This is a genomic window from Aurantiacibacter zhengii (genome assembly GCF_003584125.1).
GTDB lineage: Bacteria > Pseudomonadota > Alphaproteobacteria > Sphingomonadales > Sphingomonadaceae > Alteraurantiacibacter > Alteraurantiacibacter zhengii.
Map to the genome: position 1 here is coordinate 109,813 of NZ_QXFL01000003.1, position 54,995 is coordinate 164,807.

The window sequence follows — 54,995 nt, forward strand, 5'->3', positions numbered from 1 at the left end:
CGCCTTCCACGATCTTGCGGGCCAAGCCCTCGGCAATCGCCGTTTTGCCGACGCCGGGATCGCCCACGTAGAGCGGGTTGTTCTTCGAACGGCGGCACAGAATCTGCACGGTACGGTCCACTTCCGGGCCGCGGCCGATCAGCGGGTCGACCTTGCCGTCCAGTGCCTTCTGGTTGAGGTTCACGCAGAACTGGTCGAGCGCGGAATCCTTCTTGTTCTTGTCCGGCTTTTCCTCGCCGCGCGCCTGCGATTCCTCTTCGCTGCCGGTGGGAGAACGGTCTTCAAGCTGCCTTCCACCCTTGCCGATGCCGTGGCTGATGAAGCTGACGGCATCGAGGCGGCTCATGTCCTGCTGCTGCAGGAAGTAGACGGCGTAACTGTCGCGTTCGGAGAATAGCGCCACCAGCACGTTTGCACCGGTCACGGTGTCTTTCCCGCTGGACTGCACGTGCAGGATCGCGCGCTGGATTACCCGCTGGAAGCCCGCCGTGGGCTGCGGATCGGCATCCTCGTCGGTTTTCAGCGACTGGTATTCCTGGTCCAGGTACTGGCGAACCACGCCTGCCAGTTCTTCCATGTCGACCCCGCAGGCGTTCATCACCTCGGCCGCATCCTCGTCTTCCACCAGCGCCAGCAAGAGGTGTTCGAGCGTCGCATATTCATGCGCCCGGTCGATCGCGTGCTGGATCGCGGTGTGGAGGGTCTTTTCGAGGTTTTGCGCAAAACTTGGCATGGTTTTCCTTGGCTGGCCTCAGGCCATGGCGGGACGGTTGAGAAAGTCTGCGTCCGGCTCGGTGAACATCGGCCTAACGCGGCGGCTGAACTCGCACGCGGTCAGGCCTGCAAGCGGTGTGAAAAGGCATATGGTGCGCTTTTGCGCGATTTCGAGAGGTACCAAGGGTCGTGACCGACCCATCAATCCGTCTCTCTTGGCTTGAACAGCGCGTCTGCAAACTTCCTGTGCGCATCGGCCTTGCCGTGGTGCGCTTTCACCCGTGCGATTTCCGCCTCCAGCAGCTGGATGCGTGCCATCAACTCGTCCTGCGAATAGGTATCGAGGCTTTCCCCGGCCAACTGGCCAGCAGCGTCGGAGCGCATCCGGGGAAGGTCGTCATCTTCCATTGCGTTGCAGCATCACTCTGCAGGCGCTTGCTGTCAATGCCTGCCGTCACTAGGACTGTGCATCAGCCAGGGATTGAACAGGGGGGCCTTTGTGGCCGAAAAGTTGCCGCAGACCATGTCCGCAGTCGTTATCAGCGAGCCGGGCGGGCCGGAAGTACTGACCATCGTATCGCAGCCTGTGCCGCACCCAGCGCAGGGCGAGGTGCTGGTGCGGGTGAGCCACGCCGGGGTCAACCGGCCCGATTGCCTTCAGCGCGCCGGTGCCTATCCGCCGCCCAAGGGAGCGAGCGAATTGCCCGGTCTGGAGATTTCCGGCGAGGTGGTGGCGCTGGGCGAGGGCGTCGATCCCGGTGAACTCGGCAAGCGGGTGTGCGCGCTGGTGAACGGCGGCGGCTACGCCGAATACTGCATTGCCCGGCCCGAACATTGCCTGCCGGTACCCGATGGCCTCTCCATGGCGGAGGCGGCAGCGATCCCCGAGACACTCTTCACCGTCTGGCACAACGTTTTCCAGCGCGGCTATGCGCGCGATGGCGAGACCATCCTGATCCACGGCGGCACCTCGGGCATCGGCACCATGGCCACCATGCTGGGCAAATTGTTCGGCATGCACGTGATCACCACCTCCGGCTCGGATGACAAGGCCGCCGCTTCGCGCGAGGTGGGCGCCGACCTGGCGATCAACTACAAGACGCAGGATTTCGTAGAAGAGGTGAAGAAATACACCGACGGCAGGGGTGCGCACCTGGTGCTGGACATGGTGGCGGGCGACTACACCCAGCGCAATCTCGATGCCTTGGGAGAGGACGGTCGCCTCGTGGTGATCGCCGTGCTTGGCGGTCCGAAGTCCGAGATCAACATGGCGAAGATGATGGTGAAGCGGCAATCGATCACCGGCTCAACCCTGCGCCCAAGGACCAACGTTTTCAAGGGGATGCTGGCGGACGAGCTGTTCCGCGAAGTGTGGCCCCTGGTCGAGAGCGGAGACCTGCGCCCGGTAATGGACCAAACCTTTGCCATGGCCGACGCCGCCGATGCTCACACGCGGATGGAAGCGGGTGACCACATCGGCAAGATCGTGCTCGACATGATGTCGCCCGCCGCAAGTGATTGACGCGAAAGCGTCATACTGTCGCGCGGCTGACTCAAAACAGAGACCATGCTGTCACATACAGGAGGCATAGGCTGGCAGCCAGACACGCAGCGACGAGGCGCGCATCATGTTTGGCAACTATCTCGACGGTGAGTTCGGCAACGGGCGAACTGTTTCGGCCTTCCCCGATTTCGCGGGGCACAAGCCCGCCATACCCGAGCGCTCTGCCGGGGGGCGGCGCAAGTTTCGCACGATCTGGATATCCGACATCCATCTCGGCACGAAGGGCTGTAACGCCGACCTGCTGATCGATTTCCTCGACAGCGTTGACAGCGAGACGATGTATCTCGTCGGCGATATTATCGACGGCTGGCGGCTGAAGAAGAGGTTCTACTGGCCGGCGGAACACAACGACATCGTCTGGCGGCTGCTCAAGCGGGCAAAGCGCGGCACGCGCATCGTCTACATTCCCGGCAATCATGACGAGATGTTCCGCCAGTTCACCGGCCTCAACTTCGGCGGCATAGAAATTCGCCGCGCCGCCTTCCACGACACCGCCGATGGGCGGCGGCTGATGGTGCTGCACGGCGACGAGTTCGATGCCGTCATGCTGTCGCACCGCTGGCTCGCCTTCGTGGGGGACGCGCTTTACCATTTCATGATGGGCGTGAATCACTGGGTAAATGCGGTGCGCCGCAAGCTGGACCTGCCCTATTGGTCGCTGAGCAAGATGGCCAAGCACAAGGTCAAGAACGCCGTTGAATTCATCGGCAAGTACGAGGAAGTCGTCGCCCGCGCCGCCGGAGAGCGCGGGGTCGACGGGGTCGTGTGCGGCCATATTCACACCGCCGAACACCGCACATTCACCCACGATGGCAAGCGCATCGAATACTGGAACGACGGCGACTGGGTCGAGGGCTGCAATGCCCTGGTCGAACACGCCGATGGCCGCATGGAAATCCTCAACTGGCCCGAAGAAGCCGCCCTGCGCGAAGCGCGTGAGCGGCAGAGCCGCGAAACCGTGGCGCAGGCAGCCTGATGTTCCGGCGCGGGGTAATGCCATGAGGATCGCCATCGTTACCGATGCCTGGCACCCGCAGGTCAATGGCGTGGTGCGTACCCTGGACACCGTGATCGGGGAGTTGCGGGCGCGTGGGCACACGGTAGCGGTCGTTTCGCCCGATCTCTTCCACTCCATGCCGGCACCATCCTACCCGGAAATCCGCCTTGCCTTCACTGGCCTGCGAGGGATGGCGAAGCAGCTGGAACGGTTCGCTCCCGACACCATCCACATCGCCACGGAGGGTCCGCTGGGCTGGGCGGCGCGCCACTATTGCCTGCGGCAGCACTTTCCCTTTTCTTCCGCCTATCACACGCAGTTTCCCGATTACATCGCGCGGCGAACGGGCATGCCTGCCAGCCTGTTCTGGCCGCTGATCCGCCGATTCCATGCGCCGGCTATCCGCACCATGGTGGCAACCGAAACGATCCGGACGGAACTGGCCGGACAAGGTATCGGTCCGCTGCATCACTGGAGCCGCGGCGTCGACCTGGCGACATTCCACCCCGACCACGTGCCGCCCGACCTGTTCTTCACCCTGCCGCGCCCGATCCAGCTCTATGTCGGGCGCGTGGCGGTAGAGAAGAACATCGAGGCCTTCCTGTCGAACACCCATCCGGGATCGAAGGTCGTCGTGGGCCACGGCCCCGCACTGGAAAAGTTGCAGGCACAGTTTCCCGACGCGCATTTTCTGGGCCAGCAGTCCGGCGCTGCGCTGGCGGCCTGCTATGCCGGCGCCGATGTCTTCGTTTTCCCCAGTCGCACCGACACGTTCGGGCTGGTGATGATAGAGGCGCTGGCTTGCGGCACGCCAGTAGCGGCATATCCTGTCGCCGGACCCCTCGACGTGCTGCAGGCGGAAAGCGGCGTCATGGCGGAGCGGCTGGAAGATGCGATCGCGGGTGCGCTCAAGCTGGACCGGCGGCGCTGTCATGAACTTGGACGCGAATTCAGCTGGGCGGCCAGCACGGATCAGTTCGTGGCTGGCCTTGCCCCGATGGCGCTGGAAACCACGGATGTCAGACTGACGCACGCACGAGCCTAGTCGACGCTCGTGACGGTTGGACAAGTGGCCAGACCTATTCGGCCGCTCCCTTGTAATGCGCAGCGGCTGTTCGCCCGAACGCGGCACGGTGCGCGAGCGAAGCGATCGTAACGACCGTTTGCCCTAAAGCTTGCCGATTGCCCGCAACTGCTCTACATCGTGAAGCAACGATGGCCGTCCCGCGAGGGGCGGCCCTTTTATTTTCAGTTTTGGAGAACTGCTGTGGCTAACCAGCCCACGCCCCTGATGCCTCATGCCACCGCCAGCTGGCTGGTGGACAACACCGCATTGAGCTTCACGCAGATTGCCGACTTCTGCGGTCTGCACATCCTCGAAGTGCAGGCCATGGCGGACGATCTGGCCGGTGCCAAGTACACCGGTCGCGATCCCGTCCATTCCGGCGAGCTTACGCACGAGGAGATCGAGCGCGGCCAGGCCGACGCGAACTACTCGCTGAAGATGCAGAAAGCCCCGGTGGACGTCAGCCGCACCAAGGGACCGCGCTACACGCCGGTGTCCAAGCGGCAGGACAAGCCGGACGGCATCGCCTGGATCCTGCGCAACCATTCGGAGATTTCCGATGCGCAGATCGGCCGACTGATCGGCACCACGCGCAACACGATCAACGCGATTCGCGAGCGCAGCCACTGGAACATTGCCAACATCCAGCCCAAGGACCCGGTTACGCTGGGCCTGTGTTCCCAGCGTGAACTCGATGCTGCTGTCGCCAAGGCGGCCAAGCGGGTCGCCGCGGCAGAGCCCGCTGCCGAGGGTGACGAGCCTCTGGAAGCCACGGTGCCCGCAACCCCGCGTGACGACAAGCAGGAGCTGATTGCCCAGCTGCGCCGCGAGCGCGAGGACGCGGCCAAGGCCGCCGCCCGTGCAGCGCAGGAAGCCGAAGCCGAGGCATGGCTGGAAGCCAAGCGCGCGGCCGAGGAAAATGGCGACAGCGAAGCCTGACAGGCTGAAGGCCGGACATTTCCGTCCGCACAAAAACACAGGGGCGGCCCATCGGACCGCCCCTGCCCCTCCACAAACGATAATCCGGATCAGCTCGCCAGCGTAAGGCCGGGCTGTTTGCCTTCGCCCTGAGCAGGCGCACCCTGGTTGGCCTTGGGCTGCGCCTTGGCACGCAGCGGGGCGAAGCGGCCATCGACCGAAGCCCCCTGCTCGATGGTCAGCGTGTCGTAACTGACATCGCCTTCGATCTGGGCGCTTTTCAGCACCACCAGGCTGCGCACTTCGATGGTGCCCTTCACCTCGCCCGACAGGCGGGCGCTCTCGGCCTTGATTTCGCCTTCGACGCGGCTGCTTTCGCCCTGCACCAGGCTGGCGCAGGCGATATTGCCGACTACCGTGCCATCGACATGCAGGTCGACCGATGCCTCGATATCACCGCGAATGGTGACATCGGCGCCGATGACGGAGAAGGTGCTGCCGGAATTAGCCATCGATCTGGCTTTCGCCGGTGCCTGGGGCGAATTCTGCTCGGACTTGCTCGAGAACATGGGGGGCTGTCTCCAGGAAGGGCCGTGGGTTCACGGCCCGATTGTTGATACGCACCTCGAAATGCAGGTGCGGGCCGGTGGAGCGACCGGTGCTGCCGATGGCGCCGATAACGTCCCCGGCGGTGACGGTTTCGCCGACCTGCGCGTTGAAACGCGACATGTGGGCATAGCGGGTGACAAGGCCAGCGCCGTGATCGACTTCGACAACCTTGCCGTAGCCGCCTTTCACACCGACGAAAGCCACGCGGCCATCTGCGGCGGCATGGATGGGTGAGCCCATCGGCGCGCGGAAATCGAGGCCCGAATGCATGGCGGCGGTGCCACGGAACGGGTCACGGCGGTAACCGAAACCCGAGGAAATCGAATTGAGATCGGCAGGCATGACCTGCGGGATCTGGTTCAGGCCACGCTCCAGCGCGCTCATGCGCGCAAGGCTCAGGCCAAGGCGTTCGAAACGCGGATCGAGGGTGCCATCGCTTTCGGAAGAAAGGCTTTCCAGGGGACCACCCATGGCGCTTTCGTTGGCCCGCTCCATCGCGCGCGGATCGAGACCGAGCTGGCGGATGGCTTCCTCGGCACGTGCAGCGCGGCGGTCCGCATAGCGGGTCAGCCGCTCGGCAAAGGCGAGCTGGCGTGCCTCCATCCGCGCGATTCCTTCCGCTTCGGGGAAGACGTTGCGGATCATGCTGATCAGGTTCTCGCTCTCGGCGGCGGAATCGGTGACGGTGTCGCCGCCCTCGGCCATGACGTCCTCGGGCAGCATTTCGACGATACCGTCGAGCAGTTCCTGCCGCGCCTCGAGATCCGCCACGGTAGCGGCGATATCGTCCGAATAGGCGGAGAAGCGATCTTCTGCCGTGGCGACCTGGGCTTCTCGCTCCAGAAGCGACGCACGTTCCGTGCTGGCCTGCCACTGGCTGACGGCCATGACGCCCATCGATACGACCCAGCCGAGCGTGACGGCGGCGACCGTTCCAGCTGCAGCCATCTGCATCCGCGTGGTAATGGTAAGGAAGCGCACCTGACCCTGCGAGCGCATGAAAAATTCGCGCTCCGGAAACCGCGTGCGCAGGCGGTCGATAAATCCGCCCGTCGATGTTTTTGTCAAAACGACCCCGTCCGTCCGCTTATTTTTGTGTGACGCAAGCGATACCGATGACGCGCGTGAGGTCGAGTGCGAACGTTAACCTTTGGGGCGAAATGAACCGATCGCGCGGTGAAACGTTGGGTATGTGAGAAAAAAATGTGCCAGGCCGGGAACAATTTGCCCGATCGGGGTTTGCGAGCCGCTCTCCCTCTTCGCCGATTCGCCCTGACAGGCACACCCACACATGTTAGAAGGCGCGCCATGACTACAGACACGCTAGAAAAAACCGATTTCACCCAACTCATTGAAGATCTTGCGAAAAAGGGCCGGGCTGCGCAGCGCAAGCTGGCCCGCGCCAGCGATGCCGAAAAGGCCGCCGGTCTGCGCGCCGCCGCGAAGGCCATTCGCACCGATTCGGACAGCATCCTCGAGGCGAACGCCAAGGACATGGCGGCCGGCGAGGAGCGCGGCCTGACCGGTGCCATGCTCGACCGGCTGAAGCTGGACGAGGACCGCTTGGAAGCGATCGCCGGCGCCATCGAGAACGTGGCCGGCCTGCCCGATCCGGTCGGAGAAGTGATCGACAGCCGCAGCTCGCCTTCGGGCTTCGGGCTGGAGCGGGTGCGCATTCCCATCGGCCTTATCGGCATCATCTACGAAAGCCGCCCCAACGTCACCGCCGATGCGGCAGCATTGTGCCTGCGTTCGGGCAACGCCGCCCTGCTGCGCGGAGGCAGCGAAGCGATCCATTCCAACCGCGCGTTGCACGCCGCCTTTGCAAAGGGGCTGGACGAGGCAGGCCTGCCTTCCGAGGCCATCCAGCTGATGCCCACGCAGGACCGTGAGGCCGTTGGCGCCATGCTCAAGGCAGCAGGCCTGATCGACATGATCGTGCCACGCGGCGGCAAGGGGCTGGTCGCCCGCGTCCAGCAGGATGCGCGCGTGCCCGTGCTCGCCCACCTCGACGGTATTTGCCACACCTTTATCCATGCCGATGCGAAGCCCGACATGGCGCGCGAAATTGCCGTGAACGCGAAAATGCGCCGCACCGGCATCTGCGGAGCCATGGAAACATTGCTGATCGATTCGCACTTTGGCGAGGGCGAGAAAGTGCTCGCCGCGATTGCCGATGCAGGCTGCGAACTGCGCGGTGACGAGCGCGCACAGCAGCTCGATTCCCGCGTGAAACCCGCCGATGCGGAGGACTGGGACACCGAGTATCTCGATGCCATCCTGTCGGTCGCCGTGGTGGACGATATCGACGAGGCGATGGAACACATCGCCGCCCATTCGTCGGGTCACACCGAGGCGATCATCACCGACAACGACGAAGCTGCACAGCGTTTCCTCGCCGAGGTCGACAGTGCCATCGTGATGCACAATGCCTCCACCCAGTTCGCCGACGGCGGCGAGTTCGGGCTGGGAGCGGAAATCGGTATCGCAACCGGTCGCCTGCATGCGCGCGGACCGGTAGCCCTCGAGGGGCTCACCACCTACAAGTGGCAGGTGAAGGGTTCGGGCCAGGCCCGGCCGTAACGCCGACGCGAGGGAGACGAAAGCTGCCGTGAAGCGAGGTCCGATCACCGGCCTGCTGGGCGGCAGCTTCAATCCCGCCCACCTGGGGCATCGCCGCATAACCCTTTTCGCCCAGGCCGCGCTCGGTCTGGACGAGGTGTGGTGGCTGGTGTCGCCCGGAAATCCGCTCAAGCCGAAAAAAGGCATGGCGCCGCTTTCGGCGCGTGTTCGTTCGGCGAAGGCGGCAAGCAGGCGGGCCCCGATCAAGGTGACGGCAATAGAGCGGGAGCTCGGCACGCGGTACACCGTCGATACGCTGCGCGCGCTCAAGCGGCGCTATCCGCACCGCCGGTTCGTGTGGCTGATGGGCTCGGACAATCTCGCGCAATTCCACAGGTGGCGAAACTGGCGACAGATCGCACGGGAAATGCCCATTGCCGTTATCGCCCGCCCGGGGTATGATCACGCTGCTGTTGCGAGCCCCGCAATGGCCTGGCTGCGAGATCACCGGTTATCTCCAGCCCGATTACGCAACCGGGGCGAATGGAGCGCACCCGCGCTGATAGAGCTGCGTTTCGATCCCGATCCGCGTTCGGCCACACAAATACGCCGGGCGGATCCTGACTGGGCGGAAGACCATGCCGGTCCCCCGCCACGGGACGAAGTGACGCATTCCCTTATCCATGACGGGCATACGGGGGCAGACGCGTGAGGCGTCCGGCCCTTTACGCTGCCTGCATTCACCCCATATACGGAGCATGACCTTTCGCGATGAGCCAAGCCAACACAGGAGCGCCTGTGCGTTCCGCCGACACCGGCAGACGCCCCGCAACAGCCACCATCCTATCCATGCCTGATCTTGAAACCACCATTCACGCCGAACCCGGCTCGATCCATGCACTGATCCTCGAACAGCTCGATGACGATCAGGCGCAGGACATCGTCTCCATTCCGCTCGAAGGCAAAAGCTCGATCGCCGATCATATGATCGTCGCCTCGGGCCGTTCGACCCGGCAGGTCGCCGCAATGGCGAACAAGCTGGCCGTGAAGCTGAAAGAAGCCGGTGAGCCGAGCCCGCGTATCGAAGGCCTGCCGACTGCCGACTGGGTGCTGATCGATGCGGGCGACGTTGTCGTCCACCTGTTCCGCCCCGAAGTGCGCAGCTTCTACAACCTGGAACGGATGTGGGGCTTCGGCGAGGACGGTCAGACGCGGCAGATGGGATCGGCCTGACTGCGCTCCTCCCGTAACAGGGAGGGGCTTTGTTAGCGACGGAAGGCTTTGCAGCATGAGTCCTGAAGCCAGGTATCGCGCTGCCAATCGCGCCATGTGGGCCGCCTGGGGCCTGTTTTTCGGCTTGCTGGTCTACAGCAGCATATTCGGACCCGTCCGGATGTCGCGCGATCCTGTGTTCACCGTCGCCTTCATAGCCCTTGTGGTTATGATCCCACTCGAAATTGCGCTGGCGTCTTACGCTTACAAGACCGTGCTTTGCGGAAAGTGCAAGCATCGGTTCTTCGATCGCATGTTCGTGCTGTTCCCGATCAAGTTCGGTTGCGCCAAGTGCGATGCCTCGATCGAGGATGCATTTCTCGTGGCGAAGGAGGGTTAGATCCTCCTGCACGTCATCGCCCGTGGCAAGATCGCCCGCTCTCCCGAAGAAGAGCTGGTCGAGCGCTATGCGAAGCGCATCCAGTGGCCGCTGAAGTTCACCGAACTGCCCGAAACCGGCGGGCGCATTCCCGAACCGCAGTCTCCTTTCAGGACCGTGCTTCTCGACGAGCGCGGCGAGAACCTCGGCTCCGAGGAATTTGCCCATATCCTTGAGCGCTGGCGCGACGATGGCATGCGCGAGTGCCGGTTCGTGATCGGCGCGGCTGACGGGCATTCGAAGCAGGAACGCGAAGACGCCGACCTTCTGATCTCCTTCGGCAAGGCCACCTGGCCGCACCTGCTGGCCCGCGCCATGCTGGCCGAACAGCTTTTCCGCGCCACCAGCATCCTTGCGGGGCATCCGTATCATCGGGCAGGATAGGCCCGCCATGCACCGCGCCATTCTCCTCCTTGGCTCCATCGCCTTTTGTGCCGCGGCGGCCTTTGCCCAGCGCGCGCCTGTAAGCCAGAGTCCGGAGGACATGCGCGCCGCCCTTGCCGAGGCCCTGGCCGAGCGCGAGAACGCGGAGGCGCGCAGCCAGCGGTTCGAGGAAGAGGCGCAGGAGGCTGAGGACGCTGCCGAGCGTGCCGCCCGCGAAGCCGCCGCGCTTGCCGCACGCGTGCAACAGGCAGAGGCCGGTATCACCGCCGCCCGCGCCCGCATCGCGATGATCGACCGCGAACAGGGCAACCTGCGCGAGGAACTGGGCCGCGAGCAGCAGCCCGTGGTGGAACTCACCGCCGCGCTCCAGCAATTCACGCGCCGTCCGCTGGCACTCTCGATCATGCGGCCCGGTTCCGTGAAGGATGTCGTGTACCTGCGCGCCATGTTGCACAATACCGTGCCGGAGGTGCAGGCGGGGACACGGGAACTACGCAACCGCATCGACCGATCCCGTGAACTGCGGCGCGAGGCCGTGGCGGCCGCGCAGGTGCTGCAGGCCGAGGAAGCGGCTCTTGCCGAACGCCGCGAGCAGCTGGCGGACATCGAGACGCGCCAGCGCCTTGCCGCGCGCGCTGCTGGCGGGGCTGCCAGCCGGGAGACGGACCGCGTACTGGCACTGGCAGAAGAAGCGCGCGATCTTGACGGACTGGTTACGGAACTCGATCGCGCTGCCGCCCTGCGCCAGCGCCTCGCGGCGTTACCGGGTCCGCGCCTGCGGCCTGCACGGCCGGAAGAGGCCAAAACTGCCGGCGGATCAAGCGCCCTGCCTTCGCAGGCTGATAGGCAAGGCGATGCGCCGCGCCCGTATATGCTGCCGGTATCCGGCAGGACGCTCCTCGGTTTCGGAGCGCCGACTGGCTCCGGCCTCAGCCGCGGGCTGACGCTCGCACCTACTGGCGGCGCACAGGTGGTCGCACCTGCTGCCGGGCGGGTTGCCTTTGCCGGGCCGTACCGCGGCTATGGCAGCATCGTGATCGTCGAACACGGCAACGGCTGGACGAGCCTCATCACCGGCCTGGCCCGCAGCGACGCCGAAGTGGGCGAGAGTGTACAGGCCGGGGCCCCGCTCGGCGTGGCCGCTCCGACGGATCCCAATGTCACGCTGGAATTGCGCCGCGATGGCGAACCGGTGAATCCGCTGCTTCGCCTCGACTGATTGTCCCCGCCCGGGTCAGCCAATCCCTCATCTGGCGTTAAGGCCCTCCATGCGATAGAGACATGGCTGGGACTCCCTCCTTGCCGAGGACGAAAGAAATATGAAGTTTGCACCCGCCATCCGCGCTGCCGCGCTCTGCACGGCTGTCGCGCTCGTGCCTGCCACCACCGCCGCTATCGCGCAGGTGGAAGGCCGGGCCTCCCCGGAATTCGCCAAGCTGTTCGCCACTTACCAGCGGATCAAGGCGAGCTACGTGGAACCGGTGGAAGACGAGGTGCTGATTCGCGGTGCGATCGACGGCATGCTGGCCGCGCTTGATCCGCATTCCGCCTATCTCGACGGGACGGCGCTGGAGCGTCTGACCACCATGATGGACGGCAACTACCAGGGTCTTGGCATTTCGGTGCAGATGGAAGAGGGCGCGGTGAAAGTCATCTCGCCGTTCCGTGGCAGCCCCGCAGAGGGCGCTGGAATCAAGGCTGGCGACTACATCACCCATATCAACGGCGATCTTATCTACGGCCTGGAACTTAACGATGCCGTGGCGCAGATGCGCGGGCCTGCCGGTACCGATATCGAAGTGACGATCTTCCGCCCGGGGCGCGAGGACAGCTTCGAAGTGACCGTGACGCGCGGCGTTATCGAGCTGGAGCCGGTGACCTGGGAATTGATGGACGGCAATATCGGCCACATCAGCGTCAACGAATTTTCCGCCGACGTGGGTGCCGACGTACGCCGTGGGCTTCGCGAATTGCAGGAACAGGCCACCGGTCGCCTTGGCGGTCTGGTGCTGGACCTGCGCCGCAATCCGGGCGGTTCGCTTGACGAGGCGGTGGCGCTGTCAGACCTGTTCCTCACCGACGGGCAGATCGTTTCGCAGCGCGGCCGCTCGCGGCGCGAGACCATCTATTACGACGCCGAAACCGTCTATCGCGGCGATGCCGCAGCGGGCCTGCCGATCATCGTGCTGATCGACGAGGGCTCTGCATCGGCTAGCGAGATCGTGGCGGGTGCCTTGCAGGACCATCGCCGCGCGCTGGTGATGGGCGAGCGCAGCTTCGGCAAGGGCAGCGTGCAGACGCTGTTGCCGCTGTCGCGCGATTCGGCGCTGAAGCTGACGACGGCGCGTTACTACACCCCTGCCGGGCGCAGCGTGCAGGAAGGCGGGATCGAACCCGATATCCGCGTGCCCCAGCTCTCCGACCCGGATGCCGAGCGCAGGCAGCGCCTGGCCTTGCGCGAAAGTGACCTTCGCGGTCACCTGGTGGGCGAGATCGGCGTGGAGGACGAGAACCTGGAGCGCGACCGCCTCGACGATCCGCGCTTCCAGCTGACCGCCGCCGAACTGGAGGAGCAGGGCATCGACGACTTCCAGCTGGATTACGCCGTGCGCACCTTGCGCCGCACCTCGGGCGTCAACGTGGCCGCGCGCGGAGAAGGTCCGGAGCGGCGCTGAGCGGGCCAACTCAGGCTTTAACATGCTTTCGACAAGCGCGAGGTGAGCCGCTAGAAGCAGCGCGATGAGCACTCCGCTTCTTCCTTCCGACCGTCTCGCCCAGCGCCTGGCGCTGGCGATGCCCGCCATCCTGCTCGCCGGGGCATATATCTCGCAATACGGTTTTGGCCTGTTTCCTTGCGAGATGTGCTGGTGGCAGCGCTATCCGCATTTCGTCGCGGTGGCGCTGGGGCTGGTTTCCTATGTCGCCCCGCCCCGCCGTGCATGGATCGCTCTTGCCGCGCTTGCCATTGCGGTTTCCGGTGCGATCGGGGCGTTCCATGCGGGCGTGGAATACGGCTGGTGGGAAAGCCCGCTCGGCTGCACGGCGTCGGACCCGCTGTCGCTCAATTTCGTGCGCTGTGACGAGCCGGCCTGGACGTTGCTGGGTATTTCGCTTGCGGGATACAACGCGCTCCTTTCGCTTGGCAGCGCAGTCGCCATATGGATGCTGTTGCTCGCCAGAGACAAGACCGCTGCGGAGAAGACTGCATGACCGACCCTATCAAGAGAGACCGTTCCGAGATGATCCGCGTCGACCAGGCGGGTGAATTCGGCGCGACGCGCATCTACGCAGGCCAGCTGGCGGTAATGGGCGATCGCGGACCTCATTCGGCAGAGATCCGTGGCATGGCCGAGCAGGAAGCCGGCCACCGGGCCGAATTCGACGCGCTGATGGCGAAGCGCGGTGTACGCCCTACCATCCTTCAGCCGTTCTGGAATGTGGCAGGCTATGCGCTGGGCGCCGGCACTGCGCTGCTCGGTCCGGAAGCCGCAATGGCCTGTACCGCCGCAGTAGAGACCGAGATCGACAGGCACTATTCGGCCCAGCTCGACGAACTGGAAGCCGACGGCGACGATCCTGAACTGGCCGACATGATCCAGCGCTTTCGCGAGGACGAGCGTGAGCATCGCGACGCCGCCCTCGATGCGGGTGCGGAACGCGCGCCTGCCTATACGCTGCTGTCGGCCGCGATCCGGCTGGGCTGCCGCGCCGCTATCCGTATTTCGGAAAAGATTTGAAACATCCGCGCTTCATCATGCGTTAAACCGTCAAGGTGCCAATTGCGCCAGACCGTATTTCTCGAGGATCGACCATGAAACGCCTGCTAGCCCTGTCCGCCGCATCCGCCATCGCAATCGGCGTGGGCGCCGCTCCCGCCGCTGCCCAGGAAACCGGCGGCGACAAGGTGAATCAGGTCATCATCTATGGCGACGATGCATGTCCCGAATCGACCGGCGATACCATCACGGTCTGCGCCCGGCTGGACGAAAGCGAACGCTATCGCATTCCGCGCAACCTGCGGACGAGCAGTTCGCCCGAGAACGAAAGCTGGACCCAGCGCGCGCTGGCGCTGGAAGCAGTTGGCGACTTCGGCCCGCTCAGCTGCACGCCCGTGGGCGCAGGGGGCGATCTTGGCTGCACGATGGAAATGATCGAGGCTGCCTACGCGGAACGCGCCAATTCGAGCGACGTGCGCTTTGCCGAACTGATCGCCGAAGAACGCGCCGAGCGCCTTGCCGCCATCGATGCCGACGCTGCCGACACACAGGCGCGGGTCGAGGAACTGGAAGAGGCTGAACTGCAGCGCCGGCGCGAGGCGCAGTCGCAGCCCATCGGCGACGAAGTGGCTGATCCCATCGCGCCGCCCGCGGCAGTGGTCGATCCAGACCGTATTCCCCCGCGCGACCTGCCGCCGCCCAGCTTCGACGATGACGAGGAGCAGGTGCCGCTCGACGCCGCGCCGCCTGCCGAATCGCCCGACTGACTAGGCTAAACCACCCGACTGGTAACGGTCCCCTGTCAGGTCAGCGCGATATCGGGTGCGTCTTCCTGCTTCATGCCGACGACGTGGTAGCCTGCATCGACGTGATGGGTCTCCCCGGTCACGCCGGATGACAGATCGGAACAGAAATACAGCCCGGCACCGCCGACGTCCTCGATTGTGACGTTTCTCCGCAGCGGCGAGTTGAGCTCGTTCCATTTGAGAATGTAGCGGAAGTCGCCGATACCGCTTGCAGCCAGCGTCTTGATCGGCCCGGCGCTGATGGCGTTCACACGGATATTGTCCGGCCCCAGGTCATTGGCAAGGTATTGCACACTGGTTTCCAGTGCCGCCTTCGCAACGCCCATCACGTTGTAGTGCGGCACCACCTTTTCCGCGCCGTAGTAGGTAAGCGTCACGATGGATCCGCCTTCCTTCATCAGCGGCGCGGCGCGCTTGGCGGCGGCGACCAGCGAATAGGCCGAAATGTTCATCGTCATCAGGAAGTTGTCGAGACTGGTATCGACGTACTTTCCGCGCAGTTCGCTCTTGTCGGAAAAGCCGATGGCGTGGACGAGGAAATCCAGCTTCCCCCATTTCGCCTCGATCTGCGCGAAGGCTGTATCCATCGCCTCCATGTCGGACACGTCGCATTCGATCAGAAAGTCGCTGCCAACCTGCTCGGCCAGCGGACCGACGCGCTTCTTCAGCGCCTCTCCCTGATAGGAGAACGCCATGTCCGCGCCCTGCTCGTGCAGCTTCTTCGCGATGCCCCAAGCCAGTGACTTGTCATTGGCGAGCCCCATGATCAGGCCCTTCTTGCCTGTCATCAATCCACTCATCGGGCAATTTCCTCCGTCTTTTCTGCCGTTTCGGCCACTGTGCCTCTTTCCTGCGCCAGTCGGTTCTCCTCCTCCTCGGGCGTTTCCGACAGCGCGGCGTTCAATTCTGCACCGGCCACTATCCCTAAGCCCACCAGCCAGAAAAAGAAAAGCGTGATCATCACGCCTGCCAGCGATCCGTAGGTGAGATCGTAGGCAAAGATGCTGCGCAGGATTGGCGGGAAGGCCAGGGCCACCATGGTCCACCACCCGGTTACCAGCAGGGCGCCGGGCCATTTGCGATAGCGCCCGCCGCGATATTCGTGGGGCGTCAGGGCGACGAAAAGCATCCAGATGGAGAAGAACAGGCCAACCGCCGTCACTATGCGCGAATAGGAGAGGTTGCCGAGGGCATGGCCGAACTGCGGGAAGTTTTCCTGGATCACGTTCTGAGCGGCCGAGATGGTAACCTGCGCCACCAGCGAGACAATCAGCATCAGCACGGCGGCAACAATGATGCCGACGGAACTGATCCGGTACTTCCAGAAAGCCTTCGTCGCACGCGTGCCGTAGGAACGGCGCAGGATATCGCGGATGGTTTCGATCAGGCTGCCGGTGGTCCACAGTCCGAAGAAGGCACCGATCCACAGGAACCAGCCGGTGCGCGCCTCGATCACGGTACGCGCGACAGGTTCGATCACATCGGCGACCGTGGGCGGGAGGGCGCGGACGATCGCAGCGACGGTTGCCAGCCGGTCGCTTTCGCTGCCTATGGCGGAAATGATTGCGGTGGCGGTGATGAAAAAGGGGAAGATCGCCAGCAGCGACATGTAAGCAAGATTGCCCGCGTGGATCGTGCCGTCGTTGAAACAGCCCACCACCACCCTGCGCATGACCTCGATCACGCGGCTGCTGATACCGAGGCGGGTGCGGAAGGACTTCATGTGCCCGCCCGCCAGCACGGTGCGCCGCCGCGCCTCTGGCGAGATATCCGCTGGCTGGACCTCGTCGGGGACCGCGTTCTGGGCTGAGGATTGCTCCATCACCCCGCTTCTAGCAGCGCCAGCCTTGCTGTCGAGCGTGGGGGTGCCAAGTCACTGGAATCAAACGCCTGCCGCCATCACAGGCCCATATGCTCGCGGGGGTTGGAGGTATCTTTCCAGCCGTCCAGCTTGCCGGCGAGATCGGCCACGTCGTCGGGCAGGTGGATTTCCAGGGTCACCAGCTGGTCGCCCCGGCTGGCGTCCTTCTTGCTGAAACCCTTGCCCTTCATGCGCAGCACCTTGCCGGAGCTTGATCCTGCGCCGATGGTGAGCATCACCGGACCATCGACCGTCGGCACTTTCACTTTCGCGCCGTTTACCGCCTCGTCCAGCGTGATCGGCAGTTCCACGCGCACGTCGTCGCCTTCGCGGTAGAAGAACGGGTGTGGCTGGATGTCGATCACCACGATGCCGTCGCCGTTGCCGCCCGGGCCATTGTGACCCTTGCCTTTCAGACGCATGGTCGTGCCGTCTTCCACCCCGGCGGGCAGCGAGAGGTCTATGGTCTTGCCATCGGCCAGCGTGATGCGCTGCTTGGCGCGGGTCGCGGCATCCACGAAAGGTACGGCCAGCTTGTAACGTATGTCCGCACCCTTCTGCGGTGGGGGCGGAGGCGGCCTGCGAAAGCCCTGGGGACCGCCGCCCATGCCGCCCGGTCCGGCACCGCGCGCGCCGCTGCGCTGGTTGCCACGACCGAACAGGCCTTCGAACAGGTCGCCAAGATCGAGGTCTTCGGCCCCGCCAAAGCCCTGGAAATCGCGCGAGGAATAATTGCCGCTGCCACCTGGACGCGCGCCACCGAAGCCACCGCCGCCCATGCCAAAGGGGCTGGTGGGATTGCCGTCGCCGTCGATCTCTCCGCGATCGAACTGGGCGCGTTTGTCCTTGTCGGACAGCAGGTCGTACGCCTGCGTAACCTTGCCGAACCGATCCGCGGCCTGCGGATTGTCCTTGTTACGGTCGGGATGCAGTTCCTTGGCGAGCTTGCGATAGGCGGACTTGATGTCCTTCTCAGTCGCGGAACGGCTCACGCCGAGGGTGGAATAGGGATCAGCCATGGTGTGTTAGCTAGGTAAGGCAATGATATTTGGCAAGCAGGGCCTTTCACAAGCACCAATCCGGCACTAATCCCTCAACCATGAGCGATAGCGCAAATGCAATTCCAGTGGGCAACCCGTTCACGCTGTTCGACACCTGGTTTGCCGAGGCGAAGGAGGGTGAGCCCAACGATCCCAACGCGATGGCACTGGCCACGGCAACGCCGGACGCCGCGCCTTCGGTGCGCATGGTGCTGCTGAAGGTTCATGACGAAGGCGGCTTCGTGTTTTACACCAACGCGCAGAGCCGCAAGGGCGGCGAGATTCTCGCCAATCCGCAGGCCGCGCTGCTGTTTCACTGGAAGAGCCTGCGCCGTCAGATCCGTATCGAGGGACCGCTGGCCGAGGTGAGTGCGGAAGAGGCTGATACCTACTTCCATTCGCGCCCGTTCGTAAGCCAGGTCGGCTCCGCCGCCAGCGACCAGTCGCGCCCGCTGGATAACCGCGCCACCTACGATGCGCGGGTGGACGAACTGCGCGCCGCATACGAGGATGCAGGCGAAGTGCCGCGTCCGCCGCACTGGACCGGCTTCCGCCTCGATCCGCAGGCTATCGAGTTCTGGCTGGACCGACCGAACCGGCTTCATGAACGCCGCCGCTTCGTGCGTGACGGCACAGGTGGCTGGTCCAGCACGCTGCTTTATCCATGAGCGATACCCGCGCCAATCTTACCCGCAGTGCGGCCATGGCATCCATGGTTACCGCGCTGTTCCTGGGCGCGATCAAGGGCTGGGCGGTCTGGCAGACCAGCTCTACGGCGATGCTCGGCAGCCTGGCGGACACATCGCTGGATTTCGTGGCAAGCATGGCGACGCTGGTGGGCGTGTGGGTGGCAGCGCAGCCGGCTGACGAGGAGCATCGCTTCGGCCACGGCAAGGCCGAATCACTGGCAGCCATGTTTCAGATCATCCTGATCGTCCTTTCCGCCAGTGCGATTGCCTTTCGCGCGGTGCTGCGTCTGGTCGAGGGCGGGGAGACACAGGCAGCCGAGGAGGGGATCATCGTGTCGGTGATCGCCATTCTCGCCACTTTCGCGCTGATCGCCTGGCAGCGGCACGTTATCCGCCGCACAGGGTCGCTCGCGATCAAGACCGACAGCGTCCACTACCAGTCGGACCTGCTGCTGAACCTTGCCGTGATCGCCGCCCTGGTGCTGGACCAGTATCTCGGTTTTTCGAAAGCAGACCCGCTGTTCGGCCTCGCCATTGCGGCGTGGCTGCTCTGGAATGCGTGGCAGGCAGCGACCGAGGCCATCGATCACCTGATGGACCGGGAATGGCCGGAAGAGAAACGCCGTGCTTTCGTGGAAGCCGCGGCGGTACACCCGGAGCTTTCCAATCTGCACGACCTGCGCACCCGCACCAGTGGCAGCCACGAATTCGCGCAGTTCCATGTCGACCTGCCGGGCAGCATGACGGTGGAACAGGCGCACGACATCATCGAGCGGGTGGAGGAAGACCTCTGTGCCCGCTTTCCCGGCCTGGAGTTGCTGATCCACATAGACCCGCTCGGCCACGTGGACGAACCGGACAATCCGCTGGCCGAGACGAACGAGTTCGAACAACTGAAGGATTCGGAATGACCTGCAAGTCGATCCCCTACTGGCATGTCGATGCCTTTGCCGCCAAGCCATTCGCCGGAAACCAGGCGGCCGTGGTGATCGTGGACAGGTGGCCCGACGACGCGACCATGACTGCAATCGCGGCGGAGAACATGTTCGCCGAGACCGCCTTCCTCATCCCCACGCCCGAGGCGCAGGCAGACTATGCGCTGCGCTGGTTCACCCCTACGGTGGAAGTGGCGCTGTGCGGTCACGCCACGCTGGCATCGGGTCATGTCATCCTTGGCAGGAACGAGGGCCGAAACGCGGTGACGTTCTCGACCCGCAAGGCCGGAATTCTCGAGGTGCGCCGGGTGGACGAGGGGTATGAACTGGCCCTGCCTGCCATTACGACCGAGCCGGGCGATTTCCCCGAGGCGGTTGCCCTGCTCGGGGCGGAGCCGATCGAGGTCTGGCGCAATCCCGATGGCTACCACATTTTCCTCTATCCGGACGCAGCAGCGATCCGCGGACTCGATCCGGACCTGCGCGGCCTCGCCAGGTTGGGGGACGCGCAGTTCATCTGCACGGCGCCGGGCAAGGATACGGATGTGATCAGCCGCAATTTCGTGCCCGGGGGCGGGGTGGACGAGGACAGCTTCACCGGCTCCGCCCACGCGGTGCTGACGCCGTTCTGGACGAGGCGATTGGAGCGGGACAGTTTCACCGCCTACCAGGCCTCGCAGCGCGGCGGACATGCCACCTGCAGGCTTGAAGGAGACCGCGCCATCCTGTCCGGCGATTGCGTAACCGTGGTGGAGGGGCGTTTCTACCTCGAGGGGTAAAGCGCCACGATATCCTCCAGCTCTTCCACCAGCCGTTTGCGCTGTTCGTTCTCGGTGTGGCCGAGCCGCACCACGGTCAGCCGCCGGTCCGGGGCGACGATGATGTACTGGCCCAGGTGCCCGATGGCAGCGAAGATGTCCTCGTCCAGTGCGCCGTCGAACAGCGCGCTGCGTTCCTCGCCCGAAGGGTGGTTCAGCCATAGCTGCGCGCCATAGTCCGGCGCGGCAGGGCTGGGGCGGCGCATGAACTCGATCCAGCCGCGCGGAACGATCTGGGCCCCCTTTACCGAACCGTAGTGGCGCAGGAATTCGCCGAACTTCGCCCAGTCGCGGGCGGTCGCCCAGAAGAAGCTGCCGCCCACCAGAGTACCACTGGTATCGTATTCGCCGACGAGCGAATCCATGCCCAGCGGAACGGCCAGGCGCGCATCGACGAACTCCGCCATGGCCTGCTGCCTCGCATCGGGGCTGGTACCGCGCGCGACGGTATCCGTGGCGATGTCGGCGAGAATGACGGAGGTGGCAGTCGAATACTGGAAGTGGCTGCCCGGCTCATGCTCCAGCGGCTGTGCCTCTGCCCAGCCGGACATGTTGTCGCGGCCGTCGAGGAACAGCATGCGCACTTCGGACGATTCGTAGGGAGGATCGCCGCCTTCCTGGTGGCGCAGGCCCGAACGCATCTGCAACAGGTGGCGCAGGGTCACGCCGCTGCGTGGATCACCGGGGCGCTGCCAGTGCGGCACGGGAGCGGGATCATCCAGCCGCAGGCGCCCGTCCGCCACCATCATGCCCAGCAACACGCCGGTGACGGTCTTCGACATGGACCAGCCGGTGTGGCGAATATCGGCATCGTAGCCCTCGCCATAGCGTTCTGCGACGATCTCTCCGCCCTGCAGCACCAAAAGGGCGCGGGTTTCGCCGATATCGTCTGCCGTGAACAGGTCGTCGACCGCGCGCGCCAGGCGTTCGCGCGGCACGCCGGGATCGTCCACCACCACGGCCATCGCCTCTTCCGGCAGGGGCGGCTCAGGGGGTGGGCCCTCCTGCCCGCAGGAGGCCAGCAGGACAATCGGCGCGAGGCAGGCCAGCAGGCCCCAGATCGCACTTGGCGAGCGGGCAGGCTGGCGGCTAGGGGAGAAGCGAAGCGTCATCGGCGCCCACCCTTTCCTGCAGGATCCGGCAAATGGCAACCGCAAAACTGGCTGGCGACAAACGCCGCACCCCGTGGCTCAAGCTGCTCGTCACCGTTGCCCTGATCATCGGCGGCGCGGCGTGGTATTATGGCGACGTGATAAACGGTTACGCGCAGGCGGGGACCAGCTACGCGGCGAAAACCGCCTGCTCGTGCCGGTTCGTCGGCGGACGCGAATTCGGCCAGTGCGGGGATGACCTGATCCCGGGCATGGAGGCCGTGTGGCTGAGCGAGGACGAGGCCGCGCAAAGCGTCACAGCGCGCATCCCGCTAGTCGAAAGCACCACGGCGACCTACCGCGAAGGATACGGCTGCGTGCTGGAACGCTGGGAAGGCTAGGCCTTCTCGGTCCGTTCGATCCAGCCGCCGCCCACCACGCGGTCTTCGGCGTGGATCACGGCTGCCTGGCCGGGCGCCACGCCGAACTCGGGATCGGCAAAGCGGATAGTCACTTCCGCGCCTTCGCCCAGCGGCCCTTCCAGCGTGACCGGCACGGGCGCCGCCATGGAACGCACCTTCGCCGTCAGCGGGACATCGGGCAGCGGGCCGATACGGTTGGTCTCGATCACCAGTGCCGCCTGCACCGCCAGCATCCGGCGCGGACCCACCAGCACCCGAGCGGCATCGGGATCGAGGCCGACGACATACAGCGGTTCCGGCTGGCCACCGATTTCCAGTCCGCGGCGCTGACCCACCGTGTAGTGGATGATGCCGGGGTGCTGGCCCAGCACGTCTCCCGTTTCGGCATGAACGATGTCACCGGCGCGCCCGCCCTCGGGGCGCATGGCTTTCACGATCTTGGCGTAGTCGCCATCGGGCACGAAGCAGATATCCTGGCTGTCGGGCTTGTTCGCCACCACCAGTCCGAATTCCTCGGCGATGGCGCGAACCTCGCTCTTGGGCAGGCCGCCCAGCGGGAAGCGCAGGAAATCGAGCTGCTGCTGCGTCGTAGCATAAAGGAAATACGACTGGTCGCGCGCCGGATCGAGCGCGCGGTGCAGTTGCGGCCCGTGCTCTGTCGGCACACGGCGCACGTAGTGCCCTGTCGCAAGGCAATCCGCGCCAAGTTCCTTCGCCATGCGCAGGAGGTCGGTGAATTTCGGGCCCATGTTGCAACGGATGCAGGGGATTGGCGTTCGCCCGGCGAGATATTCGTCGGCAAAGGTCTCCACAACTTCCTCGCGGAACGAGCTTTCGTGGTCGAACACATAGTGCGCGATGCCGAGGCGATCGGCCACCATCTGCGCATCGCGAATGTCGTCGCCCGCGCAGCAGGCGCCCTTACGCCCTGTCGCGGCACCGTAATCGTAGAGCTGCAGCGTGATGCCCACCACCTCCGCGCCGCTGCGGGCGGCCAGCGCGGCAACGACGGAGGAATCCACGCCGCCCGACATGGCCACGACGATGCGGCACTCGGACGCAGGACGCGGCAGGTCGAAAAGCTGCTCGGCATTAACCGAAGCGGGAAGGTCTGCAGTGCGGGACATTATGGCTGCGCCCATACACGAGCGGGTGCCACGGCAAAACCCCGCATCCATCCTTCAAGGTTCGGTTAAGGCGCGCTTTACCGGTTCTTGACGGTTCCTGGATTATGGAGTGCCTTCATGTTCGAAGGTAATCCCATCCCCGCGCCCGACTCGCGCAGTTCCGCCGCTGGCGACACCGCGGAAAACCCGCTGTGCGAGCTGAACTGGGCTGACCTGACCGCCCGCCTTGCGGCTGCGCGCGAGCTGCGTGCGGAGCTGGCGATAACCGATGATCGCGTGCTCGCCAGCTTCGATGCGGAATCGGCGCGGCACCTGGCATCGCAGCCCGGTGGCTTCGGGCATGGCTACGACCAACGTGATGTTAACCCTGATGATTTAGGCAATTGCAAAGGCCGTTCGGCAAAACACTTTTCACGCGCTGACCGCGATACGGCCACCCGAGGAAATACATGATCGAGAACCAGAAAATCCGTCCAGCGCAGGTCATCGGCCCTCTCGGAGAGCCGCTGACCGTCGACGACCTTCCTTCGCCGAAGACGAAGCGCTGGGTCGTGCGCCGCAAGGCAGAGGTTGTCGCTGCGGTCAACGGCGGCCTGCTGACCATCGACGAGGTGCTGGAGCGGTACAATCTCACGCTCGAGGAATTTGCCGGCTGGCAGCGCGCTGTCGACCGTTCCGGCATGCAGGGCCTGCGCGTCACCCGCATCCAGCATTACCGCGACCTATACGAGCGGCAGCTGAAATATTGACCACGAAAAGCGCGTAAATCTCCCGTTTTGCGGGAGTTTTACGCTTCATCGCGCATTTCGCCCGGAACGTCGCCCACGTGGCGGCGTTTTCTCTTTCGTATCCCCGCTCAAGGGGGACTCTCGAAGGAGGAATATAATGGGTTGGATTATCGCACTTATCGTGGGCGGCATCGCCGGCTGGCTGGCCAGCATGGTGATGAATCGCAATGCGTCCATGGGCATTTTCTGGAACATCGTCGTGGGCTGCATCGGCTCGATCATCGGCAATCTCATCGCCGGTCCGTTGCTCGGCGTGAGCGGCAGTGTGCAGGAATTCTCGCTGACGGGCCTGATCATCGCGATTGTCGGCGCCATCGTGCTGCTGGCCATCGTCAACCTGGTCCAGCGTGGACGGGTGCGCTAACCCGCACGCGACTACAAAATGATACAATTTGCCCAAAGGGGCGGAAGGCCAAGGCTTTCCGCCCCTTTGACGCATCTGGACGGTGACATTTCATCGGACACCATCGGACCTTGGCAGAGGCCCGCATTGCGCGCCGCATCATTAAGGGGCTATGGCGCGCGGGCACGGCCATAGGGGCCGCTCGCGCGGGTCGCACCCCTGTGATACTCTTCCCGCGCCGCCAGATAGAGGCAATACGCCGATGAATTATGAGACACGTGTCGACATGAGCGATACCGAAGATCGCAAGGTGCCGGACGCCGAGCCGGGCAGCGAGGATTCGCGTCAGCGCCGCAAGAAGATGTGGATCGTGCTTGCAATCCTGGTCGCCGGCGCGATCATCGCCGCCCTGTTGCTGTCCGGCGGCGAGGAAGAAGCGCCTTTCGCCGCGACGGACGGTGCGACTACGCCTGCCGTAACGGTCCTGGCGCCGGGTGCGGGCACGTTGCAGGGCGTAATCAATGCGACCGGCACCCTGGCTGCGCGCCGCGAAATGCCCATCGGCGTTGTCGGCGAAGGTGGCCGCGTGGTCTCCGTGACGGTGGAACCGGGCGACTGGGTGAATGCGGGCCAAGTGCTCGCCGTGATCGACCGTTCGGTGCAGAGCCAGCAGGAATCGGCCCAGAGCGCGCAGATCGAAGTGGCGCAGGCCGATGCCGAGCTGGCGCAGGCCAATCTCGACCGCGCCCTGCAACTGGTGGAGCGCGGCTTCATCAGCCAGGCCGATATCGACCGCCTTACCGCCACGCGCGATGCCGCCGTGGCCCGCGTGCAGGTAGCCCGTGCGCAATTGGGCGAACGCCGTGCGCGCAACGCCCAGCTCAACATCGTCGCCCCGGCCGCAGGCCTGGTGCTTACCCGTAATGTAGAGCCGGGCCAGGTCGTCAGCCCCGGCTCCGGCACGCTGTTCAGCATCGCCCGCGGGGGCGAGATGGAACTGCTCGCCCGGATCGGGGAGGCAGAGCTCGACGCGATCGATGTCGGCACGCAGGGCACGGTGACCCCGGTGGGCACCGAACAGCAGTTCACCTGCAGCGTGTGGCAGAAATCGCCGGTCATCGACGAACAGACGCGGCAGGGCACGGCCCGCTGCGCGCTCAGCTACGATTCGGCCCTGCGCCCCGGCGGCTTTGCCAGCATCGAACTTGCCAGCGAGACGGTGGTTGCTCCGCGCCTGCCCGAAAGCGCGATCCTTTCCGACGATCGCGGCAGCTATGTCTACATCGTCGATTCCGACAACAAGGTTGTGCGCCGCCCCATCGAAGTGGGCTCGATCAGCGATGAAGGCATCGTTGTCGCCTCCGGCCTGCAGGGTAACGAGCGCGTGGTGCTGCGCGCCGGCGGCTTCCTGACCGAGGGTGAGCAGGTGCGACCGGTCACCCAGGGCGAAAGCTGAGCAGCCCGATGGATTTCTCGCAGATCTCTGCCTGGTCGATCCGCAACCCGATCGTCCCCATACTGGCCTTCGTCGGGCTGATGCTGGCCGGCATTTTCGCCTTCCAGGACATGGAAGTGCAGAACCAGCCGGATATCGAATTCCCGGTAGTGATCATCTCCATCTCGCAACCCGGCGCGGCTCCGCCGGAAGTCGAGAACCAGATCACCCAGCGCGTGGAATCCGCGGTCCAGACGCTGGACGGCGTGGAAACCATTCGCTCGACCGCGAACGAGGGTAATTCCCAGACCGTCATCGAATTCGCCATCGGCACCGACATCGCCGAAGCCACCAACGAGGTGAAGAGCGAGATCGACAACATCCGCGGTGAGCTGCCGGACGGCATCCTCGAGCCGCGCGTATTCAAGCAGCAGACCAGTTCGCAGCCCATCGTCTCGTTCGGTGTTGCCGCGGACGACATGACGCTGGAGCAGCTGAGCTGGTTCATCGACGACACTGTCACCAAGCAGTTGCTGACCGTCGAAGGGCTGGCCGAGGTTACCCGCAGCGGCGGGGTCGATCGCGAAATCCTCGTCATTCTGGATCCGGGCCGGATGCAGTCCCTGGGGGTCACCGCCAGCCAGGTGAACGCCGCCCTGCGCCAGCTCAATATCAACGCAGCCGGCGGACAGGCGGAAATCGCCGGATCGCGCCAGTCGGTGCGCGTGCTGGGCAATGCGGAAGATGCCTACGAACTGTCGCAGGCGCAGATCGCGCTGGGTGGCGGCCGGACGGTAAAGCTTGCCGATATCGCCACTGTCCGAGACTCCTACGGCGAGATCAGGACGCTCGCGAAACTCAACGGCAAGCAGGTCGTCACCTTCTCGATTACCCGCGCGCGCGGGGAAAGCGACGTCAGCGTCTACGATGATGCGGTGGAAGTGCTGCAAGAGATCGAGGAAGCCAACCCCGGCGTTACCTTCACCCGCCTGTTCACCGAAGTGGACTACACTCGCAGCGAATACGAAAGCTCGATGGCGCTGCTGGTGGAAGGGGCGCTGCTGGCCGTCGTCGTGGTGTTCCTGTTCCTGCGTGACTGGCGCGCGACGATCATCGCCGCGCTGGCCATCCCGCTTTCCGCCATTCCCACCTTTTGGTTCATCGACATGTTCGGCTTCACGCTGAACACCATGTCCCTGCTCGCACTCGGTCTGGTGGCCGGTGTCCTTGTCGACGATGCCATCGTGGAGATCGAGAACATCGTGCGCCATATGCGCATGGGCAAGAGCGCCTACCAGGCATCGATCGATGCTGCCGACGAGATCGGCCTGCCGGTGGTGGCGACCACCTTCTGTATCGTGGCCGTATTCCTGCCGGTGGCGCTGATGCCGGGCATTTCGGGCGAATTCTTCAAGAATTTCGGCCTGACCGTGGTTGCCGCCGTGCTCGTCAGCCTGGCGGTCGCGCGCATGATCACGCCAATGGCAGCGGCCTACTTCCTAAAGGCCAAGGGGCACGCGGAGCACGGCGAAGGCCGCGCAATGGACACCTACATGCGGGTGCTGCGCTGGTCGCTGGACACGACCACGTTCAACAGGAAGCGGGCCGAATACGGTTACGTCCAAACGCGCTGGTTCTATCACCTGCTCGCCCTTTTCACCGGCTTCTTCGTGCTGCTGGTGCTGCCTCCGTTGATCGGCGCAGCCTTTGGGGGCGGCGAGGCTGCGCAAGGCGCGGCTGCGGCGGCTGAGGCGGAACAGGCCATTGCGCTGCCGTCGGTCGGAACGCTGGCCCTGCTGGCGCTGCCTGCCTACGTCCTGGGCGGACTGATCAACATGGGGATTGGCCTTGTCATCGGCCGTCTCAGCGGTTTCTCCAGCCAATTCAGCCAGCGTGCGCGCTTCATGGCGGCGCGCTTCCTGGATCACCGCGTGTGGATGATGCTGATCGGGTTCGTGGCACTGATCTTTACCGTGGTCGTTGCTGGCAGCATCCCGCAGCAGTTTTTCCCCGATGGCGACAGCGACTTCTCGCGCGTATCGATCGCCATGGTGCCCGGTACCACGCTGGAACAGACCGAAGAGGTGGTGGACCGCATCTCCGCGCGCCTGAGCGAGGAGCAGGAAGTAGCCTTGGCGCTCGGCATCGCGAACGAGGGATCAGGCCGTATCAGCCTGGTTTTCCGTGACGACCGCGAGCGCACCAGCCTGGATTTCGAGCGGGAACTGACACCAGTGCTGCAGGACATTCCGGACGCGCGCGTCAATTTCCAGAACAACCAGGGCGGAGGCGGCGGCACGGGCCGTGCCATTTCGATCATGCTGTCGGGTTCCGATCCGGAATTGCTGTATGACACGGCGGCTGTCTTGGTGGACCAGATGGAAACCGTCGAAGGGGCCGTGGCGCCGCGCATCGATTACGATCTCCAGCGGCCAGAGCTGATCATCGAGCCGCGCGAAGACCTTGCCTCCAGCCTTGGTGTCACCACCAGCGCGCTCAGCCAGGCGATCCGCATCGCGACGTTGGGTGATATCGACCAGAACGCCGCCAAGTTCTCGCTTTCCGATCGCCAGATCCCCATCCGCGTCAGGCTGGCAGAGAACGACCGGCGCAGCCTTTCCACTATCGAGAACCTGCCGGTTCCCACGGCGACCGGCGGCTCGGTCCCGCTCAGCCGCGTGGCCGAAATCTCGCTGGGCATGGGGCCGACCTCGATCCAGCGCTACAACCAGGCGCGCCGCGTCTTCGTAGGGGTTGACGTTGCGCCCGGTGTTGCGCGCGGCACCGTCCTGGATGCAATCAACGCGCTGCCCATCATGACCGACCTCCCCACCGGCGTTTCCAACGCGCCGGTCGGCGCGGACGAGTGGCAGGCCGATCTCATCAACAATTTCATCACCGCCGTGATTACCGGCCTGTTGCTGGTCTTTGCGGTGCTGGTCCTGCTCTACCGGCGGGTCGTCTCGCCGCTGGTGAACATGAGTTCGCTGTTGCTGGCACCCCTGGGCGGGTTCCTGGCGCTGGTGATTGCCGGCGTCGTTACCACAGGCCAGCCGCTTCCCATCTCGTTGCCGGTCTTCATCGGCATGCTGATGCTGCTGGGGATCGTGGCGAAGAACTCGATCCTGCTGATCGACTTCGCAATTGAATCGATGGACGCCGGTACGGAAAAGCTCGCGGCGATCATCGATGCGGGTCACAAGCGCGCACAGCCTATCGTCATGACCACCGTCGCCATGACGGCGGGGATGGTTCCGACCGCGCTCTCCCTGTCGGGCGATGGCGCATTCCGTCAACCGATGGGCATCGTGGTGATCGGCGGCCTGATCCTGTCCACCTTCCTCACCCTGCTGATCGTTCCAGCCGGTTTCAGCCTGGCGGACGGCCTGGAGAAAAAGCTTGGCCCCTGGCTGCGTGACCGCCTGCTGACCTACAAGCCGGGCGACGAGCGCCCTTCGGCGGCGGAGACCCAGCCTGCGGAGTAAGGGCGACCTGACGATGCAGGGCGGCGCTGCTTTGCCGCCCGACCGGGCGCGCCGCATGCGCATCACCGCAGCGCTGCTGCTGGTGGCGATGGCGGCGATCTTCCTGCTCGCCCACAACATGCTGACGGTCCATCCGGCCTGGGGCTATGTCCATGCCTTTGCCGAGGCCGCGATGGTGGGCGGGCTGGCCGACTGGTTCGCGGTTACGGCGCTGTTCCGTCACCCGCTGGGCATTCCCATTCCCCACACCGCAATAATTCCCGAGAACAAGGACAGGATTGCCGATACGATGGCGCAGTTCCTGCGCTCAAACTTCCTCACCCCGGTCGTGGTGGCGCGGCGCATGCGCGACATGAACGTGGCGAAGGCCGCAGCCGATTTCCTGGTGAAGCGCGGCGACGACACCGAGGGGCGTTTGCGCGCTGGCGCGGCGGGCCTGTTCGTCGAACTGCTCGAATCGCTCGACCCGGAAAGGCTGGGGCTGCAGGTAAAGGCGGGCCTGGCGCGGCAGGCGGAGAAGCTGGATGTCGCGCCATTGCTGGGCAAGATGCTGGAAGCCGCGATTGCCGACAACCGCCACCGTCCGCTGATGGATTCGATGATCCGCTGGGCCGGCCTGACACTGGAAGACAACGAGGACATGGTCCGCGACATGGTGCAGGAGCGCGCCAATTCGATCATTCGCTGGACCGGCCTCGACGGACGTTTGGCCAACTCGGTACTCGATGGCCTGTACCGCCTGCTTGCCGAGATCCTGGTCAATCCGGACCATCCGCTGCGCGCCAAGGTGCAGGAAGGGCTGGAGAAGCTCGCGCGCGACCTGCAGCATGATCCCGAAACCCGCGCCAAGGTGGAGCGGATGAAGGTCGACCTTCTCAACAATCCCGCTGTGGCAGACTGGTGGATGGGCGTGTGGGAGCGCCTGCGCCGTTCGCTGATCGACAATATCCGCAATCCCGACAAGCAGATAAGCGGCGAAGTCGGTCATTCGCTGGCCGAGCTGGGCAAGACCCTGCAGGGTGACCCGGCCCTGCAATTGCAAGTGAACCGCTTCGCCCGGCGCACGCTGGTGGGCGTGGTCAACCGTTATGGCGAGCAGATCGTCAGCCTGGTGTCGACGACGGTGAAGAGCTGGGATGCCAGCACCATCACCATGCGCATCGAACGCGCCGTGGGCCGCGACCTGCAATTCATCCGCATCAACGGCACCCTGGTGGGTGGGCTGGTGGGCCTGACCATCCATTTCCTCACCGAGGTGCTGTGAGGCCGGTCGCGCCGGGCGAACCTCCAGGTCAGCCCGCGCTGCTGACCGAGCGGCTCGAGCTATGGATGCCGCAAGTAAGCGACCTCCAGCCCATGTTCCGGATCATCTGCGAGGAGACGACCGCGCGCTACCTCGGCGGACAGCCCACGCTGGAGGACCATTTCATGCGCTTCACCCGCAATGCGGGATCGTGGCACCTCTATGGCTACGGCATGTTCATGGTGCGAGAGCGGGGCGGCGACGGTTCGCTGCTGGGCAATTGCGGCATATTCCACTCGCTGCGGGGCATGGGAACGGATTTCGACAATCGCCCGGAAGCAGGCTGGATCATCCGCCACGACGCCACCGGCAAGGGCTATGCCGAGGAGGCGATGCGCGCGATCCTCGACTCGTTCGATGAAAGGTTTGCGCGCGAACTGATGTGCCTGATCGTGCAGGGCAACGTCGTATCGATGAAACTGGCCGACAAGCTGGGGTTCGAGGCGCTGCGCGAGGCAGAGATGCGCGATGGCTCGCAAGTGCAGCTCTATCGCCGTCCGCCTGCCAGACGCGCGCCCTAGCCAATCCGGCTAGTCGCGCGCGCGGTAGTTCCTGCCATCCGCGCCGGGCCAGTTCGTCAGGCTCCTCGTCCGGAAAACTATGTTGGTGTACAAGGTGCTGGCGACCGGGTTTCCGTTCACGTCCATTGCAGTTGTGAACTCGCCGCTGTCGCGGATGGTCTCGCACACGGCTTCACGAAGCATGCGCGGCGTCAAGCCGTCGCCTGCGTGGCAATGCGCCAATGTGCCGGTGTCGTCGATCACAAGGCGGATCGGCAAGTTGCCCTCCAGCATGCCGCGACGCTGACGCATCGCCATGCCATATGCCTGGCCGAGCGTGGGGCTCAGTGCGCCGGAATTTACTAGGGCGGCATCGCGCCGCAGATCCCGCTGCGGATCGACACCGAGCCGGGCCAGTTGTTCCATCCCGCATTGCTGCAGCGCATCGAGCGCAAGATCGATGCGACCGGTGCGCAGGACAACGGCATCGCCATCGTCGTTCTGGGCGATGAAATAGTGCGTATCGCGCGCAAGCACGGCTTCCGTCGGCGCGGCGAAGCCGCCAGCGGGGAAGGGCTGTCCGGCGAAGAACACGCCTTCGCGGTCTCCTGCCGATGCCGAACCGATAAAGACGAATTCTGCCAGCCCGCCGCGACCCGGCAGGAAGCCCGCCTGTAGACGCTCTTCCGGTTCGAAGTCCCCGCCAACCAGTGCGAACTCGACAGGCATGCGCCCCTCAAGCCGTTTCATCACCAAGGTCACGTGACTGTCGCCCAGCCGGAACTCCCGCTGGACTGCGCAGCCATCCAGCGCCGGCGTCAGCGACCAGGAGCCATCCGGCATGTGGATTGCTTCGCTATCGATCAGCGCCTGTGTTTCAGGCGTGACCGGGTGCAATTCAGCCTGCGCCGCAGCGGGCGACGCAAACAACGCGGTTATGGCAAAAGCTATGGGATACGAACGCAAGAAGGGCCTCCACCCGCGAACATACGGGGGAGGCCCTGCTTGTCAAATACTGGAAAAGCCTAGAGCTTCTCGGTCAGTTCCGGAACGGCGTTGAACAGGTCTGCCACAAGGCCGATGTCCGCCACCTGGAAGATCGGAGCGTCGGGGTCCTTGTTGATGGCGACGATGGTCTTGGAGTCCTTCATCCCGGCAAGGTGCTGGATCGCGCCCGAGATGCCGATGGCGATGTAGACTTCGGGTGCCACGATCTTGCCGGTCTGCCCGACCTGGTAATCGTTGGGCACGTAGCCTGCATCCACCGCGGCACGACTGGCGCCGATGGCAGCGCCCAGCTTGTCGGCCAGCGGGGTGATGTACTGCTCGAACGTCTCGCTGTCCTTCAGGGCGCGGCCGCCGGAAACGACGATGCCTGCGCTGGTCAGTTCGGGACGGTCGCTCTTCACCGCGTCCAGCTTCACGAACTCGCTGGCACCCGCATCGCCGGGGCCGCTCGCGGCCTCGGTGCTGGCGGAGCCGCCCGTTGCCTCGGCCTTGTCGAAGGCCGTGGTGCGCACGGTAATCACCAGCTTGGGATCGCTGCTTTCGACCGTGGCGATGGCGTTGCCGGCATAGATCGGGCGGGTGAAGGTCTTGGGGCCTTCAACGCTGATGATGTCGGACACCTGCATTACGTCGAGCAAGGCAGCGACGCGCGGCAGCACGTTCTTGCCGGTAGTGGTCGCAGGCGCCAGCACGGCGTCGTAGCCGTCCATCAGGCCGGCAATCAACGGCGCGAGGTTTTCGGCGAGGCCATTGGCGTAGGCAGCATCATCGGCCACCAGCACCTTCTCGACCCCCGCGATGGCGGCGTGGGCATCGCCTGCGGCGGTGGCGAGCACGTGCACCGGGCCGCCGAGTGCGGCAGCGGCGGTGACGGTGGCGAGGGTGGCATCGGAGACAGAATCGCCGTGCGGTTCAGCAAATACGAGCGTCGTCATCAGGCAACTCCCATGGATTTGAGCTTGGCGACCAGCGCGTCCACGTCTTCCACGATCTCGCCCGCCTGGCGGACCGGCGGTTCGGAGACATTGGTAGTGGTGAGGCGCGGGGCCACGTCGACGCCGTAATCGGCGGGCGTCTTGGTATCGAGGGGCTTCTTCTTCGCCTTCATGATGTTGGGCAACGAAGCGTAGCGCGGCTCGTTCAGACGAAGGTCGGTGGTGACGATGGCGGGCAGCGTCAGCTTCACCGTTTCGAGCCCGCCGTCCACTTCGCGGGTGACCGAAACGCTGTCGCCGTCGATCTCTACCTTGCTGGCGAAGGTGCCCTGCGGGCGCTCCATCAGTGCGGCGAGCATCTGGCCGGTCTGGTTGCTGTCATCGTCAATCGCCTGCTTGCCCAGCATCACGATGCCGGGCTCTTCCTCGGCGGCGATCGCCTTCAAAATCTTGGCAACCGCCAGCGGCTCGACCAGTTCGTCGGTCTCTACCAGGATCGCGCGGTCTGCGCCCATGGCGAGCGCGGTGCGCAGCGTTTCCTGCGCCTTGGCCGGGCCGACGGAGACTGCGACCACTTCTTCGGCCTTGCCCGCTTCCTTCAGCCGCAGCGCTTCTTCGACCGCGATCTCGTCGAACGGGTTCATGCTCATCTTCACGTTGGCAAGATCAACACCGGACCCGTCGCTCTTCACGCGCGGCTTAACATTGTAATCAATCACCCGTTTCACGGGCACGAGGATCTTCATAGGAATCGGCCTCTCATCGGTTTCGCGTTCTGCCGAATATGTAAGGTGCCTGACGTATAGGTCAAGCAACGCTTTTCAGCAGGTCTACGCCATCAACAGTAGCGCCTAGCCTGTGTTCCCCCCGAACGGAAGAGGGCCTTTACGGTATGGCTGCCCCTATCCCGGACACGATGCGCCGTCGGGCAAGCTGCTTTGGGGCCCCTTGGGCCCGGCATGAAACCTGCCTGTGCGCAGGGCGTTGTGGCTGCAAAGGATGTACCGAATGGCCGCAACTCCCCATAGTGTGGGTGACATACTCGATTGCCTGGATGAATTGGCCGACAAGAACGACAAGGTTTCTTTCGGCAATCTTATGGGGTCTTTCGGCTCACGGACGTTCGGACCGGCCATCATGGTGCCTGCCTTGCTGGAGCTTACTCCCGTCGGCGCAATACCCGGCGTGCCCACCTTCCTGGCAGTAATCGTGATTCTGGTGGCTGCCCAGAAGATGCTGGGCCGCAAGTCGCTGTGGCTGCCCGGGGTGATCGCCCATCGCTGTGTCTCGGCTGAAAAGCTGGCCAAGGCAGCCGACAAGCTGCGCCCGCTGGCGCGTTTCATGGACAGGCATTTTCACCAGCGGCTGCGATGGATGACCCGCGCGCCGTTCTCGCAGCTCGCCGCCGGGCTGGTCTGCCTGCTGTGCCTGACGGTACCGTTCCTGGAAGTGCTGCCTTTTGCCAGCAGCGCTCCCATGCTCGCGATCGCCGGGTTCGGTCTCGCCGTGCTGGTGCGGGACGGGGTGCTGATGATCGCTGCGCTGGCAGCCAGCCTCGTGGCGATGGGTCTCGGCTACGACTACTGGGACGGAGGCCTGAGCGACACGGAGCAGACCGATGGCGTCGTCACCGGAGAGACGGTCGATGCGGCAAAGCAGGAGGCCCGTAAAGCGGGCGATGCCGTGAGCGAGGCCGGCGACAGTGCTGCCGAGGCGGTAAAAGGGGAATAGCGTTCCCGCACGCCCCGGCAGCAATCGGTTGTAAAGCGATCAGGCGGCTTCCTTCACCTCTGCCACGATCTTCTTGGCGGCATCGCCCAGGTCGTCTGCGGAGATGATCGGCAGGCCGGAATTGGCGAGGATGTCCTTGCCTTCCTGCACGTTCGTGCCTTCCAGGCGCACCACCAGCGGCACGTCCAGTTCGACTTCCTTCGCCGCGATCACGATGCCCTCGGCAATGGTGTCGCAGCGCATGATGCCGCCGAAGATGTTGACGAGGATGCCCTTCACCGCCGGATCCGACAGGATGATCTTGAACGCCGCCGTCACCTTCTCGGTGGTGGCGCCGCCGCCCACGTCGAGGAAGTTGGCCGGGAAAGAGCCGTTCAGCTTGATGATGTCCATCGTCGCCATGGCCAGGCCAGCGCCGTTCACCATGCAGCCGATGTCGCCATCCAGCTTGATATAGGCGAGATCGTACTTGCCCGCCTCGACCTCCATCGGGTCTTCCTCGGTCTCGTCGCGCATCGCTTCCACGTCGGGATGACGATACAGCGCATTGCCGTCGAAGCTCATCTTGGTGTCCAGCACCAGCAGCTCGCCGCCTTCGGTCTCGACCAGCGGGTTGATTTCCAGCATGTCGCAATCGAGCGCGGTGAAAGCCTCGTACAGCTTTTTCGACAGCTTCTGCGCCGCCTTGGCGAGATCGCCCGACAGCTTCAGCGCGAAGGCCACCGCGCGGCCGTGGTGCGGCATGAAGCCGGTGGCCGGGTCAATGGCGATGGTGGTGATCTTTTCGGGCGTGGAATGCGCCACGTCCTCGATATCCATGCCGCCCTCGGTGGAAACGATCATGGCAACGCGGCTCGTCTCGCGGTCGATCACCATCGACAGGTAGTATTCCTTGGCGATGTCCACGCCGTCGGTCACATACAGGCGGTTCACCTGCTTGCCCGCATCGCCCGTCTGCACGGTGACGAGGGTGTTGCCGAGCATGTCCTTCGCATCCGCCTCGACATCCTCGATGGACTTGGCCAGGCGCACGCCGCCCTTGGCGTCGGGGCCGAGTTCCTTGAAACTGCCCTTGCCGCGCCCGCCGGCGTGGATCTGCGCTTTCACCACGTAAAGCGGCCCGGGCAGCTTCTTCGCGCCTTCCACGGCTTCCTCGACGGTCATCGCCGGATAGCCGGTCGGCACGCCGATGCCGAATTTCGCGAGCAGTTCCTTGGCCTGGTATTCGTGGATGTTCATGAGCTGACCTTCGTTTCGAAAATGAGAGTCGGAGTGACGGTTTTGCGGGCGCTAAAGCATTATCGCGCGGCGCTTGCAATCGGTTCCGCCCCGGCGCAAATGCCTCGGCACCCATGATCGACAGTATGAGACTAGAACAAATCTGCCGCGAGGCGGGGCACATGGCGCTTCGCAAGTGGCCGGCGGGCGGGCATGATCTTGAAAGCTGGGAGAAAACTCCCGGCAGCCCGGTGTGCGAGGCAGACCTGGAGGTGGACGCCTTCCTGCGCCGCGAACTGGGCACGCTGTTGCCTGCGGCGGGCTGGCTGTCCGAAGAAACCGCCGACAGCCCCGAGCGACTCGAAAAAGGGCTGATCTGGCTGGTCGACCCGATCGACGGCACGCGCGACTATATCCGCGGACGCAAGGGCTGGGCGGTGTCCGTCGCGCTGATCTCCGCCGGGCGGCCGTTGATCGGCTCGCTGGTTGCTCCCGCACGGGAGGAAGTCTGGTCCGCCGTGGCGGGCAAGGGCGCGTGGCTCAACGGCCAGCGGCTGCGCGCCAGTACGCGCACGAAATTCCCCGGCGCCCGGGTGCCGGTCCACGACCTGCCAAAGGATGATGGCGATCTCACCAAGGTGGAGCAGCCCAATTCCATCGCCCTGCGCGTGGCCATGGTAGCCGACGACCGCGCCGACCTGGTGGCGACGGTACGCTGGGGCTTCGAATGGGATATCGCCGCCGCGGCGCTGATCGCGCGCGAGGCGGGCGCTGCCGTTACCGATGCCTTTGGCCAGCCGCTCGCCTACAACAAGCGCGACCCGCGCGCCTTCGGACTGCTGGTAAGTGCGCCTGGCATCCATGCCGCGGCGGTGGAGCGGCTTTCGGAGCGGGCTGCGCGGCTGGTGGGCAACAAGTAGGCAAACAAAAAGGGCGCCCCGACCGGAGCGCCCTTTTCAATGAAGCTGCACAATCTCGGACGCGAAGCGACCGCAAGGCCGCCCGAGCTTATGCGAGGAGCCACGCAGCGCGGACGCGTTGCGCCCGGCGCTAGAGGGCTCCATCAATACGCCTGTTCGACATCGTCCTGCGTAATCGGCGTAATGCGGATTTCGACGCGGCGGTTCTGCGAACGGCCACTTTCGGTCGAATTGTCGGCAATCGGGTATTGCTCGCCGTAACCGATGGTCTCGATACGGGCGCGGGCAACGCCGCGCGAGACGAGGTAGTTGGAAACCGATTCGGCGCGGCGACGCGACAGGTTGAGGTTGTACTGCTCGCTGCCGGTGGAATCGGTGTGGCCCATCACGTCGATCAGCGACTGCGGATAGTCGATCATCGACTGCGCCACGCCATCCAGCGTATCCCGCATCTGCGGCGAGATGGTGGTGGAATCGACGGCGAAGGTAACGTCCGGGAAATTCACCAGGATGCCGTCGCCTTCGGGCGTCTGGCTGACATCCACGCCGGTACCGGCGGTGACCTCTTCCAGTTCCTTGATCTGTTCGTCCATGCGGTAGCCGACATAGCCGCCAGCCGCCGCACCGATACCAGCGCCTACGATACGGGCAGTCTTGCCGCCGATCAGGCCGCCCAGCAGGTAGCCAAGGCCGGCCCCGCCAATGCCGCCGATGGCGGTACGCGAGGCGTACTGTTCACCGGTGTTGGGATCCGTCACACAGGCGGTGGTGGTTCCGACGAGCGCGAGCGCGGCCGTGGTCGAGACGAGCATCTTGTTGATTTTCATAACGTCCTTCCTCAAATTGCACACGGCGATCCACGTCCGACGCCGTAATTTCTGCTCCCATTAACGCGGATCGTTGAACCCTGTTCCGTGAACGGCAGCTTTCTCGGGCGTTTGCGAAGGACGGTAAAGCTGCTAGCGGCACAATCCTGATGGACCCGTTTCCCTGGCATTACCTCGCCGCGCTCGCCCTGCTGATCGTACTCAACGGCGTATTTGCCATGTCCGAGCTGGCGATCGTCTCTGCTCGCACCGCGCGCCTGCGCATGGCTGCCGAGAAAGGCAGCAAAAGCGCGGAGGTGGCCATGCGGCTGGCGGCAGAGCCGGGCAAGTTCCTCTCCACCGTGCAGATCGGCATCACCCTTATCGGCATCATCGCAGGTGCAGTATCCGGCGCCACGCTGGGGAAGCCGGTGGGCGAGCGCCTGATGGCGCTGGGCCTGGACGAGGGTTTGGCCGAAAATATCGGCATCGCGCTGATGATCGGCCTCACCACCTTCTTCACCCTGGTGGTGGGCGAACTGGTGCCCAAGCAGATCGCCCTGCGCGCGGCGGAGCCGATTTCCATTTTCATGGCGCGTCCGATGGCGATGCTGGCGCGTGTAACCGCGCCGTTCGTCTGGCTGCTCGACAATTCCTCCGCCCTCCTGCTGTCGGCCATGGGTATTCGCCACAAGGGCGATCACAACCTGACATCCGAAGAACTGCAAATGATCCTGGCCGATGCCACGCGCAGCGGCGTCATCGAGGAGAAAGAGCGCGCCATCCTATCGGGTATCATGCGTCTTCAAGGACGTCCGGTGCGGGAACTGATGACTCCGCGCACGGAGATCGACTGGATCGACATCAACTCCACCGACGAAGAGATGCGCCAGACTATCGCCGATTCGCCGCACTCGCTGTTGCCGGTCGCGGAAGGTTCTGCCGACAAGATCATGGGCGTGGTGAAAGTGCGCGAGCTGCTGGCCCTGTGGCTGATCGGCGAGCCGGTGACCCTGGCAGACCTCGTCCGCAAGTCCGAGGTCGTGCCGGACCAGCTCGATGCGATGGACGCACTGCGGGTGTTGCAGCAATCGGGCACCGGCATGGCCATGGTGCACGACGAATACGGCCATCTCGACGGTATCGTCACGACGGCGGACTTGCTCTCCGCCATTGCCGGCGACTTCGCCAGCCATCAGGACGAAGGCGACACGCCGATGTTCACCGAGCGCGAGGACGGCAGCTACCTCGTCTCCGGCGCGCTGGCCGCGGATGCGCTGGCGGAACGGCTGGATATCGAGTTCCACGAAAACAAGGAATTCGCGACGGCGGCGGGATACGTCCTCTACGTGCTCAAGCACCTGCCGGCGGAAGGCGAGCATTTCACCGACCAGGGCTGGCGCTTCGAGATCGTCGACATGGACGGGCGCAAGATCGATAAATTGCTGGTGAGCAAGGTGGATTAGACCTGAAGGTCTGTCCCAAGGTTCCACGGGAATGTTTGTTTTTCGCACCTGCCTCCGCAGGTGCGTCCTCGCTTGACGCGCTCCGCTTCGCTACGCGCCCGCTGCGAGCGGGCGTTCGCCCTTGCGATCCGCTGGGCGCGGACCGATCCCGGGGAAACCATAAGTGAATGGCGAAAGCTTCGGTCGCGACCAGCGACCGACAGCGTGCGAATGCACAGCCCGCAGGTGCCGCGCACCCCGGACTTGATCAGGGGGAAGCGAATAGCACCGAGGACGTGGGCGCGGAGGCGCCCGCGCAAATCAGGAAGGTATTACCGCCCGCGCAGCCTGTCCGTCACCTTCGGGTGCGGCGATGATGGCCTGCGTGGTCGTGCCCTTGTCCACCGTGTAGGTTTCCGCATCGCCGATCGAGGAGCGGATGCCGGGGGCGGCTTCGCCGGCACGATCGAGTGCGGAGGTTTCCACCGCGCTGCGCGGGGCAGTGCCGCCGAACAGGGCTTCCATGGCCTGCTGCGAGGCAGTGCCCTCGGTCGGACGCGGGGCGCCCGGCTGCGGCGGGACGAGGTGGAAATCGGGTGGGACCACCAGCGGAGCCTGGCGCTGCACGGCAAATTCGTCCGGACGGTCACGGTCGATACTGATGCCGCCGCAGGCGGCAAGGCCGAGTACTGCGGCGCTGGCGATAATGGCTCGGGTGGTGTTACGCATAAGTCTTGCTTCCCTGGCGCATGGGCCATCGGTGTTACGGTCGGTGTTATCCGGTTGCAGCGTCCTGCTCATTGGACGGTTTCTCGCGCATGAACAAGGCGCGGGCAAGGATAATCACGACGCCGATTGTGATGGCCGCGTCGGCCACGTTGAATATCAGGAACGGGCGGAAGGTGCCAATATGGAAATCGGCATAGTCGATGACGTAGCCGTACTGGTAGCGGTCCACGATGTTGCCCAGCGCCCCGCCAAGGACGAGGGCGAGCGCCAGGATCTCCCCCAGCAGCTTCTCGCGCATCATCCATACCAGCACGACGACGGCAATCAGCGCGGTGACGGCGACGAGGATCCAGCGCATTTCCATGCTGGTGGCCTCGAACATGCCCAGCGACACGCCGTAGTTGTTGGTGCGGGTGAAATCGAAGAACGGCAGCAGCGGGTAGTGGTCGCCCACGCGGGTAAGCCCCAGCGTGTTCACCACGTAATCCTTCACCCACTGATCGGCGGCGAAGATCGCCAGCGCCAGCAGCACGCCGTAGAGGCGGAATTTCGCGAGCGCGCTCATTCGGCAGCATCCATCTTGGCCACGACATCCTCGCAGCGGTTGCACAGGTCGCCATCCTCGTCGACTTCCGGCAGCAGGCGCCAGCAGCGGCCGCATTTGGCATCGTCGGACTTGGTGACGGTCACCGCGTCCCCATCGCCCAGCGTCACTGTGCCGGTGATGAACAGCGTGGCGAGATCGCCGGTATCGAAGCCTTCTGGCACGGCGCTGGCGGGCACCTCCACTTCGGCCTCGAGGCCGGAGCGGATCACCTTCTCGCGCCGCAGCGGTTCGATGGCTTCCATCACCCGTTCACGCAGCGAGCGAAGCGCTTCCCAGCGCGAGGCGTCGGCGTCGGCAGCCGGGATTTCCGGCCATTCGAGCAGATGGACGCTGCCGCCCCCATTCGGATCATTGGCGGGATGGCGCGTCGACCAGACTTCCTCCGCCGTGAACACCAGCACCGGCGCGGCGTAGCGGATCAGGGCGTTGAACAGCGTATCGAGCACGGTGCGATAGGCGCGCCGCTCCATGCTGCCGGGGGCGTCGCAATAGAGCCGGTCCTTGCGGATATCGAAGAAGAAGGCCGAGAGGTCCTCGTTCATGAAATCCAACAGCGCGCGGGTGTAGGCGTCGAAATCGTAGTTGGCGACGTGGGTGCGCAGCTTGGTGTCCAGCTCGCCCAGAAGCGTGACGACGTAGCGCTCCAGCTCCGGCATCTCCGCCACGCCGACGCGCTCGTCCTCGCTGAATTCGCCCAGCGCGCCGAGCATGTAGCGGAAGGTGTTGCGCAGCTTGCGGTACTGGTCGGCGACGCCCTTGAGGATTTCGGGGCCGATGCGGTGATCTTCGGAATAGTCGACCGAGAGCGCCCACAGGCGGATGATGTCGGCGCCGTATTCCTCCATCACCTTCAGCGGGTCGATGGTATTGCCCAGGCTCTTCGACATCTTGCGCCCGTCGGCGGCCATGGTGAAACCGTGAGTCAGCACCTGCCTGTAAGGCGCGCGGCCACGGGTGGCGCACGATTCGAGCAGCGAGGACTGGAACCAGCCGCGGTGCTGGTCACTGCCTTCGAGGTAGAGATCGGCCGGGCTTTGCAGGTCGGGCCAGTTGTCCGATTCCAGCACGAAAGCGTGGGTGCTGCCCGAATCGAACCACACGTCGAGAATGTCGGTGACCATCTCGAAATCCTCGACCGCGTAATCGGGGCCGAGAAGCTGCGCGGCGTTTTCCTGCGACCAGGCATCGACGCCGTCCTGCCTGATGGCTTCGACGATGCGCGCGTTCACCGCCTTGTCGACCAGGTATTCGCCGCTTTCGCGATTTACGAACAGCGTGATCGGCACGCCCCAGGCGCGCTGGCGGGAGAGGACCCAGTCGGGCCGCCCCTCGACCATTGAACCGATACGGTTCTTGCCCTTGGCGGGAACGAACCGAGTCTCGTCGATAGCGGCCATCGCCGTTTCTCGCAGCGTTGCGGTCTTGTCAGCCTGCGTGCCCAGCGCAACAGCGCCGCCCAGCAGGCCGGCATCGGCCACGGCGTAGTCGAAAGTGCCCAGCGGCTTGTCCATCGGCACGAACCACTGCGGTGTGCAGCGGAAGATCACCTTGGCTTTCGAGCGCCAGCTGTGTGGATAAGAGTGTTGATAGTCTGCGGATGCGCTGAGGAGAGCGCCTGCTTCCTTGAGGTCCGAACAGATCGGCCCGTCGGGCGCGTTGAACTTGGGATTGATGACCGATCCGCTGCGCTCGTCCGTGCGCGGCAGCCAGCCCCAGTCCTCGCGGTAGCGGCCATCGTCCTCGACCACGAACTTGGGCGTGATGCCATTGGCCTTGCACAGTTCGAAGTCGTCCTCGCCATGGTCGGGCGCCATGTGGACGATACCCGTGCCCGCATCGGTCGTGACGAAGTCGCCCGCCAGCATCGGGCGCGGCTCGGCGAAGAACCCGCCGAGGTGGTGCATCGGGTGGCGAACCTTGGTTCCGGCGAGGTCGGAGCCTTTGCCACGCCAAACGATTTCGTAGTGGCTATCAGCCAAGCCGATCCGGGCGGCGAACTGATCGATCAGTGCCTCAGCGATCAGCACGTGCGATACGTGCGCGGTCTTTGCGACTTCGCCGTCCGGCTGGGTGTGGATATGGAGGATCGCGTAGTCCACCTCAGGCCCATAAGCCAAAGCCTGGTTCACCGGGATCGTCCACGGCGTGGTCGTCCAGATCACCGCATGCGCGCCGACCAGTTCCTCGATGGGGCTTTCGACAATCTCGAACGCCACATCGATCTGGGTCGAGACGATATCCTCGTACTCGACCTCGGCCTCGGCCAGCGCGGTCTTTTCGACCGGGCTCCACATCACCGGCTTCGCGCCGCGGTAGAGCATGTCGTTCTCGGCGAACTTCAGCAGTTCGGCGACGATGCCAGCCTCCGCCTCCGGCGCCATGGTGAGGTAGGGCTTGTCCCATTCGCCCATCACACCCAGTCGCTTGAACTGTTCACTCTGCACCGCCACCCATTCGGCGGCGTATTCGCGGCATTCCTGACGGAATTCGGCGGGCGGAACCTCGTCCTTGTTCTTCTTCTTCTTGCGGTAGGCTTCCTCGATCTTCCACTCGATCGGCAGGCCGTGGCAGTCCCAGCCCGGAACGTAGGGCGCATCCTTGCCCAGCAGAGTCTGCGTGCGGACCACCGCGTCCTTCAGCACCTTGTTCAGCGCGTGACCGATGTGGATGTTGCCGTTGGCGTAGGGCGGGCCGTCATGCAGGATGAACTTCTCGCGACCGCTACGGGCCTCGCGCAGTTGCCGGTAAAGCCCTTCGTCTTCCCAGCGCGCAAGGATGCCCGGCTCCTTCGCAGGCAGGCCGGCCTTCATGGGGAAATCGGTCTTCGGCAGGAAGACGGTGTCTCTGTAGTCGCGTTTCTCGCTCATTGCGCGGCGGGCCTTAGCGGGGGTGGCCACGCGAGGCAATTTCCTTTGCATGTGTTCGCATGGAGGGTGTGGCGCGTGCTTGTATCCTACAGCGAGTCACACGGCCTATGGCGCGGACATGATGCCTTGCCCGAACCTCTCCAACAGCCTGAAACGAAAGGTCACACATCCGACAGGGCGAAGTGCCGCTAAATACCTGCTTTCAGGACATAACAGGTCGCCGGACAGTTTTGCCAAACGCCATTGTCGGCGTTCCACAATACCCCTAGTCGGCCAGCCGTTGCCGCCGCTGCTCCAGTCCGGCCTGCGCGGCCTGCTGCTCGTTGGGGCGGCGGCGATCCATCGAGGGGCGCAGCGCCGGGCCGAGCGTCCAGATATCTTCCGCCCAGATATGGCCCGAGTAGGTCGAGGGTATCTGCGTGAACTGTTCAGGCAGCAGCAGCCCCTGGTTGGGCGTGCCCTCCTCACGCGGGCCGGTGACGATGATGTGGCCGCCATGCTCCTGCATGCGCGCCAGCGTGCGGTTGGGCCAGCCCCAGAACATCCACTGGTCATCCAGGGGCACCACCATCGTTCCTCCCCGGCAGCTTTGCGGCAGGTAACCCGTCCAGCCGTAGAGCACGTAGTCCTGCGAACAGGCTCTCGCGCTCTCGGTGCTCCACGTCCAGGCAGCGGGGAAAAGCCGGGCCATGCGCGCGACAGGGGCTGGGTGGCCGTAGAAGCCGTCGCCCAGTTTCTCCACTTCGCGGCCCGCAGCGCGCAACTTTGCTGCCAGCAGGTCCGCTTCGGCGGGGTCGGCGGACTTGAAGTTGAACATGATCGGCGTGCGGGGCAGCGCCTCCAGCGCTTCTGCCAGCGTCGGCATCTGCTGGCGCTCGCTGCCGCGCAGGGGAAAGCTTTCGCCTTGGTCGGCGGTGTAGCCATAGCCGATGTCCAGCGCGCGCAGTTCGTCCAGAGTGGCTTCGCGCACCTCGCCGCTGCCATTCGTGCGGCAATCCAGCATCCAGTCGTGGAACACGGCGATCTCACCATCGGCGGTGGGAGCGATGTCGATCTCCACCATCTGCGCGCCGATCTGCTGCGCTTTCAACATCGAACGCGCGGTGTTCTCCAGGTAGTCGTGCACCGGCTCCTCTATCCGCGTGGCGGTGCAGGTGTCGCGGCCCACGCCGCTTGCATAGTAGATCTGCGCCACGCCGCGATGGGCGATCAGTTTCGGCCCGCCGATGGGATCGGGTGCCAGCCAACTGGCGTTGATCATCGTCAGCACCAGGAATGCAATGGCTGCGAGCAGGGCGCCGCGCCCGAGCCAGCGCTTCACGCCAGCAGCTTCCGCGCTTGCTCGCAATCGGCCTCCATCTGCGCTTTCAGCGCGTCCAGATCGTCGAACTTCGCCTCGGGTCGCAGGAAATGGTGAAACGCCACGTCGATTTTCTGCCCGTAGAGGTCGCCTTCGAAATCGAAGAAGAACGGCTCGAGCAATTCCTTGGGCGGATCGAAACTGGGCCGCACGCCGAGGTTTGCCGCGCCTTTCAGCTGCTGACCGGTGGCGATCACGCGGCCGGTCACCGCGTAGATGCCAAAGCGCGGGCGGATGTAGCTGCCCATGTCGACATTGGCCGTGGGATAACCCAGTTCGCGCCCGCGCTTGTCGCCGTGAATGACTTCGCCGCGCACGGTGAAGGGGCGGGTCAGCAAGCGGGTCGCAGTGTCACAATCGCCGGCCTTCAGCGCGTCGCGGATGCGGCTGGACGAAACGACCTGACCGCCCGATCCGACAGGACCGATGGCGCGCGCCTCTATCCCGCATGTCGCGCCCACCGTGCGCAGCACGTCGACGTTGCCGCCGCGGCCCTTGCCGAAGGTGAAATCCTCTCCCGTCACCACGCCAGCCGCGCCGATATGCCCTGCCAGCAGATCGCGCACGAAGGCCTCGGCGCTCATGGCGGCCAGCGCGTCATCGAAATCGAACACCAGCATGGCGGCAGCCCCGGCTTCGCGAAACAGCTCGTGCCGCTGCTCCAGCGAGGTGAGGCGGAAAGGTGGAACGTGCGGGGCGAAGTGGCGCACCGGGTGGGGATCGAAGGTGGCGACCACCGCCGGTCGTCCCTCGGCCTGCGCCCACTCCACCGCCGCGCTCACCACGTGCTGATGGCCGATGTGGAAGCCGTCGAAATTGCCCAAGGCGACAATCGCGCCGTGCAGCGCCTCGGGCACCTTTTCGCGGTGGGAAAGGCGGGTCATGTGGCAATCTCCGGTGGCGGGAGGTCGGCATCGACGACCGGTTCCAGTCCCCGCTCCAGTACGCGCAGGGCGTTGCCGCCCATCACCGCGCGGATCTCCTCATCGGTGAAACCGGCATCCATCAACCCCTGCGTGACATGCACCAGCCCGGCGGTATCGAAGCGGGTCGTGACAGTGCCGTCGAAATCGCTGCCCAGGGCTACATAGTCTATGCCCACGAGGTCGCGAATGTGCGCCATGGCGGCGACGATGGCGGCGGGCGAGGTGTCGCACACCGCGCCTTCCCAGTAGCCCACGCCGATCACGCCGCCGGTTGCGGCAACGCCGCGTATCTCTGCATCGGTGAGGTTGCGATTGACCGGGCACGTGGCCTGCACGCCGCCGTGGCTGGAGACGACCGGGCGCTGCGCCATGGCCAGCACGTCTGCCACGCAGGCGTGGCTGCAATGGGCCACGTCGATCACGATGCCCATCGCCTCCATCCGCCGCACGGCCTCGCGGCCCATTGGGGTCAGCCCGCCCTTGTCGACGCCGTGCATCGATCCCGCCAGGTCGTTGTCGAAGAAATGGACGAGCCCGGCCATGCGCACGCCTGCATCGTACAGGACGTCGAGATTGTCGAGATCGCCCTCCAGATTGTGCAGCCCTTCGACGGACAACATTGCTGCCACCGGCGCACCGCTGTCATCGGGCGCGCGCACCGGCACGATATCGGAAGGCGTGCGGACGAGGGCCAGCTGCCCGTCGGACCGCGACGCGGCCTCCTCCAGCCGCTTGCCGTGCCACAGCGTGCGCTCCAGCAGCGAGGTCCAGGTGCGCAGCGGCTGCAGCTGGCCGATGGCGAGGAGGGTGATGTTGTCGGTCTCACCGGTGTTGTTGTCGTAGTTCTGGTCGCGCGGGGTCTTGGTGACGCTGGAGAAGACCTGCAACGCGACGCTGCCTTCGCGCAGGCGCGGCAGGTCGATATGACCGCGGTCCGCCGCCTCCAGCATGTCGCGCTTCCACAACAGGGTGTCACCGTGCAGGTCGACAATGGTGAGCGTCTCGTGCAGCGCCCGCGCCTCGTCCGAAACCGGCGGCAGCGGCAGGCCGTCGACGACGTTCATGTCCCGCTCGACATAGGCAGGCGCGAACACGAAAAAGGCGACCAGCGCGGCCAGCAGCACAACGCCAAAGCCGATGGCAAAGCGTTTCATCGGGGTGCCACCCGCTCGAAAGTGACGAAATCGTAGGGCGGGAAGCCTTCCCTGGCGGGGCGGCTTTCGCGTGCAATCTCGCGCCAGGATTGATCGTCCGCCGGGGAAGGCATGGTAACCTCGCCCACCGTATCCTCGAAAACCTCGGTCAGTTCGAAGGTGGTGCCATGGTCCCGGAACAGGTCGAACACCTCGGCCCCGCCGATCACCGCCACGTCGCCCCCGTCGTTATCGCCTCTGGCCAGCGCCAGCGCCTCTTCCGGCGAGCGGGCGACTTCGGCACCTTCGGCCTGCCAGTCCGCCTGCCGGGTGAGCACGATATGGCGACGACCGGGCAGCAGGCCAGGCAGGCTCTCGAAGGTCTTGCGGCCCATGACCATGGGTTTGCCCATGGTCAGCCGCTTGAAGCGCTTCAGGTCGTCGCTGATCGACCAGGGCACGGCGCCGTCACGGGCGATCACGCCATTGGTGGCTCGGGCCACGATGAAGAGCACGTCTGCGGCCATTCACCCGATCCGCGTAACGTGGCCCATCTTGCGCCCCGTCCGCGCTTCGGACTTGCCATAGAGATGCACGTGCGCGCGGCCATCCGAAAGGTGGCCGGCAAGATCGAGCGCGTCGGCGCCGATCAGGTTGTCCATGACCATGGTGCGCGAGACGCTGGCCGTATCACCCAGCGGCAGGCCGCAGATGGCGCGGATGTGGTTTTCGAACTGGCTGGTGACGGCACCCTCGATCGTCCAGTGGCCGGAATTGTGCACCCGGGGGGCCATTTCGTTGAACACCGGTCCACGCGAGGTGGCGAAGAATTCCAGCGTCAGCACGCCGACGTAACCCAGCGCATCGGCCACTTTCCTCGCCATGTCGCGCGCCCTCGCCGATTGCTCTGCAACGATGGCGGGGGCCGGCAGTTCGCAATGCGCAAGGATGCCGTCCTTGTGCAGATTGCGGGTCGAATCCCAGAAGCGCACCTCGCCGTCGCGCCCGCGCACCAGGATGACCGAGAACTCGCATTCGAACGTCAGCCGCGCTTCGTAGACGCAGCCGGTTTCGGGAATGCGCACGCCTTGCGCATCGGCGCGATCGTTGATCGGCCACTGGCCCTTGCCGTCATAGCCGTCGCGCCGCGTCTTGAGGATGCCGGGAACGCCGATCCGCTCCACCGCGTCCGCCAGTTCGCTGTCATGATCGACGGCGACGAAATCGGCTGGCGTGCCGCCGGCTTCGAGCATGAAGCGCTTTTCGCGAACACGGTCCTGCGCGACTTCCAGCGCGCGGATGCCGGGTGCCAGCTTGTCCTGCGGCAGGCCCGCCAGCGGACCGACCGGCACGTTCTCGAATTCGTAGGTGATGACGTCGCAATCGCGTGCAAAGGCGGCCAGCGCGTCCCCATCGTGCCACGGGGCGCAGGTATACCGCGCGGCGACATCGGCGGCCACGTTGTCACCCTCTGGCGCGTAGATGTGGCAGCGATAGCCAAGCTGTGCGGCGGACATGGCCAGCATGCGGCCCAATTGCCCGCCGCCAAGGATGCCTATTGTTGAACCGGGTGCCAGCACACCAAAACTCCGTTCCCCCTGAGCCCGCCCAAGGGCTGCCTTGTTATTGCGCCCCGGACTAGAAGAAAGGACAGCCTTTCGACAAGCTCAGGGCGTTCGGAAACCGCGAATCAATCGACCGGCTTTTCCGCCACCTTATCGGTCTGCGCCTGCCTGAAGGCCTTGAGCCGATCCGCCAGCGATGCGTCCTCCAGCGCCAGGATGGAGGCAGCGAGGATCCCTGCGTTGGTTGCCCCGGCTTCCCCGATGGCGAGCGTTGCCGTGGGAACGCCTGCAGGCATCTGCACGATGGACAGCAGGCTATCGAGACCCGAGAGCGCCTTGCTTTGCACCGGAACGCCCAGCACCGGCAGGTGGGTGAGCGCCGCGATCATGCCAGGCAGGTGCGCGGCCCCGCCTGCGCCTGCGATCACCACCTTGAACCCTTCGTCCGCTGCGCCTTTGCCGAAGGCGTGCAGCCTGTCAGGCGTGCGGTGGGCGGAAACGATGCGCGCGTCAAAGGGCACGCCCAGTTCGTCCAGCACTTCGGCGGCCTTGGTCATGGTGGGCCAGTCGGACTGGCTGCCCATCACGATGGCGACAGGTTCGCTCATGACCTCAGGCGTCCTTCAGGTAATACCGCTCGCCCACCGGGGCGGAGCCTTCGAATTCGTAGATGATCGGCTGGCCGGTGGGGATTTCCAGTCCGGTAATCTCGTCGTCGGAGATGTTGGAAAGGTGCTTCACCAGCGCGCGCAGGGAATTGCCGTGGGCGGAGATGATCACCGTCTCCCCCGCCACCAGTTTCGGCAGGATATCGCTTTCCCAGTAGGGCAGCACGCGCTCGATCGTCAGCTTCAGGCTTTCGGTTTGCGGCACGTCGATGCCTTCGTAGCGCGGATCGTTGCCGGGATCGTATTCGTCGCCCTTGTCCATCGGCGGGGGCGGCACGTCGAAGCTGCGGCGCCAGATATGCACCTGCTCGTCACCGTGCCTGTCGCGGGTTTCCTGCTTGTTGAGGCCGGTGAGGCCACCGTAATGCCGCTCGTTCAGCCGCCAGTCCTTGGTTTCCGGGATCCACAGGCGGTCGCAGTATTCCAGCGCGAGATGCAGCGTCTTGATCGCGCGTTTCTGCACGCTGGTGAAGGCGAGGGTGGGGAAGACGCCCTTTTCCTTCAGCAGGCGGCCCGCTTCCTTTGCTTCCTCCACACCCTTTTCCGTAACGTCGACATCCCACCAGCCGGTGAAGCGGTTGGCGAGGTTCCATTCGGACTGGCCGTGGCGGACGAGGATGAGCTTGGGCACTATAGGTCTCTCCGATTGCGGGAGGGCGAACTGGGAAAGCGCGCCCTAGCCTTCGTCGTCGTTCTTGAAAAGGGCCGGAGGGATCGGGCGCGAATCGGCATCCTCGTGCGGTGCGTCGCCGTGGGCGAGCGCCTTCTTCTGCGCCTTGCGACGCTTCAGGTTGGCCCGCAACTGGGCCGCGAGACGTTCCTCGCGGGACAAATCCTTGCTCATGGCGCATATATTTGGCGCAAGCAGGCCGATCACTCAAGCTTGGCTTGACTTTCATGCAGCAGACGACAATAGCGCGCGCCTGTTTCGGTTAGCCGCGGTAGCTCAGTGGTAGAGCGCACCCTTGGTAAGGGTGAGGCCGAGAGTTCGATCCTCTCTCGTGGCACCATTTCCCTTTTTTGTTGGTTCCCTCAAGCGCCGGGCGGGGCACGTCCGTGTCCCTTGGCTTTCCTCGCATTGGCTCGGGCGCGCGCTTGCGCTTGCGATCGCTTTGCGATCGATACTTTCGCCAACCGTTGTCCGGTGTGTCGGTGTCGGTGACGGTCCGCTACTGGCGGACCGAAAAACAAAGATATCTTCCCAACAGGTGTATTGCCATTATAGTGCACTGTATGGACACCGAACCTCTCACCCAGCTCGATCCCGCCTATACGACCGTCATGCGGATCGAGGGGGCGATTATTGTCGCTCCGTTCCTGATCGTGGCGCTGGGACTCGGCCTGGCAGGAGCCTTTCCCGCGCCGTGGACCTGGGTCCCGATGGCCGTGCCCGTGCTGATCGCGCTGGTCTTCGTGCTGCTGGTGCCGATCAAGCGCTACCTGTCGCGCGGCTATCACATGAGCAGCGACCGGTTGCGGGTGGTGAAGGGCGTCATGTTCCATGCCGATACCGTCGTGCCGTTCAGCCGGGTGCAGCACCTCGATGTAGAGCAGGGCCCGCTGGAACGTGCATTCGGCATTGCCCGGCTGATCCTGCACACCGCGGGCACGCACAATTCCTCTGTCACGCTCCCCGGCCTGCGGCACGGCGATGCCGTAACCATGCGTGAGGAAATCCGCGCCCACGTGAAACGCGAATCGCTGTGAGCGAACCGGCCGCCGATTTCTCCCCCGATAAAGGGGCCGCGCCCGACGTCGAGATGGACGAGTGGCTGCGCGTCAATCCGCTCACCATGATGGTGCATATGGCGCGCATGTTGGCGAGCGCGATCATTCCTGCGATTGCCGTTCTCTACGGTGCCGCTTCCAGCGAGCCGGATAGCGAAGGGCTGGCGGCGATCGCGCCCTGGTTCGTGCCCCTTTTCGGCGCGATACTCGGCTTCAACCTGCTGGCCGCCTGGGTTTCGTGGTATCGGCTGCGTTACCGTGTGGGGGATACCGACGTGCGGCTGGAGCAAGGCGTCATCAGCCGCTCGGCCCGGTCCGTGCCTTACGAGCGTATCCAGGATGTGAGCCTGGAGCAGAAGCTGATCCCGCGCCTGCTGGGACTGGTGGAAGTCAAGTTCGAAACCGGCGCTGGCGGCAAGGAAGAACTGAAGCTCTCCTACGTTTCCGAGGCAGAAGGCGAGAAGCTGCGCGAAACGGTGCGCGCGCTGGTGGATGGCGAAACCGCTGCGCCTGCCGCGGGGGTGTCTGCATCTACTGGCGCGTCCCCCGGCGATATGGCAGCGGAACCTGCCGGACAGACGCTTTTCGCCATGGATACCAAGCGGCTGTTCCTGTTCGGCTTGTTCAATTTCTCGCTGGTCGTCTTCGCCGTCCTGCTGGGCGCGCTGCAGCAACTGGAGTTCCTGCTGCCGTTCGACGCGTGGGACTATATCGCCGACATCTTCCGCGACGATCGTATCGCCGAGGCGGGGGAACTGATGAACGGGTACAGCACGTTCGCGCAGATCCTGGCCATTCTTTATGCCATCGGCGCAGTCGTGGTGGTCGGCATGGCGAGCGGCGTTGTGCGCACGTTCGTGCGCGACTGGGAGTTCCGGCTGGAGCGCACGGCCAAGGGCTTTCGCCGCCGCCGCGGTCTGCTGACGAAAACCGATGTCGTCATGCCCGTCCACCGGGTGCAGGCGCTGGTGGTCAGCACCGGCTGGCTGCGCCGCCGCTTTGGCTGGCACGGCCTGTCCTTCATCAGCCTGGCGCAGGATTCCGGCGGGGCGAACCACGATGTCGCGCCGTTTGCGCAGATGGAGGAGATCGCCCCCATTGCGCACGAAGCCGGCTTTTCGCTGCCGGACGAGCGTGCCGACTGGCGCCGGGCCAGCGCGGACTATTATTTCGACCGCGCCGTGTTGCAGGCCTTGATCCCGGCCACCGCAGGGCTTGTCCTGCTGGTGCTCGGTCACGCGATAGTGGCGGTGCTGCTGTTCGCTCTCGCCGGGTTGCTGGCGTTCGGCGAGTATTACATGTGGCGCTTCGTGCGCCATGCGCTCGACCCGCAGCAGGTCCTTTCGCGGCGCGGCTGGCTGGCGCCGCGCGATATTATCGCCAGCCGGGTAAAGCTGCATTCGGTGGAAATTTCACAGCATCCGCTGGCACGCTGGCGCGGCTATTGCACCCTGCGCTTCGGCCTTGCGGGCGGACGGCTGGCCTTTCCCGGCCTGTCGCTGGACGATGCCCGGGAAATGCGCCGCGCTGCGCTTGATTCCATAGCCGCCGTGGATTTCGCGAAACTGCCGCGCTGACACAGAAAAGGCCCCGACACTCGCCGGGGCCTCACCGTGTTTGATGGGTCAATGCGCGCGATCAGTAGAGCACGCCGTAGTAAGCATAGACGGTTTCGCCATAGTCCCTGTTGAACTCGGGCTGTTCGTTACGCGTATAGGACGGTGCATCCTTCAGCCGCGACTTGTCGATATTGACGACATAGCCGCCGCGCTCGGTATCGTAGTCCAGCGCGTCCCACGGGACGGGATGGTACTGCTCACCGATGCCAAGGAAACCGCCGAAGCTCATCACCGAATATTCAACCCGGCCAGAGCGCTTGCCGATCATCAGATGATCGATCGATCCCAGCTTCTCGCCATCGGTCGAATAGACGGATGTCCCTTCGACCTTGTTCGACGAAATCAGGTTGCCGGTCTCGTCGCGTTCGAGCGGGCGTGAACGGTCGAATTGCGTGCGGCGATCGAGCTCGCTGTCGGAATACCTGTCGCGGTTCTGCAGATCTTGCGTGTGTGTCATGGGTCTCTCCTCTTTCCAGGGGCCGATGACGGATTGCTGGTATGAAATTCCCCGGTAGTAATCCTGCAAGGCTTCGACTCGTGATCTACGAGGAGCGCGGAACGCCGGGGGTCATCGGTCTCTCACTAAATCAACGCGGGGCGCTGGGCCATGTTCCGAAAAAGCGCTGCAAATTCCGCTAATTAGCGGTTAGCTTTCGATGTCGGCGCGCACGTCTGCCCATTCAGGATGCTTGCGGAATTGTACCGCGACGTAGGGGCACTGCGGCACGATGGTGAAACCTTTGTCGCGCGCGTCCTGCACCATGAATTCCACCAAGTCGAAGGCGATGCCTTTGCCGCGCGCGGCGGGCGGGGTGAACGTATGGTCGGCGATGCGCGCCTCACCCCGCGCCGTCCACATCAGTTCGGCGGGCTGGTCGCTGCCTTCCACGTCCACGCGATAGGCGCCGTGGGTGGTCTCATCGGTGACTTCGATATCGGACATGAATTTCTCCTTCTTGCGCTGAACGTCGGCCACGGCCATGGCGTTCCGCGATGCAGTTCATGTCCGACAACGCCGCACCCGTCCATCCGCGCCTGTGGGATGCCATGCGCGCGGCCGATGCGCCCGATACCCCCTACGATACCGACGCGCTCAGCCGCGAGCTGGACGCACGCTTTTCCGCCCTGTTCGGGCGCGATTGCGCGGCCCTGTGGGTGGCGACGGGCACGGCGGCAAACTGCCTGGCGCTGGCGACGATGGTTGATCCGCACGGCGGTGTCGTCTGCCATGAAGAGGCGCACATCGAGATGGACGAATGCGGCGCGCCCGGCTTCTATTTGCACGGGGCGAAGCTGCTGCTTGCGGAAGGCAAGGGCGCGAAGCTGACGCCCGATACGATCTCCACGGTGCTGGCAGGCATCACGCGCGGGGTGCACCAGGTCCCAGCGCAGGCGATCTCGGTCACGCAGGCGAGCGAATACGGGCTTTGCTATGAACCGGGGGAAGTCGCAGCCATCGGCGCGCTTGCCGATGCGTACGGCCTTGGCCTGCACATGGATGGCGCGCGCTTCGGCAATGCCTGTGCCTACCTCGATACCGCGCCTGCCGAGGTGGCCGGACCTGTCGACGCTCTCAGTCTCGGCTTTGTGAAGAACGGCGGCATGGGGGCCGAAGCGGTGGTGCTGTTCGACACCGAAAAGGCGGACATGATCCGCTTCCGACGCAAGCGCGCCGGCCACCTGCAAAGCAAGGGACGCTACCTTGCCGCGCAGATCCACGCCATGCTGGACGACGATCTGTGGCTGGAGAATGCCCGCGCCGCCAATGCGGCGGCCGCGATCATCGCCGAAAGGGCGGGCCATCGGCTGGTCTATCCCGCGCAGATCAACGAACTGTTCGTGGCGATGACGGCCGAAGAGCGCGCCGCCGTGCGCGAACAGGGTTTTTCGTTCTACGACTGGGACGATACCTGCGTCCGGCTGGTAACGAACTGGGCGACCGACCCCGACCACGCCCGCGCGCTGGGCAAGGCGATTGCCTCGCTGTGAGCGCAGCGCAGTCTCCCATGCTGAGCTGGCGGGTGATCCTGCCTTTCGTGCTGACCGGCACGATATGGGGTTCCACCTGGTTCGTCATAACCGGGCAGATCAGCGGCGTGCCCGCGGCATGGTCGGTGTTCTACCGTTTCGCACTCGCCACTCCGGCGCTGTTCCTCGTCGCCGCGGCGATGAAGCGACGCCTGCGGCTGACCGGGCCCGAGCAGATGCTGGCGCTGGGCGTCGGTATCGCCCAGTTCAGTGGAAATTTCCTGTTCGTCTATCATGCCGAGCTCTACGTGACATCGGGCATCGTCGCGATGATGTTCGCGCTGCTGATGGTGCCCAATGCGGCCTTTGCGCGCATTTTCCTGGGCGAACGGGTGCAGGGCGGTTTCATCCTAGGCAGCATGGTCGCGATTGTCGGGGTGTCGTTCCTGCTGTGGCACGAATGGCAGGCGAACCCAGATGCCGGCGTGATCGGCGGCAACGTGGGGCTGGGCATCGTGCTGGCGTTGGTGGGCATCCTCGCCGCCTCGCTCGCCAACGTGATCCAGGCGAACCCGACCGGGCGCGCCGTGCCCATGGTCAGCCTGCTGGCCTGGGCGATGCTTTACGGCACCATATTCGACCTCGGCTTTGCGTGGGTGACCGCCGGACCGCCTCCCGTTCCCGAAAGTGCGAGCTATTGGGGCGGCATCGTCTATCTTGCGCTGATCGGGTCGGTGGTGACTTTCCCGCTGCACTACAACCTGGTGCGCGAAATCGGTGCGGGCCGGGCGGCGTACAATTCGATCATCACCATCTCCGTCGCGATGCTGCTTTCGACCCTGTTTGAAGGCTACCAGTGGACCGTGCTGACGGCGAGCGGGATGGTGCTGGCCATTGCCGGAATGGTGCTGGCCCTGCGCGCGCGGCGGCAGAAGGGC

General features: G+C 64.6%; 60 protein-coding genes and 1 tRNA gene (2 of these 61 only partly in view). 33 read left to right on the forward strand and 28 right to left on the reverse strand.

The features are described 5' to 3' along the window. The 3 genes in view from clpA to D2V07_RS07630 are tightly spaced (at most 18 nt apart) and all read right to left on the reverse strand, a layout consistent with a single transcriptional unit that may run on beyond the window. Nucleotides 1-733 carry the start of an ATP-dependent Clp protease ATP-binding subunit ClpA gene (clpA, locus tag D2V07_RS07625; RefSeq protein ID WP_119586360.1) on the reverse strand. Its footprint begins 1,667 nt before the window's first position, so only the first 733 of its 2,400 coding nucleotides appear in the window; its start codon is at nt 731-733; the stop codon falls past the left edge of the window. An 18-nt stretch (nt 734-751) separates the two neighbouring features. Next, the gene (locus tag D2V07_RS18545) at nt 752-916 is read right to left on the reverse strand and encodes a hypothetical protein (RefSeq protein ID WP_158586782.1); all 165 of its coding nucleotides are present in this window, start codon (nt 914-916) and stop codon (nt 752-754) included. After that, on the reverse strand, nt 916-1,122 hold the full coding sequence (locus D2V07_RS07630; RefSeq protein WP_119586362.1) for a DUF1192 domain-containing protein: 207 nt from the start codon (nt 1,120-1,122) through the stop codon (nt 916-918). The genes D2V07_RS18545 and D2V07_RS07630 overlap by 1 nt, the downstream gene beginning before the upstream one ends. A gap of 91 nt (nt 1,123-1,213) precedes the next feature. Here D2V07_RS07630 and D2V07_RS07635 point away from each other — a divergent pair, with 91 nt between their 5' ends. From D2V07_RS07635 to D2V07_RS07650, 4 genes are all read left to right on the forward strand, one after another. Beyond that, nucleotides 1,214-2,236 (forward strand): NAD(P)H-quinone oxidoreductase, encoded by a 1,023-nt coding sequence (locus D2V07_RS07635; protein WP_233548297.1) that lies wholly within the window; start codon nt 1,214-1,216, stop codon nt 2,234-2,236. A 106-nt stretch (nt 2,237-2,342) separates the two neighbouring features. Continuing rightward, nucleotides 2,343-3,254 (forward strand): UDP-2,3-diacylglucosamine diphosphatase, encoded by a 912-nt coding sequence (locus D2V07_RS07640; RefSeq protein WP_119586364.1) that lies wholly within the window; start codon nt 2,343-2,345, stop codon nt 3,252-3,254. Between the two features lie 22 nt (nt 3,255-3,276). Continuing rightward, nucleotides 3,277-4,320, forward strand: a complete 1,044-nt coding sequence (locus D2V07_RS07645; RefSeq protein WP_119586366.1) for a glycosyltransferase family 4 protein — start codon at nt 3,277-3,279, stop codon at nt 4,318-4,320. Between the two features lie 246 nt (nt 4,321-4,566). Further along, the gene (locus D2V07_RS07650) at nt 4,567-5,280 is read left to right on the forward strand and encodes a DUF1013 domain-containing protein (RefSeq protein ID WP_119586368.1); all 714 of its coding nucleotides are present in this window, start codon (nt 4,567-4,569) and stop codon (nt 5,278-5,280) included. Between the two features lie 89 nt (nt 5,281-5,369). Here D2V07_RS07650 and D2V07_RS07655 read toward each other — a convergent pair whose 3' ends face one another. After that, nucleotides 5,370-5,771, reverse strand: coding sequence for a bactofilin family protein (locus D2V07_RS07655; RefSeq protein WP_119586370.1), 402 nt, complete (start codon nt 5,769-5,771; stop codon nt 5,370-5,372). Next, complete coding sequence (locus tag D2V07_RS07660; protein WP_233548298.1) at nt 5,764-6,936, reverse strand: M23 family metallopeptidase; 1,173 nt, start codon at nt 6,934-6,936, stop codon at nt 5,764-5,766. Before D2V07_RS07660 ends, D2V07_RS07655 begins: the two co-directional genes overlap by 8 nt. 240 nt (nt 6,937-7,176) lie before the next feature. Between D2V07_RS07660 and D2V07_RS07665 the strand changes: the two genes are divergently transcribed. The 10 genes from D2V07_RS07665 to D2V07_RS07710 all read left to right on the forward strand — a co-directional run bounded on the left by D2V07_RS07665 (nt 7,177) and on the right by D2V07_RS07710 (nt 14,948). Continuing rightward, entirely contained in the window at nt 7,177-8,451 is a 1,275-nt protein-coding gene (locus D2V07_RS07665) for a glutamate-5-semialdehyde dehydrogenase (RefSeq protein ID WP_119586372.1), read from the forward strand. Between the two features lie 28 nt (nt 8,452-8,479). Continuing rightward, nucleotides 8,480-9,142, forward strand: coding sequence for a nicotinate-nucleotide adenylyltransferase (locus D2V07_RS07670; protein WP_119586374.1), 663 nt, complete (start codon nt 8,480-8,482; stop codon nt 9,140-9,142). A 137-nt stretch (nt 9,143-9,279) separates the two neighbouring features. Then, the gene (gene rsfS / locus D2V07_RS07675) at nt 9,280-9,663 is read left to right on the forward strand and encodes a ribosome silencing factor (protein ID WP_119586723.1); all 384 of its coding nucleotides are present in this window, start codon (nt 9,280-9,282) and stop codon (nt 9,661-9,663) included. A 55-nt stretch (nt 9,664-9,718) separates the two neighbouring features. Further along, on the forward strand, nt 9,719-10,042 hold the full coding sequence (locus D2V07_RS07680) for a hypothetical protein (protein ID WP_119586376.1): 324 nt from the start codon (nt 9,719-9,721) through the stop codon (nt 10,040-10,042). After that, nucleotides 10,043-10,465, forward strand: a complete 423-nt coding sequence (locus D2V07_RS07685; protein WP_119586378.1) for a 23S rRNA (pseudouridine(1915)-N(3))-methyltransferase RlmH — start codon at nt 10,043-10,045, stop codon at nt 10,463-10,465. Nucleotides 10,466-10,472: 7 nt separating this feature from the next. Next, on the forward strand, nt 10,473-11,684 hold the full coding sequence (locus D2V07_RS07690; protein WP_233548299.1) for a murein hydrolase activator EnvC family protein: 1,212 nt from the start codon (nt 10,473-10,475) through the stop codon (nt 11,682-11,684). A 100-nt stretch (nt 11,685-11,784) separates the two neighbouring features. Further along, the gene (locus D2V07_RS07695; RefSeq protein WP_119586380.1) at nt 11,785-13,140 is read left to right on the forward strand and encodes a S41 family peptidase; all 1,356 of its coding nucleotides are present in this window, start codon (nt 11,785-11,787) and stop codon (nt 13,138-13,140) included. A 64-nt stretch (nt 13,141-13,204) separates the two neighbouring features. Further along, entirely contained in the window at nt 13,205-13,675 is a 471-nt protein-coding gene (locus D2V07_RS07700) for a disulfide bond formation protein B (RefSeq protein ID WP_119586382.1), read from the forward strand. After that, nucleotides 13,672-14,202, forward strand: a complete 531-nt coding sequence (locus D2V07_RS07705; RefSeq protein ID WP_119586384.1) for a demethoxyubiquinone hydroxylase family protein — start codon at nt 13,672-13,674, stop codon at nt 14,200-14,202. The genes D2V07_RS07700 and D2V07_RS07705 overlap by 4 nt, the downstream gene beginning before the upstream one ends. Nucleotides 14,203-14,276: 74 nt before the next feature. After that, on the forward strand, nt 14,277-14,948 hold the full coding sequence (locus D2V07_RS07710) for a hypothetical protein (RefSeq protein ID WP_199698749.1): 672 nt from the start codon (nt 14,277-14,279) through the stop codon (nt 14,946-14,948). Nucleotides 14,949-14,983: 35 nt separating this feature from the next. On the opposite strand, the gene fabI is transcribed toward D2V07_RS07710, so the two are convergent. The 3 genes from fabI to D2V07_RS07725 all read right to left on the reverse strand — a co-directional run bounded on the left by fabI (nt 14,984) and on the right by D2V07_RS07725 (nt 17,867). Next, nucleotides 14,984-15,787 (reverse strand): enoyl-ACP reductase FabI, encoded by an 804-nt coding sequence (fabI, locus tag D2V07_RS07715; RefSeq protein ID WP_119586386.1) that lies wholly within the window; start codon nt 15,785-15,787, stop codon nt 14,984-14,986. Next, nucleotides 15,784-16,809, reverse strand: coding sequence for a YihY/virulence factor BrkB family protein (locus tag D2V07_RS07720; protein WP_119586388.1), 1,026 nt, complete (start codon nt 16,807-16,809; stop codon nt 15,784-15,786). The genes fabI and D2V07_RS07720 overlap by 4 nt, the downstream gene beginning before the upstream one ends. Before the next feature lie 77 nt (nt 16,810-16,886). Then, nucleotides 16,887-17,867: a DnaJ C-terminal domain-containing protein gene (locus D2V07_RS07725; RefSeq protein WP_119586390.1), complete on the reverse strand. Its 981-nt coding sequence runs from the start codon at nt 17,865-17,867 to the stop codon at nt 16,887-16,889. Nucleotides 17,868-17,947: 80 nt separating this feature from the next. Between D2V07_RS07725 and pdxH the strand changes: the two genes are divergently transcribed. The 3 genes from pdxH to D2V07_RS07740 are packed head-to-tail and all read left to right on the forward strand — an operon-like array spanning nt 17,948 to nt 20,291. After that, complete coding sequence (gene pdxH, locus D2V07_RS07730; protein ID WP_119586392.1) at nt 17,948-18,556, forward strand: pyridoxamine 5'-phosphate oxidase; 609 nt, start codon at nt 17,948-17,950, stop codon at nt 18,554-18,556. Beyond that, nucleotides 18,553-19,488 carry a cation diffusion facilitator family transporter gene (locus D2V07_RS07735; protein WP_119586394.1) on the forward strand — a complete coding sequence of 312 codons (936 nt, stop codon included), beginning with the start codon at nt 18,553-18,555 and terminating at the stop codon, nt 19,486-19,488. The genes pdxH and D2V07_RS07735 overlap by 4 nt, the downstream gene beginning before the upstream one ends. Further along, nucleotides 19,485-20,291 carry a PhzF family phenazine biosynthesis protein gene (locus D2V07_RS07740; RefSeq protein WP_119586396.1) on the forward strand — a complete coding sequence of 269 codons (807 nt, stop codon included), beginning with the start codon at nt 19,485-19,487 and terminating at the stop codon, nt 20,289-20,291. Before D2V07_RS07735 ends, D2V07_RS07740 begins: the two co-directional genes overlap by 4 nt. Here the strand turns inward: D2V07_RS07740 and D2V07_RS07745 are convergent. Continuing rightward, nucleotides 20,276-21,442, reverse strand: coding sequence for a serine hydrolase domain-containing protein (locus D2V07_RS07745; protein ID WP_119586398.1), 1,167 nt, complete (start codon nt 21,440-21,442; stop codon nt 20,276-20,278). The genes D2V07_RS07740 and D2V07_RS07745 overlap by 16 nt on opposite strands. 32 nt (nt 21,443-21,474) lie before the next feature. Between D2V07_RS07745 and D2V07_RS07750 the strand changes: the two genes are divergently transcribed. Continuing rightward, nucleotides 21,475-21,822 carry a hypothetical protein gene (locus tag D2V07_RS07750; protein ID WP_233548300.1) on the forward strand — a complete coding sequence of 116 codons (348 nt, stop codon included), beginning with the start codon at nt 21,475-21,477 and terminating at the stop codon, nt 21,820-21,822. Here the strand turns inward: D2V07_RS07750 and mnmA are convergent. Beyond that, complete coding sequence (gene mnmA / locus D2V07_RS07755) at nt 21,819-22,970, reverse strand: tRNA 2-thiouridine(34) synthase MnmA (protein ID WP_199698750.1); 1,152 nt, start codon at nt 22,968-22,970, stop codon at nt 21,819-21,821. The two genes, D2V07_RS07750 and mnmA, sit on opposite strands and share 4 nt — an antisense overlap. Nucleotides 22,971-23,087: 117 nt before the next feature. On the opposite strand from mnmA, the gene D2V07_RS07760 reads away from it, so the two are divergent. The 7 genes from D2V07_RS07760 (at nt 23,088) to D2V07_RS07790 (ending at nt 30,845) form a co-directional block, all read left to right on the forward strand. After that, nucleotides 23,088-23,423: a hypothetical protein gene (locus D2V07_RS07760; RefSeq protein ID WP_119586402.1), complete on the forward strand. Its 336-nt coding sequence runs from the start codon at nt 23,088-23,090 to the stop codon at nt 23,421-23,423. Further along, nucleotides 23,420-23,719, forward strand: coding sequence for a CtrA inhibitor SciP (gene sciP / locus D2V07_RS07765; RefSeq protein WP_119586403.1), 300 nt, complete (start codon nt 23,420-23,422; stop codon nt 23,717-23,719). Before D2V07_RS07760 ends, sciP begins: the two co-directional genes overlap by 4 nt. Before the next feature lie 136 nt (nt 23,720-23,855). After that, a complete protein-coding gene (locus tag D2V07_RS07770) occupies nt 23,856-24,122 on the forward strand; it encodes a GlsB/YeaQ/YmgE family stress response membrane protein (protein WP_119586405.1) in 267 nt (88 codons plus the stop codon). A 241-nt stretch (nt 24,123-24,363) separates the two neighbouring features. Beyond that, nucleotides 24,364-25,557 (forward strand): efflux RND transporter periplasmic adaptor subunit, encoded by a 1,194-nt coding sequence (locus D2V07_RS07775; protein WP_233548301.1) that lies wholly within the window; start codon nt 24,364-24,366, stop codon nt 25,555-25,557. Between the two features lie 8 nt (nt 25,558-25,565). Then, nucleotides 25,566-29,021, forward strand: a complete 3,456-nt coding sequence (locus tag D2V07_RS07780) for an efflux RND transporter permease subunit (RefSeq protein WP_119586407.1) — start codon at nt 25,566-25,568, stop codon at nt 29,019-29,021. A gap of 13 nt (nt 29,022-29,034) precedes the next feature. Further along, nucleotides 29,035-30,285 carry a DUF445 domain-containing protein gene (locus D2V07_RS07785; RefSeq protein ID WP_233548302.1) on the forward strand — a complete coding sequence of 417 codons (1,251 nt, stop codon included), beginning with the start codon at nt 29,035-29,037 and terminating at the stop codon, nt 30,283-30,285. Then, a complete protein-coding gene (locus D2V07_RS07790; RefSeq protein ID WP_119586411.1) occupies nt 30,282-30,845 on the forward strand; it encodes a GNAT family N-acetyltransferase in 564 nt (187 codons plus the stop codon). The genes D2V07_RS07785 and D2V07_RS07790 overlap by 4 nt, the downstream gene beginning before the upstream one ends. 9 nt (nt 30,846-30,854) lie before the next feature. Here the strand turns inward: D2V07_RS07790 and D2V07_RS07795 are convergent, their stop codons facing one another. The 3 genes from D2V07_RS07795 to D2V07_RS07805 form a co-directional block, all read right to left on the reverse strand. After that, nucleotides 30,855-31,754: an energy transducer TonB gene (locus tag D2V07_RS07795; RefSeq protein ID WP_119586413.1), complete on the reverse strand. Its 900-nt coding sequence runs from the start codon at nt 31,752-31,754 to the stop codon at nt 30,855-30,857. 95 nt (nt 31,755-31,849) lie between these two features. Next, nucleotides 31,850-32,767 (reverse strand): electron transfer flavoprotein subunit alpha/FixB family protein, encoded by a 918-nt coding sequence (locus tag D2V07_RS07800; RefSeq protein ID WP_119586415.1) that lies wholly within the window; start codon nt 32,765-32,767, stop codon nt 31,850-31,852. After that, nucleotides 32,767-33,513, reverse strand: a complete 747-nt coding sequence (locus D2V07_RS07805) for an electron transfer flavoprotein subunit beta/FixA family protein (protein ID WP_119586417.1) — start codon at nt 33,511-33,513, stop codon at nt 32,767-32,769. Before D2V07_RS07805 ends, D2V07_RS07800 begins: the two co-directional genes overlap by 1 nt. A gap of 262 nt (nt 33,514-33,775) precedes the next feature. Between D2V07_RS07805 and D2V07_RS07810 the strand changes: the two genes are divergently transcribed. Beyond that, nucleotides 33,776-34,498 (forward strand): exopolysaccharide biosynthesis protein, encoded by a 723-nt coding sequence (locus tag D2V07_RS07810; RefSeq protein ID WP_119586419.1) that lies wholly within the window; start codon nt 33,776-33,778, stop codon nt 34,496-34,498. A 39-nt stretch (nt 34,499-34,537) separates the two neighbouring features. Here the strand turns inward: D2V07_RS07810 and sucC are convergent, their stop codons facing one another. Then, complete coding sequence (sucC, locus tag D2V07_RS07815) at nt 34,538-35,737, reverse strand: ADP-forming succinate--CoA ligase subunit beta (RefSeq protein ID WP_119586421.1); 1,200 nt, start codon at nt 35,735-35,737, stop codon at nt 34,538-34,540. Between the two features lie 113 nt (nt 35,738-35,850). Here sucC and D2V07_RS07820 point away from each other — a divergent pair, with 113 nt between their 5' ends. Continuing rightward, nucleotides 35,851-36,636, forward strand: coding sequence for a 3'(2'),5'-bisphosphate nucleotidase CysQ (locus D2V07_RS07820; RefSeq protein WP_119586423.1), 786 nt, complete (start codon nt 35,851-35,853; stop codon nt 36,634-36,636). Nucleotides 36,637-36,779: 143 nt separating this feature from the next. Here D2V07_RS07820 and D2V07_RS07825 read toward each other — a convergent pair whose 3' ends face one another. Further along, nucleotides 36,780-37,463, reverse strand: coding sequence for an OmpA family protein (locus tag D2V07_RS07825; RefSeq protein WP_119586425.1), 684 nt, complete (start codon nt 37,461-37,463; stop codon nt 36,780-36,782). Between the two features lie 149 nt (nt 37,464-37,612). On the opposite strand from D2V07_RS07825, the gene D2V07_RS07830 reads away from it, so the two are divergent. Next, entirely contained in the window at nt 37,613-38,908 is a 1,296-nt protein-coding gene (locus D2V07_RS07830; RefSeq protein WP_119586426.1) for a hemolysin family protein, read from the forward strand. 300 nt (nt 38,909-39,208) lie between these two features. Here D2V07_RS07830 and D2V07_RS07835 read toward each other — a convergent pair whose 3' ends face one another. From D2V07_RS07835 to D2V07_RS18680, 11 genes are all read right to left on the reverse strand, one after another. After that, nucleotides 39,209-39,616 carry a DUF3035 domain-containing protein gene (locus tag D2V07_RS07835; RefSeq protein ID WP_119586427.1) on the reverse strand — a complete coding sequence of 136 codons (408 nt, stop codon included), beginning with the start codon at nt 39,614-39,616 and terminating at the stop codon, nt 39,209-39,211. Nucleotides 39,617-39,662: 46 nt separating this feature from the next. Next, nucleotides 39,663-40,181 (reverse strand): signal peptidase II, encoded by a 519-nt coding sequence (gene lspA / locus D2V07_RS07840; protein ID WP_119586428.1) that lies wholly within the window; start codon nt 40,179-40,181, stop codon nt 39,663-39,665. Beyond that, the gene (gene ileS / locus D2V07_RS07845; protein ID WP_119586429.1) at nt 40,178-43,090 is read right to left on the reverse strand and encodes an isoleucine--tRNA ligase; all 2,913 of its coding nucleotides are present in this window, start codon (nt 43,088-43,090) and stop codon (nt 40,178-40,180) included. Before ileS ends, lspA begins: the two co-directional genes overlap by 4 nt. A gap of 265 nt (nt 43,091-43,355) precedes the next feature. After that, nucleotides 43,356-44,411, reverse strand: a complete 1,056-nt coding sequence (locus D2V07_RS07850; RefSeq protein ID WP_119586430.1) for a glycerophosphodiester phosphodiesterase family protein — start codon at nt 44,409-44,411, stop codon at nt 43,356-43,358. Next, nucleotides 44,408-45,334: a bifunctional riboflavin kinase/FAD synthetase gene (locus D2V07_RS07855; RefSeq protein WP_119586431.1), complete on the reverse strand. Its 927-nt coding sequence runs from the start codon at nt 45,332-45,334 to the stop codon at nt 44,408-44,410. Before D2V07_RS07855 ends, D2V07_RS07850 begins: the two co-directional genes overlap by 4 nt. Next, nucleotides 45,331-46,530: a dipeptidase gene (locus D2V07_RS07860; RefSeq protein WP_119586432.1), complete on the reverse strand. Its 1,200-nt coding sequence runs from the start codon at nt 46,528-46,530 to the stop codon at nt 45,331-45,333. Before D2V07_RS07860 ends, D2V07_RS07855 begins: the two co-directional genes overlap by 4 nt. Further along, a complete protein-coding gene (locus D2V07_RS07865) occupies nt 46,527-47,036 on the reverse strand; it encodes a dihydrofolate reductase (RefSeq protein WP_119586433.1) in 510 nt (169 codons plus the stop codon). The genes D2V07_RS07860 and D2V07_RS07865 overlap by 4 nt, the downstream gene beginning before the upstream one ends. Further along, on the reverse strand, nt 47,037-48,089 hold the full coding sequence (locus D2V07_RS07870) for a 5-(carboxyamino)imidazole ribonucleotide synthase (RefSeq protein ID WP_119586434.1): 1,053 nt from the start codon (nt 48,087-48,089) through the stop codon (nt 47,037-47,039). 110 nt (nt 48,090-48,199) lie between these two features. After that, nucleotides 48,200-48,682, reverse strand: a complete 483-nt coding sequence (gene purE / locus D2V07_RS07875) for a 5-(carboxyamino)imidazole ribonucleotide mutase (protein WP_119586435.1) — start codon at nt 48,680-48,682, stop codon at nt 48,200-48,202. Between the two features lie 4 nt (nt 48,683-48,686). Further along, entirely contained in the window at nt 48,687-49,373 is a 687-nt protein-coding gene (gene gpmA, locus D2V07_RS07880; protein WP_119586436.1) for a 2,3-diphosphoglycerate-dependent phosphoglycerate mutase, read from the reverse strand. Between the two features lie 45 nt (nt 49,374-49,418). Beyond that, on the reverse strand, nt 49,419-49,586 hold the full coding sequence (locus D2V07_RS18680) for a hypothetical protein (protein ID WP_199698751.1): 168 nt from the start codon (nt 49,584-49,586) through the stop codon (nt 49,419-49,421). A gap of 91 nt (nt 49,587-49,677) precedes the next feature. Between D2V07_RS18680 and D2V07_RS07890 the strand changes: the two genes are divergently transcribed. The 3 genes from D2V07_RS07890 (at nt 49,678) to D2V07_RS07900 (ending at nt 52,047) form a co-directional block, all read left to right on the forward strand. Next, nucleotides 49,678-49,752: transfer RNA gene (locus D2V07_RS07890), tRNA-Thr, on the forward strand. A gap of 223 nt (nt 49,753-49,975) precedes the next feature. After that, complete coding sequence (locus D2V07_RS07895) at nt 49,976-50,449, forward strand: PH domain-containing protein (RefSeq protein WP_119586438.1); 474 nt, start codon at nt 49,976-49,978, stop codon at nt 50,447-50,449. Further along, nucleotides 50,446-52,047: a PH domain-containing protein gene (locus D2V07_RS07900; protein ID WP_119586439.1), complete on the forward strand. Its 1,602-nt coding sequence runs from the start codon at nt 50,446-50,448 to the stop codon at nt 52,045-52,047. The genes D2V07_RS07895 and D2V07_RS07900 overlap by 4 nt, the downstream gene beginning before the upstream one ends. 61 nt (nt 52,048-52,108) lie before the next feature. On the opposite strand, the gene D2V07_RS07905 is transcribed toward D2V07_RS07900, so the two are convergent. Continuing rightward, nucleotides 52,109-52,546 (reverse strand): PRC-barrel domain-containing protein, encoded by a 438-nt coding sequence (locus D2V07_RS07905; protein WP_119586440.1) that lies wholly within the window; start codon nt 52,544-52,546, stop codon nt 52,109-52,111. 189 nt (nt 52,547-52,735) lie between these two features. Beyond that, nucleotides 52,736-53,032: a GNAT family N-acetyltransferase gene (locus tag D2V07_RS07910; RefSeq protein ID WP_119586727.1), complete on the reverse strand. Its 297-nt coding sequence runs from the start codon at nt 53,030-53,032 to the stop codon at nt 52,736-52,738. A 50-nt stretch (nt 53,033-53,082) separates the two neighbouring features. Between D2V07_RS07910 and D2V07_RS07915 the strand changes: the two genes are divergently transcribed. Then, entirely contained in the window at nt 53,083-54,078 is a 996-nt protein-coding gene (locus D2V07_RS07915; RefSeq protein WP_119586441.1) for a threonine aldolase family protein, read from the forward strand. Nucleotides 54,079-54,095: 17 nt separating this feature from the next. Further along, nucleotides 54,096-54,995 carry the 5' portion of a DMT family transporter gene (locus tag D2V07_RS07920; RefSeq protein WP_119586442.1) on the forward strand. Its footprint extends 57 nt past the window's final position, so the window shows 900 of its 957 coding nt (coding positions 1-900); it begins with the start codon at nt 54,096-54,098; its stop codon lies off the right edge, out of view.

Bases quoted from the DNA above. Each gene is read 5' to 3' on its own strand.
- D2V07_RS07855 (WP_119586431.1), bottom strand. From the start codon at position 45,334: ATGACCCGCCTTTCCCACCGCGAAAAGGTGCCCGAGGCGCTGCACGGC.
- D2V07_RS07645 (WP_119586366.1), top strand. From the start codon at position 3,277: ATGAGGATCGCCATCGTTACCGATGCCTGGCACCCGCAGGTCAATGGC.
- D2V07_RS07690 (WP_233548299.1), top strand. From the start codon at position 10,473: ATGCACCGCGCCATTCTCCTCCTTGGCTCCATCGCCTTTTGTGCCGCG.
- D2V07_RS07770 (WP_119586405.1), top strand. From the start codon at position 23,856: ATGGGTTGGATTATCGCACTTATCGTGGGCGGCATCGCCGGCTGGCTG.
- D2V07_RS07775 (WP_233548301.1), top strand. From the start codon at position 24,364: ATGAATTATGAGACACGTGTCGACATGAGCGATACCGAAGATCGCAAG.
- D2V07_RS07895 (WP_119586438.1), top strand. From the start codon at position 49,976: ATGGACACCGAACCTCTCACCCAGCTCGATCCCGCCTATACGACCGTC.
- D2V07_RS07865 (WP_119586433.1), bottom strand. From the start codon at position 47,036: ATGGCCGCAGACGTGCTCTTCATCGTGGCCCGAGCCACCAATGGCGTG.
- D2V07_RS07760 (WP_119586402.1), top strand. From the start codon at position 23,088: ATGTTCGAAGGTAATCCCATCCCCGCGCCCGACTCGCGCAGTTCCGCC.
- ileS (WP_119586429.1), bottom strand. From the start codon at position 43,090: ATGAGCGAGAAACGCGACTACAGAGACACCGTCTTCCTGCCGAAGACC.
- D2V07_RS07735 (WP_119586394.1), top strand. From the start codon at position 18,553: ATGAGCGATACCCGCGCCAATCTTACCCGCAGTGCGGCCATGGCATCC.
- D2V07_RS07860 (WP_119586432.1), bottom strand. From the start codon at position 46,530: ATGAAACGCTTTGCCATCGGCTTTGGCGTTGTGCTGCTGGCCGCGCTG.
- lspA (WP_119586428.1), bottom strand. From the start codon at position 40,181: ATGAGCGCGCTCGCGAAATTCCGCCTCTACGGCGTGCTGCTGGCGCTG.
- D2V07_RS07905 (WP_119586440.1), bottom strand. From the start codon at position 52,546: ATGACACACACGCAAGATCTGCAGAACCGCGACAGGTATTCCGACAGC.
- D2V07_RS18680 (WP_199698751.1), bottom strand. From the start codon at position 49,586: ATGAGCAAGGATTTGTCCCGCGAGGAACGTCTCGCGGCCCAGTTGCGG.
- pdxH (WP_119586392.1), top strand. From the start codon at position 17,948: ATGAGCGATAGCGCAAATGCAATTCCAGTGGGCAACCCGTTCACGCTG.
- D2V07_RS07655 (WP_119586370.1), bottom strand. From the start codon at position 5,771: ATGGCTAATTCCGGCAGCACCTTCTCCGTCATCGGCGCCGATGTCACC.
- D2V07_RS07720 (WP_119586388.1), bottom strand. From the start codon at position 16,809: ATGGAGCAATCCTCAGCCCAGAACGCGGTCCCCGACGAGGTCCAGCCA.
- rsfS (WP_119586723.1), top strand. From the start codon at position 9,280: ATGCCTGATCTTGAAACCACCATTCACGCCGAACCCGGCTCGATCCAT.
- D2V07_RS07665 (WP_119586372.1), top strand. From the start codon at position 7,177: ATGACTACAGACACGCTAGAAAAAACCGATTTCACCCAACTCATTGAA.
- sciP (WP_119586403.1), top strand. From the start codon at position 23,420: ATGATCGAGAACCAGAAAATCCGTCCAGCGCAGGTCATCGGCCCTCTC.
- purE (WP_119586435.1), bottom strand. From the start codon at position 48,682: ATGAGCGAACCTGTCGCCATCGTGATGGGCAGCCAGTCCGACTGGCCC.
- D2V07_RS07810 (WP_119586419.1), top strand. From the start codon at position 33,776: ATGGCCGCAACTCCCCATAGTGTGGGTGACATACTCGATTGCCTGGAT.
- fabI (WP_119586386.1), bottom strand. From the start codon at position 15,787: ATGAGTGGATTGATGACAGGCAAGAAGGGCCTGATCATGGGGCTCGCC.
- mnmA (WP_199698750.1), bottom strand. From the start codon at position 22,970: ATGTCCCGCACTGCAGACCTTCCCGCTTCGGTTAATGCCGAGCAGCTT.
- D2V07_RS18545 (WP_158586782.1), bottom strand. From the start codon at position 916: ATGGGTCGGTCACGACCCTTGGTACCTCTCGAAATCGCGCAAAAGCGC.
- D2V07_RS07725 (WP_119586390.1), bottom strand. From the start codon at position 17,867: ATGGCTGATCCCTATTCCACCCTCGGCGTGAGCCGTTCCGCGACTGAG.
- D2V07_RS07640 (WP_119586364.1), top strand. From the start codon at position 2,343: ATGTTTGGCAACTATCTCGACGGTGAGTTCGGCAACGGGCGAACTGTT.
- D2V07_RS07805 (WP_119586417.1), bottom strand. From the start codon at position 33,513: ATGAAGATCCTCGTGCCCGTGAAACGGGTGATTGATTACAATGTTAAG.
- D2V07_RS07820 (WP_119586423.1), top strand. From the start codon at position 35,851: ATGATCGACAGTATGAGACTAGAACAAATCTGCCGCGAGGCGGGGCAC.
- D2V07_RS07650 (WP_119586368.1), top strand. From the start codon at position 4,567: ATGCCTCATGCCACCGCCAGCTGGCTGGTGGACAACACCGCATTGAGC.
- D2V07_RS07745 (WP_119586398.1), bottom strand. From the start codon at position 21,442: ATGACGCTTCGCTTCTCCCCTAGCCGCCAGCCTGCCCGCTCGCCAAGT.
- D2V07_RS07630 (WP_119586362.1), bottom strand. From the start codon at position 1,122: ATGGAAGATGACGACCTTCCCCGGATGCGCTCCGACGCTGCTGGCCAG.
- D2V07_RS07740 (WP_119586396.1), top strand. From the start codon at position 19,485: ATGACCTGCAAGTCGATCCCCTACTGGCATGTCGATGCCTTTGCCGCC.
- D2V07_RS07695 (WP_119586380.1), top strand. From the start codon at position 11,785: ATGAAGTTTGCACCCGCCATCCGCGCTGCCGCGCTCTGCACGGCTGTC.
- D2V07_RS07830 (WP_119586426.1), top strand. From the start codon at position 37,613: ATGGACCCGTTTCCCTGGCATTACCTCGCCGCGCTCGCCCTGCTGATC.
- D2V07_RS07800 (WP_119586415.1), bottom strand. From the start codon at position 32,767: ATGACGACGCTCGTATTTGCTGAACCGCACGGCGATTCTGTCTCCGAT.
- D2V07_RS07750 (WP_233548300.1), top strand. From the start codon at position 21,475: ATGGCAACCGCAAAACTGGCTGGCGACAAACGCCGCACCCCGTGGCTC.
- D2V07_RS07910 (WP_119586727.1), bottom strand. From the start codon at position 53,032: ATGTCCGATATCGAAGTCACCGATGAGACCACCCACGGCGCCTATCGC.
- D2V07_RS07710 (WP_199698749.1), top strand. From the start codon at position 14,277: ATGAAACGCCTGCTAGCCCTGTCCGCCGCATCCGCCATCGCAATCGGC.
- D2V07_RS07915 (WP_119586441.1), top strand. From the start codon at position 53,083: ATGCAGTTCATGTCCGACAACGCCGCACCCGTCCATCCGCGCCTGTGG.
- D2V07_RS07785 (WP_233548302.1), top strand. From the start codon at position 29,035: ATGCAGGGCGGCGCTGCTTTGCCGCCCGACCGGGCGCGCCGCATGCGC.
- D2V07_RS07705 (WP_119586384.1), top strand. From the start codon at position 13,672: ATGACCGACCCTATCAAGAGAGACCGTTCCGAGATGATCCGCGTCGAC.
- D2V07_RS07780 (WP_119586407.1), top strand. From the start codon at position 25,566: ATGGATTTCTCGCAGATCTCTGCCTGGTCGATCCGCAACCCGATCGTC.
- D2V07_RS07825 (WP_119586425.1), bottom strand. From the start codon at position 37,463: ATGAAAATCAACAAGATGCTCGTCTCGACCACGGCCGCGCTCGCGCTC.
- D2V07_RS07835 (WP_119586427.1), bottom strand. From the start codon at position 39,616: ATGCGTAACACCACCCGAGCCATTATCGCCAGCGCCGCAGTACTCGGC.
- sucC (WP_119586421.1), bottom strand. From the start codon at position 35,737: ATGAACATCCACGAATACCAGGCCAAGGAACTGCTCGCGAAATTCGGC.
- D2V07_RS07680 (WP_119586376.1), top strand. From the start codon at position 9,719: ATGAGTCCTGAAGCCAGGTATCGCGCTGCCAATCGCGCCATGTGGGCC.
- D2V07_RS07700 (WP_119586382.1), top strand. From the start codon at position 13,205: ATGAGCACTCCGCTTCTTCCTTCCGACCGTCTCGCCCAGCGCCTGGCG.